The sequence below is a fragment of the Streptomyces sp. NPDC096013 genome (genome assembly GCF_044763565.1).
Classification (GTDB): Bacteria; Actinomycetota; Actinomycetes; order Streptomycetales; family Streptomycetaceae; genus Streptomyces.
On sequence record NZ_JBIWGK010000001.1, the window covers coordinates 733,348 to 789,579 of the forward strand.

Consider the following 56,232-nt stretch of genomic DNA (forward strand, 5'->3'; position numbering starts at 1 on the left):
CCGGCTACCACTGGGTGGCGGACGGCGCGGTGCGCGGCACGCTTCAGCTGGGGCAGCCCGCCTGGATCGCGGAGGCGACCGGGCTGCCCGTGGTCGCCGACTTCCGGCCACGCGACATCGCCGCCGGCGGCCAGGGCGCACCGCTCGTCAGCCTCGTCGACCTGCTGTGGCTGCGCGGGCGTCCGGGCACTCCCGTCGCCCTCAACCTCGGCGGGATCGCCAACCTCACCGCCCCCGACGGCACGGCCTTCGACACGGGACCGGCCTGCGCCCTGATCGACGCGGCGGCCCGCGGCTTCAGCGGCGGGCGTCTCGCCTACGACGCTGAGGGCGCCCTCGCGGCCCGTGGAAGGGTCCACGAGCCGCTGCTGGAGAGGCTGTCGGGCGAGCCGTACTACACGCTCCCCGCGCCGAAGACGACCGGCAAGGAGCTGTTCCACCTCGGTTATCTCCAGGACGCGCTGGCCGGTCTGGGCACGCTGCCCGCCGAGGACGTGATCGCGACCCTCACCCTCCTCACGGCCCGCACGGTCGCCGACGCGGTCCGCTCGGTGAGCGCGACGGAGGTCATCGTCTCGGGCGGCGGCACCCGCAACCCGGTCCTGATGGCCCTCCTCGCCGCCGAGCTGCCCGGCGTACCCCTGCGCACCTCCGACGAACTCGGCCTCCCCTCCCCCGCGAAGGAGGCCTACGCCTTCGCGGTCCTCGGCTTCCTGACGGCCCACGGCCTCCCCGGCACGGTCCCGGCGAGCACAGGCGCCCGGCACCCGAGTGTGCTCGGGTCCGTGACACCGGGGCGCGGGGGGTTGCAATGGCCGGCGGCGGCCGAACGGGCGCCTGCGCGGCTGGTGTTGGGATGAGGGGGCGGGGCCGTGGTCGTACTCGGCGAGGGTGACCGGGTGCGGCCGTGAACCGCAGGGAAGTCCCCGGCCGGAGGCCGGTCCACCCCAGGTCAGGGGCCAGGACAACCGCCCGGTCCCCCACTCCGCGGGATTCGACCCGGATCCTCTCATCCCGCTTTCACCGACGCCTCATACGGTAGGGGCATGACGCAGGTGACTCCCCCCGGGTGGTACCCCGATCCCGGGCAGACGAATGACGGTCCCGCCGCCGAGCGCTGGTGGGACGGCAAGGCATGGACGGACCGGACCCGCCCGGCCGGGTCGGCCGGCGAATGGGGTCCCCCGACGGAGCCGCCGTACGGCGGGGCGTACCCGGCGTATCCCGCCGTGCCCCCGCCCGCGCCGCGCCGGACTCTGCGCACGGGCATAGCCGTGGCCGTCGCGGTGGCGGTCCTGGCCGCCATCGGAGTCGGCGCCTACGCGCTGTCCGACAACGGCAGCGGGAACGGCACCCGGGCCAACCCGCAGCAGGCGCCGAACGGGCAGGGCGGCACCGGCGGCCAGGGCGGTCCCGAAGGCCAGGGCGGTTCCGGCGGCACCGGCGGCCCGAACGATCCCTTCGGCGGGTCCGGCGGGACGGGTGGTTCCGGCGGTGCGACGCCCGCGCCGAGCCAGTCCGCGCAGCCGAAGGTCCCGGCCGGCGGCAACGTGACCGACTCGCTCGACGGCATCAGCCTTCCCGTGCCGTCCGACTGGTACGGCCAGGTCATCCAGATCGGCGCGCAGGTGACGTCGAACACCTCGTACAAGTGCCCGGGCAACACCTCCCAGACCTGTACCAACGGCGGGGCGTACTCCGCGCCCGCGGTGGTGCTCGGCACCAAGGGCAGCACGGCCGAGGCGGTCGCGAAGGCGGACATCGCGGCCAACGCGAAGGAGTCCTACGGCGGCACGACCTACGGCAGCATCACCTCGCACGAGGTGCTGGCGTCCAAGGCCGTAACCGTCGCCGGGCAGAAGGGCTATCTGGTCCGCTGGAAGGCGGTCACCAGCAAGGGTGCCGACGGCTACGTCGAGTCGCTCGCGTTCCCCTCACCCGCGAGCACCGGCCAGATCGTCGTGGTCCGCTTCGGTGTCGACGTCGGCCAGAAGCAGTCCGTCATCGACGAGATCACCTCGGGCATCAAGGTGTCCTCGGGCACCGGCGACGGCGGACAGAAGATCTGATCTCAGCCGATAAGAAGCCGGTCCTCCGCACACCGTTCGGCCGGGTGGGGCGCCTCTCCGCTCAAGAGGAACCCCACCCGGCCGGGGGGTGCGCGCCGCCCCCGTCCCCACGGTGCGGCGCGAGCAGGTCACCGTCCAGTCATCCCATGGACGGCGGCCTGGTTCTCAGGTGAGGCCGAGTGCGGGCAGCACCGCGGCCTCCACGAATCTGACCAGATAGTCGGGGTCGGCGTAACAGCCCTCCAGGACCGGGCGGGCCCGCAGGACGCCGAAGATCTGGGCGGGCACGTACGGCAGGGCCGGGTGGTCCGACGCGACCTCGCCGCGCTCGACACCGCGGCGCAGGATGTCCTCCAGCGCGGCGATCTCGGGATGGACGAGCGCCTCACGCACCGCCTGGGCGAGTTCACTGTCCTGGATGACGGCGTGACCGAGCGCCGAGACGAGCTTCGTGTCCTTCGCCGACCAGGCGCCCGCCGCCCGCGCGGCCTGGCGCAGGTCCTCCGCGAGGGACCCGGTGTCGATGCCGGTGAAGTGCACCCGGCGGTTGGCCCGCAGGGCGGCGGCGACGAACTGGGGCTTGGTGCCCCACTGCCGGTAGAGCGTGGACTTGCTGCACCGGGTGCTGGTGGCGACGCCCTCCATGCTGACGGAGTCGTACCCGCATTCCCGGATCTGTTCGAGCACGGCGTCGAAGAACTCCCGCTCACGCTCCGGCGTGATCTTGGAGCGGCGCGAGGCGGCGACCGTGTCCGGTGCGTCCTCAGCCTGCGACGTCATGGCTCGTCTCCTCGCTCGGTCCGCGGACTCGAGGTCCGCTCTCCAGTGTGTCTCGTTTCGCTATCGATACGCCAGTGTACCGGTACTCCGCCGTATCGGTACACGCTCGTATCGGTACACTGGCGTATCGGAACGAACTCGTACCGATGAGTTCGGGCCGCACACCGGGTCACAAGCCCTGTCTGCACCACCACACGCACCACCGTCAGCGAAGGGGCCGGGGGATGAATGCCCGCACCGAGCCTTCAGAGAAGGGGACCAGCGCGATAGCGCGGCCCCCGCTCGTCCGTGAGCTCCTGCTCGTCGCAGGGCTCTTCCTCGTCTACAAGTTCGGCCGCCAGCTGGCGACGGGCCACACCGGTGAGGCCCTGCACAACGCCCGGCGCGTGTGGGACCTGGAACGGACCCTGCATCTTCCCGGCGAGGGCTCGGTGCAGTCGGTGCTGCTGCACAGCGACACCCTCGTGCACATCGCGAACACCTTCTACGCGACCGTCCACTTCCCGGCCACCGTGGCCTTCCTGGTCTGGCTGTACCTGCGGCGCCCCGCGCACTACGTCTGGGCCCGCCGCGTCCTCGCGACGGTCACCTCCGCCGCCCTGGTGCTGCCGTTCGTGTTCCCCCTCGCACCCCCGCGCATGCTGGCCGCGACGGGCCTGGTCGACACCGCCAAGGTCTACGGCCCCTCGGTCTACGGCCCGCCGACCAGCGACCACCTCTCGAACCAGTTCGCGGCGATGCCCTCGCTGCACTTCGGCTGGGCGCTGATGGTGGCGATCGGCCTGATCGTCGCGACCCGCTCGCGCTGGCGCTGGCTGTGGCTGCTGCACCCGCTGGTCACGCTGACGGTGATCGTGGGCACGGCGAACCACTACTGGCTCGACGCGATCGTGGCCGCCGGCATGCTCGGCGTCACCCTCGCGCTGATCCATCCCCCGCACCGCACGGAGACGACGGCAGGCCGCGGCCGGCCCCGGCTCGCCGTGGAAGAGCCGGTTCTCGTCGGAGCGGGCCGATGAACGCCACGCTGGTCGCCGTCGTCCTCTCCCTCTTCTCCGCCGTCGCCTACGCCGCGGCGGCCGTGGCCCAGGAGCGGCTGGCCTCCCGCAACTCCGACGCGGGCATGCTGCGCCTGCTCGCCACCGGTTCGTGGTGGTGGACGGTCGTCCTGAACGCGTCGGCCGCACTGCTGCACGTCGTCGCCCTCAAGTACGGCCCGCTGACCGTCGTACAGCCGCTGGGAGCCCTCACCCTCGTCGCCGCCGTCCCGATGGGCGCGCGCGTGGCCGGGCGGCGGGTCACCATGGTCGAGTGGCGCGGCACCGCCCTCACCCTGCTCGGCCTGTCGGCCCTGCTGGTCACGGCGTCCGGCCCGCAGCCGGACCAAGTCCTCAGCGTTCCCCAGGCGTTGGCGGTCGCGGGCGCGACCTCCGCCCTGATCGGCCTGCTGGCCCGGCGCGGCGCGAAGCCCGGGCTGCGGCACGCCTCCGCGTCCGGTGTCGCCTCGGGCGTGGCCTCCGCGCTCACGCAGACCGTGACGGTCGCGGCGACGGACCGTCCGGGTCCGCTGCTGAGCATGCAGGTGGTCGGAGTGGCGCTGCTGGTCGCGGTGTTCGCGGCGGGCGGGCTGCTGCTCTCGCAGACCGCCTACCGGGGCGGCCTCGGCGCCCCGCTCGCGGTGGTGACCCTGGCGAACCCGGTGGCCGCCGCGGCGATCGGCCTCGCGCTGCTGGGCGAACGCCTCCAGGGCGGCGCGGCCGGGATACTCCTCGCCCTGGCGGGAGCGGGACTCGCGTCCTGGGGTGTGGTGCTGCTGACCCGGGTCACCCAGGCCGTACCGCTGGCGCACGAGTACGACGACCACCCCGTGGCCGCCGTGCTCGCGCTGGAACCTCGATCGGCGTCCGCCGAACCGGCGTTGCTGCCCCGGCAGCCGGACCGGAAGTCCGCGCCGGGGCATCTCACCGCGCTCTGAGCCGGCTCAGCCGAGACCGCGCGAGTCCTGCTTGAGCGCGGTGTCGACGGTCAGCGCCGTCGCCACCACCAGGCTCAACAGGGGCTCGGGCAGCTGGTAGTGGATCTGAAGGACGTAGTTGTCCGCGGTGGTGAACATCGTCTTGGCGAGGCCTTCCCAGGTCTTGGTGATCCGGGCTACCTCGTTGTCCGCGTGGTCGACGATGGCGAAGTTCCAGGCCCGCCAGTTCTCGGCCTTGATCGCGCCGATCTTCTGGCCGTCGACGTTCAGCGCGAAGTTGATCTTCCCGATCATGTTCTGCTGGACGATCTCGCCCACGGTCGAGCCGTCCGGGCGGGAGACGATCACCCGGGACTTCATGATCTTCGCCGGCCGGGTCAGCACCAACTGCGGCTGCCCGTACGCATCGCGGATCTCCAGCCGGTGGGTCATGAACTGGTCGATGCTGGAGACGAAGCGCAGCGCCTTCTTCAGCGCGCTCTGGCCGATCTCGGTGACCGAGCCGATCAGGTTGCCGTTCTGATCCATGACCTTGTACTCGTTGGTCAGCTCGATCAGCTTGGCCTTCTGGTTCACCACGAGCACCGGCTCGCTGAACAGGCTGCCGCCGCCGGGGCCGCCCCCGGCGACCCCGGCCTGCTGCTGCACCTGCCGTTTGACCTGCTGCTGGACCCTCGGGTCCGGCCCCGCCTGCTGCTGCGGCACGGCCTGCGGCTGCTGCTGGGCGGCCTGGCCCTGCTGGTCCGCGTTGGTGTGGTCGGTCCACTTCGCGCCGTCCCAGTACCGGAGGGTCTGGGGCGCTCCGTGCGGATCCGGGTACCAGCCTGCAGGTGTGTTCGAATGCGTGGTCACCGGGGCACACTACCGCGAGTGCCCCGGAAAACAACCGGCTCCCGGCAAGCCCCTCAGACGGTCCCGAACGCCGGGTCGCTGACCCCCGGACGGCCGTTCTCGACATGTCCGGCGAATCGCCGCTGGAACGTCGCGTCGCCGTCGGAGGTGACCGTCAGGTCGTACCACCGCTTGCTCGCGCCGAGGTCGAAGGTGTGCCGTACGGTGGCACCCGCCCGCACCTTGACGGTCTGGGCGCGACCGCCGTAGCCGTCGGCGACCTTCAACTGCGCGGTCCCGGAGCCCTTGTTGGTGAAGATCAGCTCGATGTCGTCGCCGCAGGTGCGGGCGGTGACCTCGGGGCCCGCCGTCTTGCCGGGGCCCTTGAAGACGCGCAGGAAGCCGTTGGGGCCGTGCACGGTCAGGTCGTACGAGCCGTTCGAGTACGCCGAGTTCCAGGCGTCGGAGACGGACTTGCCTGCCTCGGTGGTGTAACTCCAGGGCCCGTCCGTGCGGTTGGCGGAGGTGACCAGGAAGCCGGCGCCGGCCTTCGCGCCGGAGGTGAAGGTGAGCGTGAACTTCCCGGCCGCCGTGTCGGCCGAACCGTCCACCGTGGCCGCGTACTTGAGCGGCCGGGCCGGGCGCAGTCCGCGCTCCTGCCTGGGCAGCACGGGGTGGGCGGGCGGGGTCGGCACGTAGTCGGGGTGACGGCTCTTGTCCGGCGGCTGGTAGCCGTCGGTGCCCGGCAGCGTGACCTTCTTGACGTCCTTGCGGGAGAAGTCGAACGCGGTGGTCAGGTCGCCGCAGATCGCGCGCCGCCACGGCGAGATGTTGGGCTCGTGGACACCGAAGCGGGCCTCCATGAACCGGATGACGGAGGTGTGGTCGAAGGTCTCCGAGCAGACGTAACCGCCCTTGCTCCAGGGCGAGACGACGATCATCGGCACCCGCTGGCCGAGGCCGTAGGGGCCCGCCGGGTGGCCTGCGTTGCCCTGGAAGAGGTCGGGGCCGACGTCGACGGTCGACCTGCCCTGCGCGGCCGAGCCCGGCGCGAACGGCGGGACCACGTGGTCGAAGAAGCCGTCGTTCTCGTCGTAGGTGATGAACAGGGCCGTCTTCGCCCAGACCTTGGGGTCGGAGGTCAGCGCGTCCAGGACCTGGGAGACGTACCAAGCGCCGTAGTTCGCGGGCCAGTTGGGGTGCTCGGTGAACGCCTCGGGGGCGACGATCCAGGAGATCTCCGGCAGCTTGCCGCCCTTGACGTCGGCCTTCAGCTGGTCGAAGAAGCCCTCGCCCTTGGTGGCGTCGGTGCCGGTGCGGGCCTTGTCGTAGAGCGGGTCGCCGGGCTTGGCGTTCTGGAACTGCTTGAAGTACAGGAGCGAGTTGTCGCCGTAGTTGCCGCGGTAGGCGTCCTGGATCCAGCCCCAGCCGCCGGCCGCGTCGAGGCCGTCGCCGACGTCCTGGTAGATCTTCCAGGAGACCCCGGCCTTCTCCAGGCGCTCGGGGTAGGTCGTCCAGCTGTAACCGGCCTCGTCGTTGCCGAGGACCGGGCCGCCGCCGACGCCGTCGTTGCCGGTGTAACCCGTCCACATGTAGTAGCGGTTCGGGTCGGTGGAGCCGATGAACGAGCAGTGGTAGGCGTCGCAGATGGTGAAGGAGTCGGCGAGCGCGTAGTGGAACGGGATGTCCTCGCGGGTCAGGTACGCCATCGTCGTGGAGCCCTTGGACGGCACCCACTTGTCGTACTTGCCGCCGTCGAACGCGGCGTGCCCGTCGTTCCAGCTGTGCGGGAGGTCCTGGATGAACTGGAGGCCCAGGTCGTCGGCGTCGGGGCGGAACGGGAGGATGTCCTTCGTGCCGTCCGACTGGTACCAGACCGGTTTCCCGTCCTGCCGGGTCACGACCGGACGCGGGTCGCCGAAGCCCCGGACGCCTCTGAGCGACCCGAAGTAGTGGTCGAACGAACGGTTCTCCTGCATCAGGACGACGATGTGCTCGACGTCCTCGATGCTCCCGGAGCTGTGGTTGGCCGGGAGCGCGGCAGCCCGCTCGATGCTGCTCGACAGCGCCGTGAACGCCGTGGTGGCACCCGCGAGTTGGAGAAAGCGACGCCGATTGACTTCGGACATGGGTGAGGCACCTCTCAGCCTGACGCGCGGCCGGCCGGAACATGGCGAAATGCGCGCGGTGCGAGTGTTCCAAGAGCAACAAACGTCAGGGAAGGGTCTGGTGGCGCCCATGTGAAACTCGTCCGTACGTGCGGGGCGCGTACGGTCTCCGCCGTCCCCCCCGGCCGCCCGGACTACACGCCGGGCGGCGGCAGGCGCATCCCCGCGAGGTCCGGCGGGACCGGGGTGTCCGGGCGGAAGAAGGGTTCCGAGGGCCCGTCCTGGGCGGTGGCGGGAGCGTCGGTGAGCCGGAACCGGTCACGCAGTCGGCCGTAGAAATCGGTGGGGCGCAGCCGGACGAGGCGGACGCGCTGGGGGGCGCGGAAGACGCCGATCCAGTCGCCGGGGTCGAGGACGCCGCGGAGCTGGCCGTCGACGCTGACGGCGGCCTGCCCGGAGTGGGCCAGGACGCGCAGGCCGATGGGTTCGTCGGGGGCGGCGACGACGCTGCGGTTGAACGTCATGTGCGGGGCGATCGGGGTGAAGACGAGCGCGTCCATGTGCGGCGAGAGGACGGGCCCGCCGGCGGCGAAGCTGTAGGCCGTCGAGCCGGTGGGGGTGGCGACGGCGAGCGCGTCGGCGGAGTAGGTCGCGAGCAGTCGTCCGGCGAGGTAGACACCGACGCCGACCTGCCGGTCGCGGGCCAGCTTCTCCAGGACGATGTCGTTGAGCGCGGTCACGTCCAGCGCGCAGCCCCAGCCGCCGCCCTCCAGGGTCTCGGGCCGTACCCGCGGCGGCGGCAGCGCGGGACCGCGGCCGTAGCGCAGCAGGGCCTCCATCTCCTCGGGGATGTCGAGCGGGCGGGAGGCCCGCATGGTCAAGGTCATGCGTTCCTCCACGACGGCCCGCTCCTCGTGTACGGCGTCGAGGGCCTCGCCGATGTCACGGGCCGGGACCTCGGTGAGGAAGCCGACCTTGCCGAGGTCGACACCGAGGACCTCGGCTCCGCTCTTGACGGCGATACGGGCGCCGCGCAGGAAGGTGCCGTCGCCGCCGAGGGTGACGACGAGGTCGGGGTTGCCCGCGGCCTCGGCCTCCTCGCGTCCGGCACGGCGGTGGTGGTCCTTGCCCCACACGTCGATCTCGGTGCAGCGGACGCCGTGGGCCTCGCTCCAGGCGTGCACGGCGGCCGCCGCGTCCCGGGCGGTCTCGCGCCCCTGGTGGACGACGAGGCCGATACGGCGTACGGGCATGGGGTCCTCCGTGGAGAGCGGTCGGGGCGCGGGATGTCGGGCGGGGAGTGCGGCGGCCGGTGCGGGGCGTTGGTCGGCCGGGACCAGGTGAGCACGATCTTCCCGCGCGTGGGGCGTTGACGCACCTGGCCGTAGGCCTCCTGGTCCTGTTCCAGAGGATGGACCGTGCTGACGGGGACGGCGCGGTGTCTGTCGTGTCGAGTCCCGGCGGACGGCGCGCCGGTATGAAGGCCGTGGGGTCCTTGGGTGCCGGGGACCAGCCTCGGCCGCGGGCTAGCTGTTCGCCTGGGCCGGGGCCTTCTTCGACGCGGTGGCCGACGACCTCAGCTTCTCGAAGGCGGCGGCGGTGGGGCTCGCGGGTTCGGCCTGGTAGACGACCAGTTGCTGGTGCGGGGCGCCGTTGACGGTGAACGCGGCGAAGCCGATGTGCAGATCGCCGACGTCCGGGTGCCTGAGGTGCTTGACGTCCTGCGACTTGCCCCTGACGTCGTGCAGCCGCCAGAGACCGGCGAACTCCTCGCTGCCCGCGGTCAGTTCCTCGACCACCTCGGCGATACGGGCCGACTCGGGGTCATGGCCGTAGGCGGCCCGGAGCCCGGCGACGCAGGAGTGCGCGGCCCGGTCCCACTCCTGGTAGAAATCGCGCCCCGCCGGGTCCACGAACAGATTGCGGGCGAGGTTGTCGAACGCGTCGAACCCGCTGTGCAGCGCTGCGGCGAGGGAGTTGCCCGCGAGGACGTCGAAGGCCGGGCCGAGGACGAACGCCGGCTGGTGCTCCCAGCCGTCCATCAGCCGCAGCAGCTGCGGGCTGACGTCCGCCCCGCGCGGGTCCCGCGGACGCTGGGAGGGCGTCAGGCAAAGGCGGTTGAGGTGGGCGGTGGACTCCGCGTCCAGCTTCAGCGCCTGTGCCACGGCCTCCAGGACCTGCGGCGAGGGGCTGTTCTCGCGGCCCTGCTCCAGCCTGACGTAGTAGTCGGAGCTGACTCCGGCGCGCAGCGCGACTTCCTCCCTGCGCAGTCCCGGCACCCGGCGCCGCCCGTACTCGGGCAGACCGACGTCCCGGGGCGTGAGAGCCTCGCGGCGGGCCCGGAGAAAAGCGCCCAGAGGGGTCCCCTTGCTCATACGGCCAGCCTAGACGCGGGCGTTCTCCCGCCCGGCCTCGCCGGTATGCACAAAGACGACCCGGGGCGAATACACCCGTGTTCAGCCCCGCCTGCCGGGTTCGTTCAGCTCCCCCGCCTCAATCCCCCGTGCTCAGCTCCCCGCCTGAATGTCCCCCCGAGTCGACGCGGCGATCGTGTCCCGGTGCGCGAAGTCGCCCGGGGGAATGCCCGGGTGGTGGCCGAGCGGGGTCGAGGTGGCCGTGAGGGCGGGGCCGAGGGTGAGGCGGGAGACGATGCGGTAGCGGTCGCCCCGGTAGACGGAGTGGACGTACTCGACCGGCTGGCCCGTCGTGTCCGTGGTGAGGCGTTCGAAGAGGAGGGCCGGGGAGAGTTCCGGGACGTCGAGGAGTTCGGCCTCGGCGCGGGTGACGACCGTCGGCTCGATCGCCTGGACCGCTTCCTGGACGTGCACTCCGTGTTGTTCCCGGAGGTGTTCGTACAGGTCGCCGGCCTCCAGCTCCCGTGCGGACAGGGTGGGTACCAGGTCCGCCCTGATGTGCAGATGCTCGATGGCCATCGGCGCGCCGTCGACCAGGCGCAGCCGCGCCACGTACACGATCTCGGCCGCCGGCGAGAGCCGCAGCCGGCGCCCCACGCGGGCGCCCGCCGGGATGGTGGTGAACTCCAGCAGCCGGCTCGACCAGGCCCCGGACGCCTGGGGCGCCGTCATGGAACGTTCGCCGGAGACGAGTTCCTGGATGATCTTCTCGGGCGCCACGAACATGCCGCGTCCGTGCTCCCGCACCAGCAGTCCCGCGGCGACGAGTTCGTCCACCGCCGCCCTCAACGTCGGTCGGGACACCCCGAGTTGGGCGCACAGGACGCGCTCGGAGGGAATCGCATCCCCCGGCTGGTGCGACTCGACGAGGTCGAGGATGAAGTCACGGACCCGCTCCCGCTTGAGCACCGCACCTGGCGCGTCGGCCTTCATGTCGTACTCCTCATGCGCGGAGCCCCCGGTTGACCACTTGACCAGTTGGCCAACGGCGGCCCGCAGTCGCCCTGTTGACCTGGGCAGTGTAACCACCGCCGGCCGGTGATCCTTCCGATCCGCACGGCCGCGCACGCCAAGTCCCTTTGCGGCAGCAGGGGTTGACGCCCGCATTGGTCTATGCCACCTTCATCCCCACATCGAGAGGTGAGCTGTCCAGTGGGCTTCACTGGTCAGGTGGTCAGTTCATGTCCTCCAGAGGTGAACCGTGAAGTTCAGCTTCTGCGCCGGCGTCTCCGTGCCCGTGACGGTGTTCATCGCGCGGATGGCGCCCAGGGAGTCCGCGCCCGCACGTGCGGTGTGCCAGGTCCTCCGGCGCCCTGTCACCTCCGGCTTCGCGGCCGGCGCCGTCAAGGGCTGACCCGCCGCACCGCTCCCCCGCACGCCCCCGTCCCGGAGACGATCCATGCCCGCACAGCGTTCCGCGCTCACCCTCGTCCCCCGCCCCACCAAGTCCACCGTCCGGCCGGGGCGTTTCACCCTCGATACCGGCACCGCCCTGCGCATCGGCGCGGGCGCCGAACCGGCCGCCGACCTGCTGCGCACCCTGCTCGCCCCGGCCACCGGACTGCCCCTGCCGACGTCCCCCGAGGGGCAGTTGACCCTCACCCTCGACCCTGGCCTGGCCGGTCTCGGCGAGGAGGGCTACGGCCTCACCGTCGCCCCGCACGCCGTACTGCTGCGCGCCGCGCACCTCACCGGACTGCTGCGCGGTATCCAGACGATCCGTCAACTCCTGCCCCCGCAGGCCCTGTCGGCGTCCCCCCAATCCGGCTTCCGGTGGGAACTGCCGTGCGTGGAGATCACCGACCTGCCCCGGCACCCATGGCGCGGCGCGATGCTGGACGTGGCCCGGCACTTCCAGCCGGTCTCCTATCTGCACCGGTACGTCGACCTGCTGGCCCTGCACAAGATCGGCGTGTTCCACCTACACCTCACGGACGACCAGGGCTGGCGCATGCCGGTCTCCGCCTACCCGAAGCTCACCGAGATCGGCGGCCACCGCGCCGAGTCCCAACTCGGGCCCGCGGGAAGCGACCTGCACGACGGCGTCCCGCACGGCGGCTCGTACACCCGGGCCGAACTCACCGAGCTGGTGGGCTACGCGGCGGCTCGCGGTGTCACCGTCATGCCGGAGATAGAGATGCCCGGACATGTACGGGCCGCCCTCGCCGCCTATCCCGAGCTGGGCAACCACCCGGATCGCACCCTCGACGTCTGGACCCGCTGGGGCGTGTGCGACACCGTCCTCGGCGTCCACGACGAGGTCCTCGACTTCTGCCGCACGGTCCTCGACGAGGTCATGGACGTCTTTCCCTCGCCGTACATCCACGTCGGCGGCGAGGAGTGCCCCACCGACGAGTGGAGGCACAGTGCCGCCGCGCGCGAACGGGCCCTGGCGCAGGGCCTGTCGAGCCCGGCGGCCCTGCACGGCTGGTTCCTCGGGCGGATCGGCGACTTCCTCGTGCGGCACGGGCGGCGGCCGGTCGGCTGGGCCGAGACGGGTGCCGAACTCCCCCTGGACTTCACGGTGATGACCTGGCGGGACGCGGCCCACACGCTGACGGCGGCCCGTCGCGGCCATCCCGTGGTGAGCGCCTGGCACCGGGCGACCTATCTCGACTACGCCCAGTCCGAGGACCCGGGCGAACCCCCGGCCCAGCCCGGCGGCGTCGTCGGCCTGCGCGCCGTGCACGACCACGAACCGGTGCCCCCGGACGCCGAACGGGGCACGGCCGAGCGGGTGTTGGGCACCCAGGCGCAGCTGTGGACGGAGTTCGTGAGGACGCCCGAGCGCATCGAGTACCTCACGTATCCCCGGCTGTGCGCCCTGGCCGACCGGGCCTGGAGCGGCGCGACCGACTGGGCGGACTTCCGCACCCGGCTCGACGCGCACACGGCCCGGCTCGACGCGCTGGGCGTCTCCTACCACCCCTGAGCCCTGCCCTCCCCTCCTCGCACGACCTCGACCCACACCCCCCACCCTCGTACCGCCCCTCAGTTGTCCGTTCCGGAATCACCCCACCTTTCTGGAGAGGCCCCACCATGAGATACGCGAAGAACAGAGTGCGCGCCGCCGCGTCCGCCGCCGTCGCGGTGGCCCTGGGCGCCGCCGCGCTCACCGCCATGCCGTCCACCGCGAGCGCGGCGGGCGACGGGCTGAGCGTGCAGTACCGCACGAGCGCCACCGGAGCCACCGCCGACCAGTCCGAGCCGTGGTTCAAGGTGCGCAACACCGGCTCCAGCACGGTGCAGTTGGCGAACGTCAAGCTGCGCTACTACTTCAAGGCGGACTCGGCGAGCGCGAGTTACCGCTTCGCGTGCTCCTGGGCCGTCAAGGGCTGCGCCAACGTCACCGGGACCTTCGGCACGCTCGCCAACCCGACGGCCACGGCGGACCGTTACCTGGAGATCGGCTTCACCTCCGGCGCGGGCACCCTCGCTCCGGGCGCCGACACCGGTGACATGCAGCTGCGTTTCTACCAGTCGACGTGGCAGACACTGACCCAGAGCGACGACTACTCCTTCGGCGCCTCGCAGACGTCGTACGCCGACTGGTCGAAGGTCACCGCGCAGCTGGCGGGCACCACCCTGTGGGGTCAGGCGCCCGCGGGCAACGACCCGACGGACCCGCCCACCGACCCGCCGACCGACCCCCCGGCCACCGGCGCCACGCTGTTCGACGACTTCAACTACAGCGGCTACAACGACCCGAGGATCTCGGCGCACGGCTGGAGCGTGCGCTCCAGCTCCGGCGGTCCCGGTGTCTCCGGCGCCACCTGGGCGCCCGAGAACGTCACCTTCGCCAGCACCGGCGGCAACTCCGTGATGAACCTGGAGACGTCGACGTCCGGCACCGGTGAGAGCACCAAGCAGACCGAAGTCGTCACCGCCACACGGAAGTTCAAGAACGGCACCTACGCGGCCCGGGTCAAGTTCGACGACGCGCCCAGGTCGGGCCCGGACGGCGACCACCTCGTCCAGACGTTCTTCACCATCAACGACCTCACGGCACCGATGGCGGACGACTACTCCGAGTACGACTTCGAGTACCTCCCCAACGGCGGCTGGGGCGAGACCTCCGACATCCTCTACACGACGTCCTGGGAGACCTACCAGGCCGACCCGTGGGTGGCCGTCAACCAGCACACCGAGGGCCGGCAGAGCTACAACGGCTGGCACGACCTGGTGCTGACCATCGACAACACCACCATCAAGTACTACATCGACGGCCAGCTCTTCGGCACCCATGACGCCGCCTACCTCCCGGAGCGGCCGATGTCGATCAACTTCAACCAGTGGCTGATCGACTTCGGCGGCCTGACCAGTTCCACCCCGCGGGCCTACGACGAGCAGGTCGACTACGTCCTGCACGTCAAGGACCAGGTCCTCACCCCGGCGCAGGTCGCCGCGAAGGTGACGGCGTACCGCGGCGCGGGCACCACGTTCGAGGACACCGTGCCCGGCAGCTGATCACTCAGGGCGGCGGTCCGCGCACGCGGCGCAGCGCCTTCGGGTGCGCGGACCGTCGTCGCCTAAGCTCCGGCCCATGCGTGTCATGGTCCTGGAGGACGACCCCGAGCTGGGGCCCGTCGTGGCCGCCCGACTGCGTGACGCGGGGTTCGCGGCGGACCTCGCGCGCACGCTGGCCGAGGCGGATCTCAAGCTCTCCGTCCATCGCTACGACTGTGTCGTGGCCGACCGCTCGGTCCCGGACGGCGACTCCCTCACGCTGCTCGCGGCACACCGGCGCGCGGGATCGGTGCTTCCCTTCCTGCTGCTGACGGCGCTGGACGCGGTGAGCGACCGGGTGGCCGGCTTCGAGCACGGCGCGGACGACTACCTGGTCAAGCCGTTCGCCTTCGCCGAACTGGTCGTCCGCGTACGGGCGTTGTGCCGCAGGGAGCAGCCCGCGCGCCCGTCCGTCCTGCGCACAGGCGACCTGGAACTCGACCTCCCCCGGCGCCGGGTGACCCGGGCCGGGATCCTGCTCAGCCTCTCCGCGAAGGAGTTCGCGGTGCTCGAACTGCTCATGCTGCGCGCGGGCGAGGTGGTGACCCGCAGCGAGCTGATCGAGAGCTGCTGGGACGAGGCGAGCGAGCCGATGTCCAACGTGGTCGACGTCCTGATCGGGCAGCTGCGCAGACGGCTCGGCCCGCCCGACCCGATCGCGACCGTGCGCGGGGTCGGCTACCGCCTGGGCGGCGAGGCGTGAACCGCCCCGACACGTCACCCGCCGTGGCCCGGCTGCGGCGCACCCGCCGCCTGATGACGCTCCTGTTCGCCTCGACGACCGCGGCCTGTCTCGTCGTCCTCGCCGTGGTCGCGATCCGGATCGACTCCGCGTCCCGCCGCTCCGGTCTCGACCACGAGGTCGGCAGCCGCGCGGCGGGGCTGTCGCGGGCGGTCTGGTTCGACGCGGGTGTCCTGCACCTGGAGCCGCTGCGCGAGGACGAACTCGCCCAGGGCGCAGAGGTGTTGGCCGTCCTTCAGGCGGCGCCCGGGAAGACGCCGAGGGCACGGAACGTCGTACCCGGGCGGTCATCGCTGCCCGACGCGGACCAGCTGGACGAGGTCTGGCAGCGCGTCCTGGACGAACAGGAAACGGTCCAGGTCAGCGCCTCCGCCGCCCGGGGCGGCCGACTGCGGTGGGCGGCGGCGCCGGTCTGGGACGGCGACCGGATCGGGGCGGCCGTCCTGGTCGGCACGGAGCTGGCGCGCGGCGAGCACGACCACGACCTCCTGGTGCGCTGGCTGGCCCTCGGCTGCACGGCGCTGGTGTGCTGCGCGGCGGCCGTAGGGCATCTGCTGTCCGGTCGGGCGATGCGGCCCGCGCTGCGCGGATTGGGGCAGCAGGAACAGTTCCTGGCCGAGGCCGCGCACGAGCTGCGGACCCCGCTCGCGACACTGCGGCTGGTGGTGGAGCGGAACGGGTCGTCCGACGAGGCGCTGCGGCTCGTGGACCGGTTGAGCAGGCTGGTCACCGGGCTGCTCGCGAGGGCGCGGCTGGAGTCGGGGGCGCAGCGGGTGGAACTGGTGCCGTTGCGTCTCGACCAGTTGGTGGAGACCACGGTCGAGGAACTGCCGGACCGCGAGGGTGTGACGGTGACGGCGGAGCCGGTGGTGGTGCGCGGGGACCCGGATCTGCTGGCGCAGGCGGTGCGGAACCTGGTGGAGAACGCGCAGCGGCACGGCGGCCCGGCCGGTTCGCCGGTGGAGGTCTGCGTCACGCCGGGGCTTGTCACGGTCCGGGACCACGGGGACGGCGTACCGCTCGCGGACCGGGAGCGCGTGTTCGCGCGCGGGGTCACCGGGACCGGTCCGGGCACGGGCGCGGGCCTCGCCATCGTCCGCTGGGTCGCCGGTCTGCACCACGGCACCGCCCGCCTCACGGACGCCCCCGGCGGCGGCCTCCTCGCCGAACTCCGTCTCCCCACGCACGCACCCGCGGCGTCCTCATCCTCATCTCATGAAGGTCCCGGCACGGTGGGCGCATGAACGCATCGCGCACACCGGTCCTGCTGGTCACCACCACCGCCGTCGCCATCGGCGCCGTCCTCGTCGGTCTGAATGTCTACGGCGAGGCCACCACCCCGTCCGCGCCGCGCGTGGCCGTCCGCGTCGACCAGGTCGGCTATGTGCGCGGCGAGACGAAGCAGGCGTACGTGATGGGGCCGGCGAAGGCGCTCGCGGGGGCGCGCTTCAAGGTCGTGGACGCGAAGGACAGGGTGGTCACGGCGGGCAGGCTCGGTGCCGTCACCGGTCGCTGGAACGCGAAGTTCCCGTCCGTGCGGACCGTCGACCTCTCCGCGCTGGACCGGCCCGGCACCTACCGCGTCGTGCTGTCCGGCAGCGCGGCCGGCCGCTCCCCCGCCTTCCGGATCGCCGGCGCGAGCGAACTCATGACCCCGGTGGTCCGGGACAACATCCGCTTCCTCCAGGCCCAGCGCGACGGCGCCGACATGGTGTCCGGCGAGCTGTCCCACGGCCCGTCCCATCTCGCCGACGAGGACGCGACGGTCTACGCCGACCCGCACTACGACGAGGCGGGCGAGGAACTCCTCGACGAGCAGCTGACCCCGACCGGTGTCACCACCGACGTCTCGGGCGGCTGGTTCGACGCGGGCGACTTCCTCAAGTTCACCGGCACCACCTCCTACTCGACCGCCGAACTCCTGCTCGCCGAGAGGGACTTGCCGGACATGGAGTCGCTCTCCGCCGAGGCCGGGCACGGACTGGAGTGGCTGGACAGGATGTGGGACGGCGACAGCGGGACGCTGTACGCCCAGGTCGGCATCGGCGCGGGCAACGACGCCGTGCGGACCGATCACGACGTGTGGCGGCTGCCGGAGGCCGACGACCGGCTCGATGTGTCGCCCGGTGACCCGGACCTCACGATCAAGCACCGGCCGGTGTTCCGGGCCAACAGGCCGGGCGAGCCGATCACGCCGTCTCTCGCGGGACGGGTGGCCGCGGTGTTCGCCCTCGCCGCGCAGCGCACCGCCGACACCGACCCGGACCGGGCGCGGGAGTGGCTGGACAAGGCCGCAGCCGTTTACGACCTCGCCGACACCGACCACGACCCCGGCGAGCCGCTCGTCACCGCCTTCCCGAGCGCCTTCTACCCGGAGGACTCCTGGCAGGACGACATGGAGTTCGCCGGGGCCGAACTCGCCCTGGCCGCGCGGGCGTTGGGCGACGACCGGGAAGCCGGGTGGACCGGCGAGGCGGCCCACTGGGCCAAGGCCTACCTGGACTCCGACGTGAAGGGCACCCTCGACGTCGCGGACGTCAGCGCCTTGGCCCACGCCGACCTGACCACCGCCCTGGACGGCGCGCACAGCAACGGAGTGGGGGCGGCCGACCTCACCAAGGACCTGCGGCGCCAGTTGGAGGAGGGGGTCGGCCACGCCGAGCGCGATCCGTTCGGCGCCGGCGCGGTCTACGACGACTTCGACGCCGTACCGCACACGTTCGGGCTGGTGGCCACCGCCCGCCTCTACGCCGAGGCCACCGGGGACACGCGCTACGACGCGTTCGCGGGACGGCAGCGGGGCTGGGCGCTCGGCGCCAATCCATGGGGGACGAGCTTCATGATCGGCGCGGGTGAGGTCTACCCGCACTGCCCGGAACACCAGTTGGCCAATCTCCGGGGCAGCCTCGACGGGAAGGGCGCGATCCTGCGCGGCGCGGTGGTCAACGGCCCCAACGCGGCCGACGAACTGGCCGAGTTGAACAGGTTCCCCACGATGAGGAAGTGCGCCGCCGCCCCGCCGTCCGGAGCCTGGACCGACTTCGACGGCAGGGGCTCGCGGTACGTGGACGACGTGGGCGCCTGGCAGACGGTGGAACCCTCACTGGACTTCACGACGACGGCGCTGCTGGCCTTCGCCCTGACCGCGCGGGACGAGGAGGCGTAGCAGCCGACCCTCTGAGCCTCCTCAAGTCCCTTTCCACACACCGGGCATGACGGCCAGGCTGGGTCCCATGACAGGAATCACGGGACTGAGCAAGAAGAACACCTTCGTGTTGACCGTCCGGGACTCGGACGTGATCGCGGCGGCCCTGCGCCAGGCACTGGCCGGTGCGTCTCCCGAGGAGCGCCCCGGCCTGGAACGCGCCGTCGCTCTCGTCGAGTCCACGGCCGCCGCCGACGAGGGCCGACTGCACGCTCGTTGGGTACGGTCCCGCCTGGACTCCGTCGGCTTCGGCGGGGACCCCGGCTCGGTCGAGGCGGTGCGGGCGCTGCGCCAGGCGGAGCCACGCCTGAGCCTGCTGGCCGCCGTCCAGTTGCAGAAGGAAGCGGTGGCGCATCCGGAGTGATCCGGCGGCCTCCGGTCACGCGGGGAGTGGACGCTGCCGGATACGAGGAGCCGCTCAGGACGTGAGACAGCAGGACGCACTCAGGCTGGCCAGAGGAAGCGGCCCCAGGCGCCGTAGGAGACGATCTGCTGCCCGTTGAAGCCTCAAGTGCTGCCTTCCACGCAGCAGTTGGTGGCGCAGCCCACCGGGCCGCCGGTCGTGGTGCAACAACCGCCTCTTGCCGCATTGACAGGGTCGCGCCAAGCCGGTTCACTGCCACGGAGACGGGTGCAGGTTTGGACCATTCAGCCACCACTGAGCGCCTTCACGCCCGGTTCGTCCCACCATGAGCCGAGGGCCCAGCCTCGCCCGCCGACCGGCGTCCCCCCATCGTGAAATCGAGGCGAGTTCCGGTGTCCCCACGCAGCTTCGACATCGATGTCAGAGCACGGTTCCTCAGCTTCCTCCTGACGGCCGCCCTCGCGTTCGTCGCACTGGTCCCGCTCACGTTCGCGTCGCCGGCGTCCGCCGCCACCCAGGTGTGCGTCCTGGCCTGCGACACGCTGGACCCGTCGCGGGCACGGCAGGAAACGTTTCCCGTGCCGGACAAGACACTCAACGGCCGGGTCGTACGGCTCCATGTGTCCGACGCGGACGACATGGCATGGGCCAGCATCGACGGCGGCACGACCGGCGACGCGGTGTGGCTGGACCGGTCCTGGGACGGCGGCGCCACCTGGGACGGCCTGCTCGGCAAGGCGAGCGTCCCGAGCACATGGACCGGTACGAGGACGCTGATGTACAACATCACCGACCCGCGCGACCACAGACGCGGCCTGGTCCGGGCCTGCGGCGACGCGGCCGGCGTCGGCTGCACGAACTGGGTCTACCCCACGGTCTGCGACGCCGTCTGCGACGGCACCGGCGCGGCCCAGGCGGCGGGCGACGACCAGCCGATCCCCTCGACCACCCTGTACGGCCGCACGATCCGGCTCCACGTGGACCAGAAGAACTCCATGGCCTGGGGAAGCATCGACACCGGTGGCGCCGGTGACGAGATCTGGCTGGACCGCTCCTGGGACGGCGGCTCGACCTGGCCCGACGGCTCCTCCCTCGGCCGTACGAGCACCCCGTCCGGGGCGACCACGACCCGCACCGCGATGTACGCCACCCGCGATCCGCGCGGCCTCCTCTACGGCGGAGCGGTCCGGGCCTGCGGCCGGGAGGCGAGCCACAACGAGGGCAGCTGCACCGCGTGGTACCGGCCCGTGCCGACCAGGGCACGGGCCGCGGCGGACGCGCTGATGACGTCGTACGACCCCTACAACGGCTGGTGGCCCAGCAGTTGGTGGAACTCGGCGGCGACCCTCACCTCCGTGATCGACTTCGCGAAGACGACCGGGACGCACGACTACGACTGGATCATCGCCCGCACCTTCGACCAGAACAGGGGCGTCTTCCCTGCGGGGACGCGCAGTTCGGACGCGATCGAGGGCGACTTCATCAGCCGGGCGATCGACGACTCGGGCTGGTGGGCCATCGCATGGATCGACGCCTACGACTACACGCACGACGCGCGCTACCTCGACGAGGCGGTCACCATCGCCACCTACATCCAGCAGTACTGGGACACCGGCACCTGCGGCGGCGGTGTGTGGTGGGACCGGGAGCGGACCTACAAGAACGCGGTGACGAACGGCCAGTACCTGTGGCTGACCACCGCGCTGCACCAGCGGATCGCGGGCGACACGGTGTGGTTGCAGCGGGCCAGGACGTCGGCCGCCTGGTACAGGGCCAGCGGGCTGATCAACTCCTCGGGCCTGGTGAACGACGGACTGTCCTCGTCGTGCGCCAACAACGGCTCCACCGTGTGGAGTTACAACCAGGGCCTGGCCATCGGTGCCTTCACGGAACTGTGGAGGACGACGGGCGACAGCTCACTGCTGACGACGGCGCGCACGCTGGCGGACGCGGCGATCAGCAGCCCGACGCTGACGTCCGGCGGGGTGCTCACCGAGTCCTGTGACGTCGGTCCGGCGTCCTGCGACGACAACCAGAAGCAGTTCAAGGGCATCTTCATGCGGAACTTCGCCGACCTCGCGAAGGCGACCGGTTCCAGCACCTACCGGGCCTACGTCCAGAAACAGGCCGACACCCTGTGGGCGTCGGACCGGTCCACGCTCAACGCCCTCGGTGAACGCTGGGCGGGCACCAGCCCGAACCAGACCGACTGGCGGACGCAGGCCGGCGCGCTGGAGGCACTCACCGCCGCCGCGGGCTGAGCGGCGGGGAGGGTCCGCGGCAACTCCTCGGCCACCCCGACCTGTTCGGCCGGCGGATGCGCCGGAATTCGCTTACCACTTATTGACCAGTGGGCTCATGCTGCGGCACCATTTGGTTCAGTGCCGAGCAAGTCCACCGCATGAAGTCGCCTGAGACAGGCTGTCGAAGCGGCACACTACGGCAGCCGAATGTGGACCACTGGTCAAGAAAGTGGGTGGGAATGGTCAGCGGTGAGAGCCGTTGGGCGAAGCGGGAACGCATCCGCACCCACCTCCTCGACCTGGTCGAGGAGACCGGCCCCGGAAGGCCCCTCCCGGGCGAACGGCAGTTGTGCGCGGAACTCGGGGTCTCCCGCCCCACCCTGCGCGCGGTGGTCGACGACTTCGTCCGCGACGGTCTGCTGGTGCGGGAGCACGGGCGCGGAGTCTTCGTCGCCCGCGCCAAGGTCGCCCAGCACCTCGGCGGCGCCGCCCCCGGACAGACCCAGGGACTGGGCGTCGGCGGCGTCGACGGCACCTGGGCGAGCCGCACCCTGGACTTCAGGACCGTCGCCGCGGGACCCCGGATCGCCCGTCGGCTGGGCATCGCGCCCAGCGAGCAGATCCTGCGGGTCACCCGGCTGCGCACGGTCGACGGCGACCCGATGTGCGTGGAGACCCTCCATGTCCCGCACGCACTGGTCCCCGGGCTGACCGCCCGTGACCTGGAGAGCGACTCCTTCTACCGACTGCTCGGCCGCCGCTACGAGATCCTGCTGTCCGACGCCGCGCAGAGCATCGAGCCGACGGTGGTCGACGAGGGGGAGGCCGAGGTCCTCGGCGTCTCCGTGCACACCCCCGCCCTGCTCTTCGAACGCGTGGCCAGGGACGCGGAGGGCCGGGTCGTCGAGTTCACCCGCTCCGTCTACCGAGGCGACCGGTACCGCATCTTCACCAGGCTGTCCCTGGCCGCCCGGCCCGACGGCGGACGCGTCGTCGACGGCTCCTGGTCGGCGGCCACCACCGTCCCCGGCGCCGACACCCTGGTCTTCGACCCCTACTGGACCAACTAGGCACCCCCGCACACCAGTTCACCGCCCCCGGTCCGCCGGCCGACGCGGCGATCCCGCACGCCTTCGGCACTCGCACGTCATGCCCCCCACCAGAAAGGACCGCTCATGTTCCGTCACGCACTCACCGTGACCGGAGTCGTGGCCGCCACGGTCACCACCCTGCTCGCCTGTACGGCCTCGGTCCCGGCCGGCGTCTCCCCCTCCGCCACCTCGGGCGTCCAGTTGCAGACCTGGCTCTACCCCGGATCGCCCGGCGACTCCACCTGCACCGCAAAGAGCGAGTACGCCGACAACAGGGTCAAGAACGGCGCCCTCAACCCCGAGTACTGGTCGGTCGGCGGCAACGGCGCGGTGACCCTGGAGACGACGGCCGACGGCAGCTGCAACACCTACAGCGCGGCCAACGTCGCCGACCTCAAGGCACACTCCACGTACCAGTACCCGACCCTCTCCGGCATGACCACGGCCGACGTCCACGCCCTGGTCAGCAGCAACAGCACCCGCACGGCGGCCGTCACCAAGGTCACCTCGCTCGTCGTGGACGCCGGACTCAGCGGCGTCGACGTCGACCTGGAGGACTACTGGTCCTGGAGCGCCGCCGACTTCACCAACTACAAGACGTTCCTGAAGCAGTTGGCCACCGCCCTGCACGCCAAGGGCAAGCGCCTCCAGGTCGACGCCCCGGCGATGACCGAGGACGCCTCGTTCTACGACTACGCCGCCGTGGCCGCCACCGGCGCCGACGACGTGGTGATCATGGCGTACGACGAGGAGTTCGACACCGCGTCCGGCGCCCGCTGCCTGCCCATCAGCCCCTACGACTGGCTGAAGAAGGTCACCAGGTACGCGCAGAGCAAGGTCACCGACCCCAGCCGCCTTATCATCGGTCTGCCGTCCTACGGCTACAGCGCGCCCGACCCGTGCGACCTCGACTCCGTGACGGGCAACATCCAGTTCAGCGACATGAAGAAGAGCCCCGGCTTCTCCAGCGACCCGGCCACGACGGAGAGCCGCCGGGACGCCTCCTCCGGCGAGATCCGCTGGGTCTCCGGCGGCGTCCTCCACGACTACGTCGACAGCGTGGCGATGGACCGCAAGCTCGCCGTCCTCAAGGGCCTCGGCGTCACCAAGGTCTCGGTGTGGTCGCTGGGCGGCGGAAACCCCTGGTTCTCCAACTGACAGCGCTGGCCGGCCAGTCGCACTGACGCGGCGGGCTCCCCGGAACCCCGGGCGCCCGCCGCGTCAACTGCCGTTACGTCGAGGGCGTGTTGAGCACGTGGTCACGGGACGCGCGGACCTCGGCCCGCAGTTCGGCAAGGTTCACGTCGAGGACCTCACCGGCCCACTTGCGCGGCTGTCCGTCGACGAACACGGCGGTGATGTTGCGGGCGTCCGAGCCCGACACCAGTGTTCCGACCGGGTCGTTGAGCGGCATGTTGTTGATGTCCTCGGCCCGCACGACGAGCAGGTCGGCCTTCTTGCCGACGGTGAGCGAGCCGGTGACGTCGCCGAGCCCGTTGGTCCGTGCGCCCTGGAGGGTGGCGAAGTCGAGGACGTCGTACGTGGTGATGCGCGAGACGTCGCCGCCGGTGCCGTAGGCGGCGTTGACCGCGCGCATCCGCTGGATCGCGAGCAGGGCCCGCATCTGGGTGAACAGATCGCCGGCGAGGGCGACTTCGACGTCGATGCTCAGTCCGGGGCGGATGCCGACGGCGAGCGCCTCGTCCACCGCCGGGATCGCCGTCTCCAGGCCGATCTGCGCGTCGGAGGTGGGGGCCAGCGCGACCGTCGTACCGGACTCCCCCATCGCCTTCCACGCCTCGGTGCTCAGCCCCGTGGCGTGGATCAGCGTCACGTCGGGGCCGAGGATGCCCTGCTCGGCCCAGTTCAGCACGGCCCGCGAACCGGCGGCTCCGAAGACCGCGTCGACGCTGACACCGACGCCCAAGTCGGCCGCGACGCGGGCGAGTTCGGGGCCGTAGGCGAGGGCGGGCCCGGCGATCTCGTCGGTGGCCAGGGTCGCCAGGCGGAGGGTGAGGAGCTGGTCGGCGCTGCTGAAGTACCGGTCCCTGAGACGGGTCAGGTCGGCCGGCCACTGGCGGTCCCACTCGCCGAAGTGCGGGCCCATGGAGGCGTGGACCCCGCGGATGCCGGTGTCGCGGAGGGCCTCGATCGCCGCGTCGGAGTGCTCGCGGGTACGGGAGTTGTGCGAGAAGTCGAGCATCGTGGTGATGCCGCTGTCGAGCGCGGTGAGCGCCGCGAGTCTGGTGCCGGTGTACATGTCCTCGGGGCGGTACACGGTGGCGTACCCGGCGAGTGTGGCCGTCACATAGCCGCCGAGGTCGTCGACGTCGGGCATGATCCGGCGCAACTGGGTCTCCCAGGCGTGCCGGTGGGTGTCGACGAGGCCGGGCGCGAGGAGGGCGCCGGAGGCGTCGACGACCACCGCGCCGTCCGCCGTGAGGTTCGGCCCGATCGCGGCGATGGTGTCGCCCTCGACGAGCAGGTCGCCGTGCACCGTGCCCAGTTGGCGGTCCATCGTGACGATGGTCGCGCCGGTGAAGAGGATGCGGCGGCTCGGGTCGGCGGACCGGCGGCGCAACTGGTCGAGAAGAGCGGCGCCGGTGGTGTCGTAGGCGTGCATGAGGGCCCCTTGTCGGATGGCGTCGGGTGGCGTTTCGGGTGATCCCTGGTTCCGGTCGGTTCCAGGCCGTCCACGTCGGTCACCTCGGCCGGGGGCCGGTGTCCTCCCGGTACAGGACGAGGTGCTCGTGGAAGAGCACGCCGTCGCGGATGTCACCGGTGGCGGTGAACCCGGTGTCGTCGACGTAGTCGATGTGGTCGCCGGTGACGGTGTAGCTGCCGGTGTAGGCGCTGCGGCGGTTGCCTCGGGCCTCGTCGTAGCGGCCGTTCGGGAGGAGTTCCTGCCGGATGTGCCCGTCGGCCGTCACCCACATGCCGACGAAGGGGTGCGGTACCGCGTTCGTGTTCATGGCTCCACGGTCGCGTTCCCGCACACGGGCAACCAGGCCGCGCCTTTCCTGGGTGTCCGGCACCCACCCTGAGCCGGTCAGGAGGACGGGGTCTCCGTCCTGGGGACCACGGGTCCCGCGGCGGCGTCGAAGGCGTGGGTCACCTCGGGCTCGGTGCCGGGCAGGAGCAGCGCGCGGGCGCGGTCCTCGAAGCCCCGGTCGGTGGTGGTGAGCCGGTTGTGGTGCTGGGCGAGGTGCTCGGCCCAGGAGCCGACGAGGTAGTTCTCGATGAACCGGCCGGGTTCGTTGCCGTCCTGGAAGAGGCCCCAGGTCAGGGCGCCGGTGCGGCGGCGGGAGTGGGCGACGCGGTCCATGGCGTCGATGAACGCGGCGCAGTCGTCGGGGCCCACGCGGTAGACGACGGAGACCAGCACCGGTCCGTCGGAGGGGCCGGGCTCGAAGACCAGCGGCGGGGTCGGCCAGTGGTCGGAGAGGGAGGGGTCGATGCCCTCCATGCCGTAGAGCTTCCAGCGGTGGAGGGTGAGCGCGCTGAGCAGCATGACGACCGTGCCGATGAGGAGGGCGGTGGTCAGGCTCAGCCATTGGACCAGGGCGCCCCACACGGGGGCGGCGACGGCCTGGCCGCCCTGGAAGACGAGGAGGTAGACGGCGAGGCCGCGGGCCCGGACCCAGCCGGGGAGGCGGGTCTGCATCGCCGCGTTGAGGGTGGACAGCACGCCGATCCAGGCGACCCCGGCTTGCAGCAGCACGAGGACCGCGACCCAGGTGAGGTGCACGGTCGCGAGGACCAGCAGGACGAGGGCGAACATGATGGCACCGGCGGCCAGGATGCCGTTGATTCCCAGGTGTCGGCGCAGCCACGGCAGTGCGAACGCGCCTCCCACCGCACCGGCCCCGACCGCGCCGAGCAGCAGGCCGTAGCCGCCCGAGCCCATCCCGAGCGAGTCGGCGGCGATCAGCGGGAGCAGCGACCACAGGGCCGCCGCGCCGGGGATGAACAGGGCGGTGCGGAGCAGGACGCGGCGGACGCCCGGAGCGTTCCACACGTAGCGGCGGCCCGCGTACAGCGCGGTCAGGAGCCTTTCCTGCTGGGCGGCGGGGACGGTGGTCTTCGGGCGGTGCCACAGCAGGAGCACGGCGGCGATACCGAGGAACGACAGCGCGTTGAAGCCGAACACCCAGCCCGCGCCGGCCGCCGCGACCACCACACCGCCGAGCGCGGGACCGACGGCACGCGCGAGGTTCATGTTCACCGCGCCCAGCGCGGAGGCCTGCCCCAACTGCTCGCGCTCCACCAGCTCCGGCTGGATGGCCTGCCACGAAGGACCCATCAGCGCGGTCCCGCAGCCGAGGAGGAACGTCAGGACCAGCAGGGGTACGGCGGACAGCGCGTCGGCGAAGGCCAGCACCGTCAGGACCGCCGACACGGCGAACATCGCGACCTGCGCGACGAGCAGCAGCCCGCGCCGGTCGAACCGGTCCGCGAGCACACCCGAGGGCAGTGCCAGCAGCACGATCGGCAGACTCGACGCCGTCTGCACCAGCGTGACCATGGTCGCCCCGTGCCCGAGCAGCAGCCACTGCGCGCCGACGGTCTGCATCCAGGTGCCGATGTTCGAGACGAACTGGGCGATCCACAGCGCCCGGAACACCGGCCGGGCCAGGGGCGCCCAGGCCGAGCCGGACTCCGCGGTCCTCCCCGTCGTCGTACGCGCGCTCATGCTGCTGCTCCCGGGGCGAGTTTTGCGGTCGGTCGAGAAGAAGGTACGGCAGCTCAGGGCGGGTCGGGTCACCAGGCCGCCCTACGCCGGACCCGCCGGGGGACCGGACCGGCGGCGGGTCGGAGGCAGCCGTCGAGCGGGGGTACGCGCCACAGCCGCCTCTTGCCGGCCCGGCGGGCGACGCCGTGCGGCACTACCTCGCTCGCCTGCGCCAACTCGGCGTCACGGCAGCGGAGTTCGACACCAGGCGGCAAACACGGGGCCTTCTTCCCGTCGGCAGCCGGAGCACCCAGGTGGATCGGGCGTCGGCGCCCCGGTCACCAGCCTTGCTGGGGTCCGCCCAGAGAGAGTCCGCAGTCGCGGCGCCAGTTCTCGCCTTCGGTCGTCCAGGCGATGCGGTTGCCGAGGGAGATCCAGACGCCGAACTCGCCGACGGACGGCTCAGTGGTCTGCTGCGTCCAGATGCTGTTCAGGCAGACTTGCACGCCGCAGTCCTTGGACTCGGACAGGCCGCGCCAGCCGCAGTCCCAGTCCACGTTCAGAGACAACAGCCCGAGAACGGAAACCATGTCATCCAGTTCCTCCTCGGTGCAGTCGGGGTCAGGCTCGCTGTAGGGATCGCCGAAGGGCGAGGTCGAATCCAGAGTGAGAGTCAGCTTCTCGGGCAGCGGCCAGAGGTCGATCAGGTTGGGGCGGAGTATCGCGTAGCCGGCGAACGAGGAGTTCGGCTCTTCGTTGTCGAACGTGACGACGGTGCGGCGCCGCAGTTCGTCCAGGCAGGGTCCGACGCCAGGTTCTGCCTGGTTCCCGTGGATGCGGGCGGCGTCGAAGGCGGAGAGGGCGTAGGCGTATTGCTCGGCTGTGGCGACCGGCTCCATTCGGGGCGTAGGGCACGAAGTCCAGTCGGCCAGTTCGCGCGAGATCTCCCGCGCGCGTGCCACCGCATTCGGTGCGTCGGAGAAGGACTCACGCAGTCGGTAGAGGATCGAGGACAAGGAACGCGCCTTTCGAACAAGTGCGGGGCGGACGCGCCCTCACCGTACGTGCCCACCCCCGCCCCGAAACCCTTCCGCCTGGCAGAAGCCGCCTTGCCGCGCCCCCGCCCCCGTCACGACCCTGATTCCAACCACGGCACGCGGGGCGACGGAGCCCCGCCGACAGGGACGGGATCACCCATGCCGCACATGACCGCCTTCGCCAGGAACCAGTGGTACGTCGCCGCCTACAGCCACGAGGTCGGCCGCGACCTGCTCGGCCGGACGATCCTCGGTGAGCCCCTGGTCTTCTACCGCACCGAGGACGACGGCACCGTCGTAGCGCTCCACGACCGGTGTGTGCACCGCCGGTTCCCGCTCTCCGAGAGCCGGCTCGACGGGGACCGTGTCGTGTGCGGCTACCACGGCTTCACCTACGACACGACGGGCACCTGCGTGTACGTGCCGGGCCAGAAACGCGTCCCCCGCACCGCCCGCGTCGCCTCCTACCCCGTGGTCGAGCAGGACGCGCTGATCTGGGTGTGGATCGGCGACCCGGCGCTCGCGGACCCGGCGATCATTCCCCGCGCCTCGCACCTGGCCTCCCCCGACTGGGTCACCGTCAGCGGCATGGAGCCGATCGACGCCGACTTCGGCCTCCTCGTCGACAACCTCCTCGACCTGTCCCACGAGACGTATCTGCACGGCGGTTATATCGGCTCCCCCGAGGTCGCCGAGACCCCGATCACCACGGAGGTCGACGAGGGCGCCGGCGTCGTGCGGGTGAGCCGGCACATGGACGACGCCGAGTGCCCGCCGTTCTACGCCAAGTCCACGGGAATACAGGGGCGGATCACCCGCTGGCAGGACATCGAGTACCACGCGCCCTGCCTGTATCTGCTGCACAGCCGCATCGCCCCGGTCGGCGTGGTCCCCGAGGAGGACGGCAGCGACCCGAACGGCTTCCACACCGAGATCACCTACGCCATCACGCCCTCCTCGGACGGCAAGGTCTACGACTTCTGGGCGGTCTCCCGCGACTGGGCCACGGCCGACGCCGAGGTCACCGAGTTCCTGCGGGGCAACAACCACACCGTCGTCATGCAGGACGTCGACGCCCTCAACCTCCTTCAGAGGACGCTGGGTTCGGAGCGCAGCGGCTATCAGGAGCTGAGCATCAACATCGACACCGGCGGTCTCGCCGCCCGCCGTATCCTCGCCCGTCTCGTCGAGGAGGGCGCCAAGCCCGTGGAGAGGGTCCAGTGACCGCTCCGACCGGCGAGGTCTACCGCATCGACTGGCTGCCGGGCACCGACGTCCTGCACGGCACCTGCCACTGCGGCCGCGAGCACACCTCGCAGGACCCGGTCGAGATGTGGGAGTGGATGCTCGCCCACCCCCGCGGCCACGCGACCGACGATCCGCAGGGAGCCGGCACATGACCGACCACGAGGCCGAACTCGTCGTGGAGAAAAGGGAGTTCGCCGCCGACGGCGTCCTCGCCCTCACCCTGCGCCATCCGCTCGGCGAGCAACTCCCCGCCTGGGAGGCGGGCGCCCACATCGACGTCCTGCTCGGTCCCGGCCTGGAGCGCCAGTACTCGCTGTGCGGCGACCCGGCGGACCGTACGGCGTGGCGGATCGCGGTGCTGCGTGAGCCGGACGGGCGCGGCGGATCGGCTTACGTGCACGGGCAGTTGGAGCAGGGCGACACGGTACGGGTGCGCGGTCCGCGCAACCACTTCCGCCTGGAGCCCGCCCCCCGCTACCGCTTCGTCGCGGGCGGCATCGGCATCACACCCCTGCTCCCGATGCTGGCCGCGGCCGAGGCGGCGGGCGCCGAGTGGAGCCTGCTCTACGGCGGTCGCACCCGCGACTCCCTGGCGTTCACGCGGGAGTTGGAGCGCTACGGCGACCGCGTCACCGTCGCCCCGCAGGACGAGACAGGGCTGCTCGACCTGCCCTCCGTCCTCGACGACGTCCCGGACGGCACCCTCGTCTACTGCTGCGGTCCCGGGCCGCTGCTCGACGCGGTCGAGGCACGGTGTCCCGGCGACATCCTGCGCGTGGAACGGTTCCAGCCGAAGGCCCAAGTGGTGGGCGCCGACAGCGAGTTCGAGGTCGTTCTGGAGCAGAGCGGCAGGACGCTGACCGTGCCGATCGGCGTCTCCGTGCTCGACACCGTGCGCGCCGCCGGTGTCGAGGTGCTGTTCTCCTGCACCGAGGGCACCTGCGGGACCTGCGAGACCGATGTCCTGGACGGTGTGCCGGACCACCGGGACTCGGTGCTGAGCGAAGAGGAGCGGGCGGCCGGGGAGACGATGCTCATCTGCGTCTCGCGCTGCCGGGGGAAGCGGCTCGTGCTGGACCTGTGATCCTCAGGTCGTCGTCGATCAGGGCCGCGGCGGCGAGGAGTTGAGGCAGAAGGTCCCGCCGTACGGCGTCGGCGGAGCACCGGCCGACGGGCATCCCGATGCTCACGCCGGCCACCACCGCGCCGTCCCGGTCCCGCACCGGGGCGGCGACCGCGCGGAGTCCCTCCTCCAGCTCCGGGTCCATGAGTGCGTGCCCCTCGTGCCGTATCCGGTCAAGTTCCCTGCGCAGCGCGCCGGTTGGGCGCCGGGTGGCCAGTTCACCGGCGGGCAGATGGGCGAGGAGCACCCGGCCCGCGGCGGTGGCGCGGGCGGGCTGCCGGGTGCCCACGGCGATGGTGACGGCCAGGACCCGGCGGGCCGCCAGACAGGCGACGTGCACGGCGTCGTCGCCGTCGAGGACGCACAGGGACGCCGATTCCCCTGTGCGGGCGACGAGTTGCTCCAGGTGCGGGGCCGCGGTCCGCGGCAGCGTGGAGCCGGCGAGATAGGCGTAGCCGAGTTCCAGGACGCGCGGGGTGAGCCGGAAGAGCCGCCCGTCGGTGCGGACGTAGCCGAGGTCGGCGAGGGTCAGCAGCAGTCGGCGGGCCGCCGCGCGGGTCAGTTCGCAGGCGCGGGCCACCTCGCTGAGCGTGCGCGCGGGGTGTTCGGCGTCGAAGGAGCGGATGACGGCGAGGCCGCGTTCGAAGGACCTCACGAAGTGCGGTGCGCGGACTGCCGCAGGCATCGTCGCCTCCCGTCGGGCACACGGGGTGCGCCCCGGGAGCACGGTAGAAGCGCATTTCGATAACTGTCAACAATTTTGTTAGCCAAACCATTGACCCGGTTGGACGCCGGGTTCTACGTTCCCGCTGAACACCAGGAAGAGCACCCCTGTGCGCTGTGCGCACAGCCTGTCGGAACACCGTTGTCTGCACAGGAGGAGCCATGCGTCGTCTGCTCGCCGGTCTCACGGTCGGCACCTTTCTGTTCGCCACCGCGGCCTGTGGCTCGTCCGGCGGATCGGGTTCGTCGAAGGGCGCGTCGTCCGGGGGGACCACGACCGTCAAGGTGGGGGTCATCCCCATCGTCGATGTCGCCCCGCTCTACCTCGGCCAGAAGGAAGGCTTCTTCGGCAAGCACGGCCTGAAGCTCTCGATGACCCTCGCGCAGGGCGGCGCGGCGATCGTGCCGGGTGTGGTCAGCGGCCAGTTCCAGTTCGGCTTCTCCAACATGACCTCGCTGATGCTCGCCGAGTCGCAGAACGTCCCGGTGCGGGCCATCGCCAACGGCGTCGCCTCGACGGGCGTCTCCGGCAAGGACTTCGGGGCGCTCGTCGTCAAGAAGGGGAGCGGCCTGACGTCGGCGAAGGAGCTGGAGGGCAAGAAGGTCGCGGTCAACACGCTGAAGAACATCAACGAGACCGCCGTCCGCGCATCCGTCCGCAAGGCCGGCGGCGACCCGGACAAGGTGAAGTTCGTCGAGCTGGCCTTCGACCAGATGCCGGCCGCGCTCGACAAGGGCCAGATCGACGCCGCCATGGCCGTCGAACCCGCGCTCACCACCATGCTGGACCAGGGCGCCCAGCAGATCGCCTGGCCGATGGTCGACGTGGCGAAGAACCTCACCGTCGCCATGTACTTCACCTCGCAGGCCTACGCCGCGAAGAACCCGGACACCGTGAAGGAGTTCCAGGAGGCCACCGCCGAATCCCTGGCCTACGCCGACGCCCATCCGGACGAGGTCAGGCAGATCGTCGCCACCTACACGAAGGTCCCCGCCGGCGTGCTGGCCAAGGTGATCCTGCCCAAGTGGCCCGCGGACCCGAACCGTTCGTCGATCGAGGCGCTGGAGCAGCTGAGCGTGACGGACGGCCTCTTCAAGACGGCCCCCGACCTGGACAAGCTGCTCCCGTGAAGGGACTGAACACCGCACTCGGTGCGGCCGGACTCGCGGCCTTCCTCGCCCTCGGCGAGGTCGTGCCGCGCGTCGGCATCGTCAAGCGGGCCTACTTCCCGCCGACCAGCCGCATCGCCTCCGCGTTCTGGGACGAGTTCAAGGACAGCACGTTCTGGTCCGCGCTCGGCGACACCCTGACCGGCTGGGCCCTGGGCCTCGCGATCGCCGTCGGTGCGGGCATCGTCGTGGGCGTCCTGCTCTCCGTGGTCCCCCACCTCCGCGAGGCCACGGCCTCCACGGTCGAGTTCCTCCGCCCGATCCCGTCGGTCGCCCTGATCCCCCTGGCAGTGCTGCTGTACGGCACGGAACTCAGGTCGGTGCTCCTGCTCGTCGTCTACGCCTCCTTCTGGCAGATCCTGATCCAGGTCCTCTACGGCGTCCAGGACGTGGACCCGGTCGCCGAGGAAACGGCCCGGTCGTACGGTCTCGGCACCTGGGCGCGGGTCCGGCACGTGCTGTGGCCGAGTGCGCTGCCGTACGTCATGACGGGTGTGCGGCTCGCGGCGGCCGTCGCGCTGATCCTCACCATCACCGCCGAACTGGTCATCGGCGCACCGGGGTTGGGCGCGACCATCGCGGTCGCACAGAGTTCGCAGGCCGTGCCCGAGATGTACGCGCTGATCGTGGTGACCGGTCTGCTGGGACTGCTCATCAACGTGGGCGCGCGTGCCGTGGAACGGCGGGCACTGGCCTGGCACCAGTCGGTGCGCGGGGAGGTGGCGGTGTGAGGCGGACCCTGATCCGGCTGCTGTTCGCCGTCGCGCTCCCGGCCGTCCTGATCGCCCTGTGGTGGCTGGCCTCGGACGGCAGCACCAATGTGTACTGGCCGCCGCTGCGCACGATCCTCAGGACCTTCCCCGACGTATGGACCGGCGACAGGCTCAGGACGGACGTGCTGCCCAGCATCCTGCGCCTCACGGCCGGTTACGCCATCGCGGCCGTCGTGGGCGTCGCGCTCGGCACGGTGATCGGCTCGTACCGCCGGGTCCGCGCGGTGTGCGAACCGGTCCTGGAGTTCCTGCGGGCCATTCCGCCACCGGTGCTGGTCCCCGTCATCATGCTCTTCGCGGGCATCGGCGACACGATGAAGATCGTCGTCATCGCAAGCGGCTGCGTCTGGCCCGTCCTCCTCAACACCGTCGAGGGCGTCCGCGCGGTCGACCCGGTCATGAAGGAGACAGCCCTCTCCTACGGCGTGACGGGTGTCGCCCGGCTGCGTTCGCTGGTGCTGCGCTCGGCGAGCCCGCAGATCTTGGCGGGGCTGCGCCAGGCGCTGTCCATCGGGATCATCCTCATGGTCATCAGCGAGATGTTCGCGGCCACCGACGGACTCGGTTTCACCATCGTCCAGTTCCAACGCAGCTTCGCCATACCGGACATGTGGACGGGCATCCTCGTCCTCGGGATGCTGGGATTCCTGCTCTCCGTCGTCTTCCAGGTGGTCGAGCGGCGGGTGCTCGGCTGGTACCACGGCCTGCGCGCCGCCACCCGCCGGTCCTCGTGACGCTCATGAAAGGGCGGTCCATGCACGCGCAACTCGACGTATCCGGCCTGCGAAAGGTCTACGAGGGCTCCGGTCGCCGGGTGGAGGCGGTGCGGGACCTCACCTTCACCGTCGACGCCGGCGAACTGGTCTGCCTCGTCGGCCCGTCGGGCTGCGGCAAGACGACACTGCTGAAGTGCATGGGCGGCCTGCTCGCGCCCACCGCGGGCGAAGTCCTCCTGGGCGGCAAGAAGGTGACCGGCCCGCCGCCCGGCATGGCGTTCGTGTTCCAGGAGTACGGGCGCAGCCTCTTCCCCTGGATGCGGGTCGGCGAGAACGTCGAACTCCCTTTGAAACAGAAGGACTTGTCGAAGCCCCGGCGGCGTGAACTGGTCGCGGACGCGTTGGAGTCGGTCGGTCTGGCGGATGCCGCGGGCGCGTATCCGTGGCAGCTGTCCGGCGGGATGCAGCAGCGGGTCGCGATCGCCCGCGCGCTCGCCTATGAGCCCGACGTCCTGCTGATGGACGAGCCGTTCGCGGCGGTCGACGCGCAGACCCGGGCCGATCTGGAGGACCTGGTACGGGGGCTGTGGCGGGAGCGCGGCATCACGATCCTCTTCGTCACGCACGACATCGACGAGGCCGTGTACCTGGGCGAGCGCGTGGTCGTGCTGTCCGCGTCCCCGACCGTCGTCCAGGAGCAGCTGAAGGTCGATCTGCCCTTGGAACGCGACCAGTTGCACACGCGGGTCGCCCCGCGCTTCGCCGAACTGCGGACCCACATCTACGAGCAGATCCAGGCGGCGAAGCGCGGAAGCCTCCCGGTGCAGGACCGGCTCACGAAGTGAGGTACGCCTCCACTTCACTCAACTGGGCCGCGGGCCAGCCGGTGTTGGCGGTGACGTTGAGCCGCACGTAGCGCAGGTTTGTGCCGCTGGGCAGGGCCACGGTGACCGTGTTGCCGGACGCGGGGTCGAAGCGATAGCCGGTGGAGCCGACGACGGTCGAGTAGGCCGAGCCGTCGGTGCTGCCCAGCACGGACAGCGTCTGCGTGCGCGCGCCCCACGCGGACGACGGCGGCAGCTTCAACACCAGCCTGCGCACGGCCTGGCTGGAGCCGAGGTCGACCGTCAGGGCCTGCGGGAAGGCGTTGTTGGTGGACTCCCAGTAGGAGTTCGCGTCCCCGTCGACCGCCTTGCCGGGCATGTAGACGTCCTGCGAGCCGGTCGCGGTGGCCGGGCGGCCCTTGGCGAGGTTGGTGTTCTGGTCCGGGGGCGGGTTGCCCTGGCCGGGCTGCGGCCAGGTCGAGCAGTCCGACCAGGTGCTGCTCCAGCCGGAGTTGCCGCCGCCGTCGGTGAGGGTGAAGACCCCGGAGCCGGACGGGTAGGGGCAGTTGTAGATACCGGCCGCACCGACCCCGCTTGCCTGGACGTTGCTGAACTTGGCCGCGCCCTGCGCCTCGGCCTGGACGACGACCGTGCCGGTGTTCTGCACGCTCGCCCCGCTGACGGTGACGTTGCCGGTCGAGTATCCGTGCCCGCCGCCCGACACGAACTCGAAGGCGCTGTACGGGCTGTTGGTGATGGTCGTGTTGGTGATGTTGACGGTGGCGTTGACCGCGCTGTCGTAGGAGTCGACGCGCAACGCGCCCATGGGATGGCCCCAGTTGGGGTTGATCGCGCCGGTGCGGACAAGGGTGTTGCCGTCGACCGTGATCGTTCCGGCGAGTGGGGAGAAGGGGTCGAGGAACTTCTGGTTGGAGATCGCGATGCCGCTGCCGAGGGCGTTGGTGTCGGAGACCAGGTTGTTCCTGACGGCGATGTTCGTGCCGCCGTAGATCGCGATGCCGTTCGCGAGGTTGGGCTGCGAGATGGTGTTGTTCTCGAAACTGCTGTTGGTGTCCGCGGAGTTGAGCGACCACATGGCGAGGGAGTCGTCGCCCTGGTTGCGGAGGAAGTTGTTGCGGACGATCACGCCATGGGCGTTGCCGTTGAGGTTGAGGCCGTCGGCGGTGGTGTCGAGGATGCGGTTGTTCTCGACGACGAGGTTGTCGTTGTTGCCGGTCAGCCAGAGGCCGACCTTGAGGTGCTGGATCCACATCCCGGAGACCGAACTGCCCGGTCCGAGCGAACCGTTGACGAAGTTGTCCGGGTTGGAGTCGACGCGTTCGGTGACCTCGCCGATGACCGCGAAGTCCTTGATGTGGACGCCGCCGGAGGAACTGGACTGGTCGATGAAGCGGGAGGTGTGCACGACCGAGTACCACTGACCGGCGCCCTGCAACGTCACGTTCTGCACACCGCTGAGCGAGGAGGTGAGCCGGTAGTCGCCCGGCGGGATCCACACCACTCCCCCTTGCGCGGCGGAGATGGCGTCCCGGAAGGCCTGGGTGGAGTCGCCCGCGCCGCTGGGGTCGGCACCCTTGGAGACCACTGACACCGAACCGGCGGGCTGTGTGGCGGCCCCGGCGACCTGCTCGAAGTCGGCGACGTCGACGGTGACTTGGACCCCCGTCGCCACGAACGCGACCTTGTCGCCCTGCTGCACGTTCTGGCCGAGCTGGAGGCGCGCGTTGTCGAAGAAGTGGTGCGTCTTGGCGCCGGCGATCCAACTGGTGTCGACGTAGGAGTACTTGGACGTCACCGGGAGCGTTCTGCTGATCTTGACGCCGTTGACGTACACGTCGAGGCTGCCGCTCTGGCCGTCCGGGATGTTGTAGGACACGTTCACGGCGTTGGCCGCGCGCGGCACGGTGAACTCGACCCGCTGCCCGGACCCGAGCCGTACCGCCTGCCGCCCGGACGCCTCGGAGGCGACGGTCCCCTGTGTGTAGTCGGGGCCGATCTTCGTGCCGGTGGTGGTGGCCGACTCGGCCTCGACGGAGGTGAAGGGGAGGGAGGCGCCCGAGGCCGCGTGGGCGGCGGCGGGAGCCAGGGCGACGAGCGTGCCGGCGGCGAGCGCCACGGCCGTACCGATGATTGGCATGCGCCTGACATGGCGGAAGGTGGTGCTGTGCATGTGCTGATCCCTTCGAGGTGGGGTGCGGGGATAGCGGATGCGGGGTGGCGGCCCGGGGGCCGGCGGTTACGCGGTGTGCAGCCAGGCCGCCGTGTCCCGCGGCAGCCGGCCCTGGTCGTCCAGGGGGCCGCTGGTGAGCAGGAGCCGGGTGTGCGCGGGGAGGTCGGCGGGCGTGTCGGCGAGGTTGACCACACAGATCACGCCCTCCGCGCGGGCGAAGGCGAGCACGCCGTCGGGGGCGGGCAGCCAGGTGAGGGGGCCGTCGCCGAAGACCGGCCTGAGGCGGATCGCGTCGCGGTACAGGTTGAGCATGGAGTCGACGGTCCGCTGCTGACGGTCGACCGCATACGATGTCCAGCCGGCCGGCTGCGGCAGCCACGGCTCACCGCGCGAACCGAAGCCCGCGTACGGGTCCCCCTCGACCCAGGGCAGCGGCACCCGGCAGCCGTCCCGGCCGGGGTCGGTGCCACCGGACCGGAAGTACATCGGATCCTGAATACGGTCGGCGGGCAGCTCGACCTCGGGCAGCCCCAGCTCCTCCCCCTGGTAGAGGTAGACGACCCCGGGCAGGGCCAGCGACAGCAGGGCGGCGGCCCGGGCGCGCCGGGTGCCGAGGGCGAGGTCGGTCGGGGTGCCGAAGGCCTTGGTCGCGAAGTCGAAGCCGGTGTCCTCGCGGCCGTAGCGGGTGACCGTGCGGGTCACGTCGTGGTTGCACAGCACCCAGGTGGCGGGTGCGCCGATCGGGGCGTGTTCGGCGAGCGTCTCGTCGATCGAGGCGCGCAGCCGGTCCGGGTCCCAGGGGCAGGACAGGAACGAGAAGTTGAAGGCGGTGTGCAGCTCGTCGGGGCGCAGATAGCGGGCGAAGCGCTCGGTGTCGGGGAGCCAGACCTCGCCGACGAAGACGGCGTCGTACTCGTCGGCGACGGCCCGCCAGGAGCGGTAGATGTCGTGGAGTTCGTCGCGGTCGACGAAGGGGTTCGGGTCGCGGCCCTCGACGAAGTCGGGCAGGTCCGGGTCCTTGGCGAGCAGGGCGGCCGAGTCGATGCGGACGCCCTCGACGCCGCGCTCGAACCAGAAGCGCAGGATGTCCTCGTGCTCCTGACGCACCGCCGGATGGGCCCAGTTGAGGTCGGGCTGCTCGGGGGTGAACAGGTGGAGGTACCAGTCGCCGTCGGGCAGCCGGGTCCACACCGGTTCGGTGGAGCCGGCGAACTGCGACGGCCAGTCGTTGGGCGGGAGTTCACCGTGCTCGCCGCGCCCCGGACGGAAGTGGAACAGCTCGCGTTCCGGCCCGCCCGCGAGGGCGGCACGGAACCACGGGTGCTGGTCGGAGACGTGGTTGGGCACGATGTCGACGATCGTGCGAATGCCCAACTCCCGTGCCTCGGCGATGAGTTTCTCCGCCTCGGCGAGCGATCCGAAGGCCGGGTCGATGGCGCGGTAGTCGGCGACGTCGTAGCCGCCGTCCTTCATCGGTGACAGGTACCAGGGGTTGAACCACAGGGCGTCCACGCCGAGTTCGGCGAGATACGGCAGTCGGGAGCGGACGCCCGCGAGGTCGCCGGTGCCGTCGCCGTCGCCGTCCGCGAAGCTGCGGACGTAGACCTGGTAGATGACGGCGGTGCGCCACCATTCGTCGTGGCTCTGGGCAGGGGTGGGCTGTCCCACGGTGCTGGCCTTTCTGTCGGGGGCGTCGAAGGGGGCGGTGTCAGCCCTTCGTGCTGCCCGCGCTGATCCCGGCGATGATGTGCCGCTGGAAGACCAGGAACATCGCGACCATGGGGATGCTCGCGATCACCATCGCCGCGATGAGCACGGTCAGTTGGATGTTCTGGGACAGCTGGACGAGTGCCACGCTGATCGGTTGCTTGTCGGTGTCGGAGAAGACCATCAGCGGCCACAGGAAGTCCTGCCAGACGGCGACGAGCGCGAAGATCGACACCACGCCGAGCACCGGCCGGGACATGGGCAGCACGATGGACCACAGGATGCGGAGTTTCCCGGCGCCGTCGATCTCGGCGGCCTCCATGACGTCGCGCGGGAGCTGGTCGAAGAACCGCTTGAGGAGATAGAGGTTGAAGGCGTTGGCGACGGCCGGCAGCCAGATGCCGAGCGGGCTGTTGAGCAGGCTGGTGTGGATCAGCGGGAGGTCGGCGGCGGTCAGGTACTTGGGTACGACCAGTGCCTGCGCCGGGACCATCAGCGTCGCCAGGATGCCGCCGAGGATCACCTTGCCGAAGGCGGGCTTCAGCTTGGACAGGGCGTAGGCGGCGGCCGTGCACAGGACCAGCTGGAACGCCCAGGCGCCGGCGGCCTGGACCACCGTGTTCCACAGGTGTTCCGGGAGCTGCATCAGGTCCCAGGCGTCGGTGTAGCCGCTGATGTGCAGGTGGTGGGGCACGATCGTGGGCGGGGTCTGCGCGATCTCGTCCGGCGACTTCATCGCGCCGGTCACCATCCAGTAGACCGGGAAGAGGAAGGCGAGGGCGAAGAGCACGACGACGCCGGTGAACACGGTCCAGTAGACGGCCCTGCCGCGCGGTCGGGCGAGGCTCGCCGGGGAGAGCAGCGTGCGGGTGGTCACAGGTCGTCCTCTCCGGATCGGGTCAGCCGCAGATAGAGGGCCGAGAAGACACCGAGCAGCACGAGGAGCATCACGCTGAGCGCGCAGGCGCCGCCGAAGTCGTTGTAGAGGAAGGCGTATTTGTAGATCAGGTAGAGGACGGTGACGGTGGCGCTCTCCGGTCCGCCGCCGGTGATGACGAACGGTTCGGTGAACACCTGCATCGTGGCAATGATCTGAAGGAGCATCAGCATCAGGATGACGAACCGGGTCTGAGGGACCGTCACATGCCGTACGCGTTGCAGCAGGCTCGCGCCGTCCAGTTCGGCCGCCTCGTACAGCTCGCCCGGGATGGACTGGAGGGCGGCCAGGTAGATCAGGACGGTGCCGCCCAGGTTGGCCCACGTGGCCACGATCACCAGGGAGACGAGGGCGGTGTCGGTGCCGTTGGACCAGTTCGAGGTCGGCAGGTGCAGGAAGCGCAGCGTCTCGTTGGCGAGGCCGGCTCCCGGGTCGTAGAACCACTTCCACAGCAGGGCCGTCACCACTGGCGGGATCATCACCGGGAGGTAGACGACGACCCTGAAGAACGCCTTCCAGTGCCGCAACTCGTTGAGGACCAGGGCGAGTACGAAGGGGATCGCGAAGCCGATGAGCAGCGCGAGCACGGTGAAGACGAGCGTGTTCCGCCAGGCGTCGGCGAACTCGGGGTCGTGCCAGACCTGGGTGAAGTTGGCGGTGCCGACCCACTCGGGCGGGGAGCCGGGCGTGTACTTCTGGAAGGCGATCACGACCGCGCGGATCGCCGGGTACCAGGAGAACAGGGCGAAGCAGATCAGGCCGCCGATGAGGAAGGCGTAGGCGCGGGCCTGGTCGAGGAGGCGGCGCCGCCCCTGGCCCCCTGCCGGGGGCGGCGCCTTGACCTGCCGTACGTCGGTCGTCTCGACGGGTCGCCTGATGGCCGTTCGGGTCATCGGGGTCAGCCCCGCGCCAGGATGCCGTCGATCTTTCCGGAGGCGTCCTTGAGGAGCTGGTCGATGTTCGCGTCCTTCTTGGTGAGGACGGCGGAGACGGCCCCGTCGAGGACGGAGTAGATCTGCTGCGCGTCCGGCGGCTCGATCTTCATCTGGAGCGACTGGTTGCCGTCGAGGAAGGACTGGTAGTTCTGCACCGGGACGTTGGCGTTGGCCTTCTTGACCTGCTGGTCCTTGGCGTCGGCGGCGCCGGTGAACAGCCGCGGCTCGGGCAGCCCGACGGGTGCGTTGGCCTTCTTGGCGCGGGCGTAGTCACCGAGGAAGCCGCTGCCGGGGGTGAGGAACATGCTGTCGAGCCACTTGAGGCCGGCGCGGATCTGGGCGGGCGTGTCGTGCTTGTTGAACATGTAGCCGTCGCCGCCGATGAGCGTGCCCTGACCGCCGGGCATCGGGCCGAGGGCGAGGTCGTCGTAGTTGCCGCCCTTCTCCTTGACCAGGATCGGGATGTTGTCCGGGGCGGAGAGGTACATGCCGAGCTTGCCCGAACCCATCAGCTGCTGCACGTCGTTGATGACGAGGAGCTGCTTGCTGCCCATCGAGTTGTCGGTCCAGCGCATGTCGTGCAGGTTCTGGAGCACGGCGTGGCCCTGGGGCGTGTCGATGGTGGCCTTCTTGCCGTCGGCGCCGACGACGTCGCCGCCCTGGGAGTACATCTCGGCGGTGAAGTGCCAACCCCCTTGGTTCTGGGCGCTGTAGTCGGCGTAGCCGACGGTGCCGTTGCCGAGCGCGGCGATCTTCTTGGCGTCGGCCCGGACCTCGGCCCAGGTCGTCGGCGCCTTGTCCGGGTCGAGACCGGCCTGCTGGAAGAGCTTGCGGTTGTAGATCAGGCCCATCGAGTAGCCGGTGCGCGGGATGCCGTAGATCTTGCCGTCCACGGTGTAGATGTCCCGCAGCTGCTTCTGCAGCGTGTCGTAGCTCTTCAACTCCTTGATGTACGGCGTGAGATCGGCCGCCTGGTTGATGTCGACGACGTGCTTGGCGTCGGTGAAGTACGTGTAGAACACGTCCTCCATCTGGCCGCCGGCGAGCTTGGCGTCGAAGGTCTTCGGATCCTGGCAGGGAAACGCGTCGTGGGTGACGACGTCGATGTCCGGGTTCTTCTTCTCGAAGGCCGCGACATCGGAGTCGAAGAACGTGCGGTCGACCTTGGCGCTCTTGGGCGGCTCGCAGTTGACCGTGATGCGTGTCTTGCCGCTCGCCGAGTCGTCGCCGGACCCGCAGGCGGCGGCGGTGAGCGCGAGTGAACAGACGCCGATCGCGGCGAAGGTGCGGCGGAACCCGGTGCTTCTCATCGGTGGACCCCTCTGGGCAGGAGCGGTGGGCGCCGCACACTCAAGCACCGCCGACATCTGTCCGCAAGATGTCGCGCAGAATCTGTAATTATTCGACAGCAGAGTGCCGGTCAGTCGCGCGGGGCTTGCGCGGTGGAACCACGCACTACCAGTTCCGGTTCGAAGAGCAACTCCTCGGCCGGTACGGCGGTGCCGCCGACCTGTGAGTTCAGCAGTTCCACTGCGGCCCGGCCCATGGCCTCGATGGGCTGGCGGACGGTGGTCAGCGGGGGCTCGGTGCAGTTCATGAAGGCGGAGTCGTCGTAACCGACGACGGAAATTTCCGAAGGGACGTCAAGTCCCTTGCGGCGGGCGGCCCTTACCGCGCCCAGCGCGAGGGGGTCGCTGGCGCAGATGATGCCGGTGACGCCCCGGTCGATGAGCCGGGAGGCGGCGGCGTGACCTCCCTCGATGGAGAAGATCGCGCGGGCGACGAACTCGTCCGGCAGGTCCGCCGCGATGGCCCGGGCGGCGGTCAGCTTCCGTGCGGAGGGCATGTGGTCGGCGGGGCCGAGGACGAGGCCGATGCGCTCGTGGCCGAGGGAGGCGAGGTGCCGCCAGGCCTGCTCGACGGCGACCGCGTCGTCGCAGGAGACCGCCGGGAAACCGAGGTGGTCGATGGCCGCGTTGACCAGGACGACCGGGATGTTGCGCTCGGCGAGCAGCCGGTAGTGGTCGTGCGGGGCGTCCGCCTGCGCGTAGAGCCCACCCGCGAACACGACGCCGGAGACCTGCTGCTGGAGCAGCAGGGTCACGTAGTCGGCCTCGGAGACCCCGCCCTTGGTCTGGGTGCAGAGCACCGGGGTAAGGCCGAGTTGGGCGAGCGCGCCGCCGATCACCTCGGCGAAGGCGGGGAAGATGGGGTTCTGAAGCTCGGGCAGCACGAGGCCCACGAGCCTCGCGCGTTCGCCGCGCAGTTGCGTGGGCCGTTCGTAGCCGAGAACGTCGAGGGCCGACAGCACCGCCTGCCGGGTGGGCTCGGAGACACCGGGTTTGCCGTTGAGCACCCGGCTGACCGTGGCCTCGCTGACCCCGACCTTCTTCGCCACCTCAGCAAGTCGTCGCGTCATGTGCGCAAGAATAGCGCAAGATACGCAAGTGGTTTGCGTTATGCGGCGGTCGGATCAAGCCGATCCCGGCTCCCGGCCCCGGTCAGTCGTGGGCGGCCCACAGTCCGCGGACGTGCCCCAGATGCCGGGTCATGATCTCACGCACGGCCCGCTCGTCACGGTCCGACAGCGCGTCCAGCAGCTCCAAGTGCTCCTGGGCGGAGGCCAGGAGACGTCCTGCCTCGACGAGCGCGGTCAGCCCGTAGAGGCGCGAGCGCCCCCGCAGATCACCCACGACCTCGACGAGGTGGCCGTTGCCCGCGAGCGCGAGCAGTCCGAGATGGAAGCGGGTGTCGGCCTCGACGTAGGCGATGAGGTCGCCGGCCACGGCCGCGTGGACGATCTCCCGGGCGGCCGGGCGCAGCGCCTCCAGCGAGACGGGGTCGGCGCTCCCGGCCAGCCCCACCACCGTGGGGATCTCGATCAGGGCGCGGATCTGGGTGTACTCGTCGAGCTGCTTCTCGGAGACGGCGGTGACCCGGAACCCCTTGTTCGGGACCGTGTCGACCAGCCCCTCCTTGGCCAGGTCCAGCATGGCCTCGCGCACCGGGGTCGCCGAGACGCCGAAGCGGGCGGCGAGCGTCGGCGCGGAGTAGACCTCGCCGGGCCGCAGCTCACCCGCGATCATCGCGGCCCGCAGCGCGTCGACGACCCGCTCGCGGTAGCTGCTCTTCCTGCCGCCCAGCGTGGGCAGATCCGGAGCGGTGGGGGGCGGGGCGCTGGCGCGCTGGACGGCCATCGAATCTCCTCGTGGTGCAATGTCACGCGTGACCCGCCATTATCCCCGGGCTAGAGGACGAATCCGCCCGGGAACGGGTCGGTGGGGTCGAGCAGGTACTGGGCGGTGCCGGTGATCCAGGCGCGGCCGGTGAAGCTGGGCAGGACGGCCGGGACGCCGGCGACCTCGGTGGTGTCGAGCAGTCGTCCGGTGAACCGGGTGCCGATGAAGGACTCGTTCACGAACTCGGTGTGCAGCGGGAGTTCACCGCGCGCGTGGAGCTGCGCCATGCGGGCGCTGGTGCCCGTGCCGCAGGGCGAGCGGTCGAACCAGCCCGGGTGGATCGCCATCGCGTGCCGGGAGTGGCGGGCGGTGGCGCCGGGTGCGTACAGGTGGACGTGGTGGCAGCCGCGGATCGAGGGGTCCTCGGGGTGGACGGGCTCGTCCTTGGCGTTGATCGCCTCCATGAGGGACAGGCCCGCCTTGATGATGTCGTCCTTGCGGGCTCGGTCGAAGGGCAGCCCGAACTCGTCCAGCGGCAGGATGGCGTAGAAGTTGCCGCCGTATGCCATGTCGTATGTCACCGTCCGCCCGTCGGCGAGGGTGATCTCGCGGTCCAGGCCGACGGAGAACGACGGGACGTTCCTGAGGGTGACGTGCCGCGCGGCGCCGTCCTCCACGGCGACCTCGGCGACGACGAGTCCGGCCGGGGTGTCGAGCCGGATGGTGGTGACCGGTTCGACGACCTCGACCATGCCGGTCTCGACGAGCACGGTGGCGACACCGATCGTGCCGTGCCCGCACATCGGCAGATAGCCGGAGACCTCGATGTAGACGACGCCCCAGTCGCAGTCGGGGCGGGTCGGCGGCTGGAGGACGGCACCGCTCATCGCGGAGTGGCCACGCGGCTCGTTCATGAGGAACTGCCGGATGTGGTCGCGGTGTTCGCGGAAGTACAGCCGCCGCTCGTTCATGGTCGCGCCGGGGATGGTGCCGATCCCGCCGGTGATCACGCGGGTAGGCATGCCCTCGGTGTGCGAGTCGACGGCGTGCAGGACGAGTTTGCTGCGCATGACGCTCCTGGTGAATGCCGGTGGACCATGGTGCCGTTGCCTACGCGAGCCCCGCCGCGACCGCCCTCTCGGTGGCCGACCGCACGGCCGCCTCCTGCTCGGGCAGCAGGGGGACGCGCGGCGGACGCACCGGGCCGCCGTGCCGGCCCACGATGTCCATGGACAGCTTGATGGCCTGCACGAACTCGACCTTGGAGTCCCAGCGCAGCAGCGGGTGCAGCTGCTCGTACAGCTTCTTCGCGGTGGCCAGGTCGCCGTCGACGGCCGCGTGGTACAGCTCGACGCTCGCGGCGGGCAGCGCGTTCGGGTAACCGGCCACCCACCCCTTCGCACCCGCGAGCGCCAGCTCCAGCAGGACGTCGTCGGCACCGATCAACAGGTCCAGTTCGGGGGCGAGTTCGGCGAGCTGGTACGCCCGCCGGACGTCACCGGAGAACTCCTTCACGGCCTGGATGCACCCCTCGCCGTGCAGCTTCGCGAGCAGTTCCGGCACCAGGTCGACCTTGGTGTCGATGGGGTTGTTGTACGCCACGATCGGCACGCCCGCCTTCGCGACCTCCGCGTAGTGCGCGAGGACCGAACGCTCGTCGGCGCGATAGGCGTTGGGCGGCAGCAGCATCACGGAGGCGCAGCCGGCGTCGCGGGCCTGCTCGGCCCAGCGGCGGGACTCGGCGGAACCGTAGGCGGCGACACCGGGCATCACCCGGGCACCGCCGATCGCGGCGACGGCCGTCTCGACGACCTTGGCACGCTCCTCAGGGGTGAGCACCTGGTACTCGCCCAGCGAACCGTTCGGGACGACACCGTCACAGCCGTTGTCGACCAGCCAGGCGCAGTGCTCGGCGAACTTGTCGTAGTCGACGGCGAGTTCGTCGGTCAGCGGGAGCGCGGTGGCGACGAGGACGCCGCGCCAGGGGCGGTTCGCGGTGGAGGCGGCGGTGGACGTGGAGGTCATGAGCAGTTCCCTCTCAATGGGGTGTGACATTTTACTGATGGGCGAGCGGTGCGGTCAGGTACCGGGTGCGGTCGGCGATCGCCGGTCAGTCGTCCCCGGCCTTTTCGGAGTCTCGGGCCGCTCCGGGGTCCCGGGCATCTCCGGCGCGGGCCAGCACCCCGAGGGGCACGGGACGTGCGAATGGCCGCCGGGACGGAGTGGACGCGCACCCGGCCAGCCCCGCGACGGCGGGCCCGCACATCCGCCCCTGGCACCAGCCCATCCCGGCCCGCGTGAGGAGCTTCACGGTACGGACGTCACCGGCACCGAGCCCGTCCACGGCCTCGCGGATCGCTCCCCCGGTGACCTCCTCGCAGCGGCAGACGACGGTGTCGTCGGTGACGAGATCGGTCCAACGGGCGGGCGGTGCGTACACGGTGTCGAGTGCGGCGAAGAACTCCCGCAGTCTCGTACGGGACGTGGCGGCGGGTCTCCATGAACTCGGGTCGGGCTCGGTGCCGTTGAGGCGTGCGGCGGCGGAGCGGCCGGCGATGTGGCCCTCGGCGAGGGAGAGGGCGGCGCCGCCGATGCCGGTGGTCTCACCGGCCGCCCAGACGCCGGGGACGTCGGTGCGCTGCTCGTCGTCGACGTGGACGCCGGTCCCGTCGAGCCGGCAGCCGAGGGTCTCGGCGAGGTCGGTGTGCGGGAGCATGCCGTGGCCGACGGCGAGGGTGTCGCAGGCGATCCGGCGTTCAGTGCCGGGCCTTGCGCGCCCGTCGGTGTCGAGGGCGGCGACGGTCACCGCTTCCAGCCGTGCGTCGCCGTGCGCCTGGACGACCGTGTGCCGGGTGAGCAACGTGACGCGGTGGCGCAGGAGTTGGGCCGCGTACTGGGCGCCCTCGGCGATCTTGCCGGGCTGGGCGGCGAGCGCGCGGGTCCGTCGCACCAACGCCCTCGGGCCGGCGGACTCGACGAGTGCGGCCACCTCGACACCCGCGGCCGCGAGGCCGGTCGCCACGGGGAGGAGGAGCGGGCCCGTGCCGGCGACCACGGCGGTGCGTCCGGAGACGGCGAGGCTGCCCTTGAGCATGGCCTGGGCGCCGCCCGCGGTGAGGACTCCGGGAACGGTCCAGCCGGGGAACGGGAGGACCTTCTCGTAGCCGCCGGTGGCCAGGAGGACGGCGTCCGCGCGCACCTCGACCGGGGACTCCTGAGCGGGACCGAGGAGGGCGTGGACGGTGAAGTTGGTGCGCCCGGTGGCTCCGGACTGCGGCTTCAACCTCCGCTCCACGAGCCAGACATGATGGTCCGTCATATGCGTGACCCGGCCTGCCCCCACGTGGTGCGCGAGGGAGTCGCTCAGTCGTGCCCACGTCCGCCACTGGTGGTGCAGGGCCTGGGGGCGTCGGGCGTTGAGTTCACCGGCGGCCTGGCGGTAGAACTGGCCGCCCGCTTGGGGCGCCGAGTCGATCAGGGTGACGCGGAGCCCGTGGGCCGCGGCGGCCACCGTGGCGGCGAGTCCCGCCGGGCCCGCGCCGATGACGGCGAGATGCGGTCGGCCGTCAGTCATCGTGGCCCGTCCCCTCCTGCGTACGGATGGCGTCTCCCGGGTGCAGGGGCACCAGGCAAGCCCGTTGGTTCGGGCGGTCGTTGACGGTGACGAGGCAGTCGTAGCAGACGCCGATCCCGCAGAAGACGCCGCGTGGGCGGCCCTCGCCGCGGGTGGTGCGCCAGGACGTGACGCCCGCCGTCCAGAGTGCGGCGGCGACGGTCTGGCCGGGGAGGGCCTCGATGTCGCGGCCGTCGAGGGTGACCGTGAAGGCCGGGCCCGGGTGGGCGTCGGCCAGGCGCAGTGGGGAGTTCACGCGGGCGCCTCCTCGGGGAAGCGGTCGGGCCGGAAGGGTTCCGGGTCGAGGTCCGGGGTGCTGCCGCCGAGCACCTGCGCGATCAAGTGCCCTGTGCCGGTGGCGAGTCCGATGCCGGCGCCCTCGTGTCCGCAGGCGTGGACGAGGCCGGGGACGCGGGGGTCGGGGCCGATGGCGGGGAGGTGGTCCGGCATGTACGGGCGGAAGCCGAGGTAGGAGCGCATCGCGTGGACGTCGGACAGGAACGGGAACAGCCTGGTCGCGCCCGCCGCCAGCGCCCGGACGACCGGCAGCGAGAACTCCCGGTCGAAGCCCACCCGTTCACGGCTCGCGCCGATCAGGACCGGTCCGGCGGCGGTGCCCTCCACGACCGGTGAGGTCTGGAGGGCGGCCGAGTCGCTGGCCACGTCTGCCACGTAGTCGGCGGCGTACACCTTGTGGCGGACCAGACGCGGGAGCGGTTCGGTGACAAGGACGAAGCCGCGGCGCGGGAGGACGGGGAGGGTGACTCCGGCGAGGGCGGCGAGTTCACCGCCCCAGGTGCCGGCCGCGTTGACGACCGTGGGGGCGAGGATGTCGCCCCGGTCCGTGCGGACGCCGTCGACGGTGCCGTCCGGCTTGAGGAGTACGTCCGTCACCGTGCGGCCGGTGAGCAGGCGGGCGCCCGCGACGCGGACGAGGTGGGCGGCGGCCAGGGCGGGCATCACCTGGGCGTCCTGCGGGTAGTGCACACCGCCCGGGAGGCCCGGGGCGAGGTGGGGTTCGAGCTCGTACAGGGCGTCGCCCCGGACCGGTGCGGCGGCGACCCCGGCGGCACGCTGCTCCTCGGCGAAGCGCTCCAGCGCGGTGAGCCCGTCGGGCGTGGAGGCGACGACGAGGCCGCCCTTCGCCTCGTACTCGACGAACTCTCCGATCTCCTCGGCCAGTTGGGTCCACAGCCGGCCGGAGAGGAGGGCGAGGTCCAGTTCGGGGCCGGGTTCCTTGTCGGAGACGAGGAGGTTGCCCTCGCCGGCGCCGGTCGTGCCGCCGGCGACCGGGCCGCGGTCCACGACGATCACGTCGAGGCCCGCCCGGGCCGTGTAGAGGGCGCAGGCCGCGCCCACCATTCCGGCTCCGACGACCACGACATCGCAGGTCAGTCGCTTGCTCACGGCAGTACTATGTCACATGTCTCTCTGGCTGGGTATGGTCCGATACGCATGTCACCCACCCGGAACCACCGCACACGGAAGAGGTGCCCGTCGTGGCCAAGGGCCGAAAGAACGGTCTGTACCGAGGAATCTCCGACGAGCTGTCCGCCCTGATGCGGACCGGCTGGGCCGACACCGAGCGCACGGACCTGGAGCCGATCGAGCAGGCTCCGCACGCCGCCCGCCGCCGTGCCGCGCTGTCCGCGCTCTTCCCTGGCGAGCGGCTGGTCGTGCCCTCCGGAGGTCTCGCGATCCGCTCGAACGACGACCACCACCCCTTCCGCCCGTACTCCGGCTATGTGCATCTGACCGGCGACCAGGCCCGCGACGGCGCCCTCGTCCTGGAGCCCCGCCCCGACGGCGGGCACGACGCGCACTGCTACCAGCTCCCCCGTGACAGCCGGGACAGCAACGAGTTCTGGACGGGCTACACCGCCGAGCTGTGGATGGGCCGCCGCCGCACCCTGGCCGAGTCGACGCTCGTGCTCGGCCTGCCCTGCCGTGACATCCGCACGATCGCCGACGACCTCGCGAAGGCCTCCGGGACCCCCACCCGCATCGTGCGCGGCGTCGCCCCGGACCTGGACGCGGCGCTCGACACCGACGAGGAGCGCGACGACGAGTTCGAGACGGCGGTCTCCGGGCTGCGACTGATCAAGGACGCGTGGGAGATCGGCGAGATGCGTCGCGCCGTCGACTCCACGGTGCGCGGATTCACCGATGTCGTACGGGAGTTGTCGCAGGCGGTCGCCACCTCGGAGCGCTGGATCGAGGGCACGTTCTTCCGCCGGGCCCGCGTCGAGGGCAACCACGTCGGCTACGGCTCGATCTGCGCCGCCGGTGAGCACGCCACGATCATGCACTGGACCGACAACGACGGCCCGGTGCGCCCCGGTGAACTCCTCCTGCTGGACGCGGGGGTCGAGACGCACAGCCTCTACACCGCGGACGTCACCCGCACCCTCCCGATCAACGGCACCTTCACCCCGGTCCAACGCCTGGTCTACGACGCGGTGTTCGAGGCCCAGGAGGCCGGCATGGCGGCGGTGAAGCCGGGTGCGCTGTACCGGGACTTCCACGAGGCGGCCCAACGGTCCCTAGTGGCAAGGCTGGTGGAGTGGGGCTTCATCGAGGGACCGGCCGAGCGGGCCTACGAGCTGGCGCTGCAACGGCGGTTCACGATGGCGGGCACCGGCCACATGCTCGGGCTCGACGTCCACGACTGCGCGCAGGCGCGGAGTGAGGAGTACGTGGACGGGGTCCTCGAACCCGGCATGGTGCTCACCGTCGAGCCGGGCCTGTACTTCCAGCCCGACGACCTGACGGTGCCGGAGGAGTGGCGGGGCATCGGTGTGCGGATCGAGGACGATCTGCTGGTGACCGACGACGGTTACGAGAACCTGTCGGCGGGGCTGCCGCGCTCGGCCGACGAAGTCGAGGCGTGGATGCGGGAGTTCGCGGGCTGAGTGCGTCGACCGGTCACCCGAGCACCCGGGGTGACCGGTCGTCAGGCAAACACACGGCCCCGGGGTGACGAGACGTCAGACGCGACTCACGGTGGCCGTGTCGGCGGACATTCGCTGGGCCACGTAGGTGGAACTCACCTGCACGGACGCCGAGTTGGACGAGCACGCCGAGCCGGTACTCAGCGGCGGCCGGGACGGAGTCTGCGCTCACGCCGCACGGACCGCCCTCGGAGCCGACGCTCACTCGGACGCCGGGACCACCCTCAGGTGCCCGGCACCGCGACCCGCCCTGCGGACCGCCGGAGGTGTGCGGCGGGCCTCGCGCAGGATCAGCGTGAGGCGCGTATAACCCATGTTCTCAAGGGTCTTGGGGGTCTCGCAGACGACGCGGCAGTCGGTGGCGCCCCAGCGGGGGTCGGGGTGCAGCAGCGGGCGGACCGCGCCGTCGTGCTCCACGGCCTCCTCGCCGACCGCGCGGATCCAGTGCGGCAGACCCTGGCGGTAGGCGGCTTCCATGATGGGGTCCTGGGCGATGTCGCGGCGGATCGCCTGGAGGCCGTGGTCGTGTCCGTGGCTCTCCACGGCGGCGGCGAAGTGGGCCAGCATCGGCAGGCACCAACTCGACTCGTGCGCACCGAGAACGCTGCTCGCGTCGGGGTGGAAGAGCACGAAGCGAAGGAAGTTGTCGCCCGGCATCGCCGTCGGATGCGGGCCGACCGCCCGGAAAAGTGACTTGAAGGCGCCGTTGGTCAACACCACGTCCCAGCGGTGGTCCACGACGACGGACGGAAAGGGGACGGCCTCCACCAGCGTGGCGTAGTCCAGGAGATACGCCTGGGCCTCGGGACTCTCGGGGGCGGGTCGCGGCGCGGACCGCTGCCCACCTGCCTGATACGCCATCGGGAGGTCACCCCTCTTGCCTATGCGGCCTTCTCGCGGCGCCTTGATCCTGGTGCCCCGACGCGAGTCGTGTCAACTATCGTGGCATTTCATGCTGGTTGACGGCTGAAATTGGCCACAGTTGTGGCGAGACCTGGATGCGAGTTCGAACCAACCGCTACTCTCTGGGATGTTCACGGCCCCCGTTTGTGAGAAGCCTGTGGAATACGTATAGGAGATCTGTCGGTGTCGGATGGCTTCGAGGTACCGGGCACGACGGCGACCGCTCTGCTGCCCGGCGTCGTCGACCGCGTCACCGCGCTCGCCGAACGGCTCGACGTCCCCCTGGCCGAGGTCTTCCACATCGGCCGCATCTCCGTCGCCTGCGGTGTCCCGGAGCCCGTGGTCAGAGCCCTGCTGAGCGGCCGTCCCGCGGGCGAACCCGACGTGCAGGCACGGTTCTTGCAGCGCCTCGGGCTGCTGCGCCGCACCAGACTCAAGCCCAACGGGCGCAGGTACACCCAGCAGGAGATCGCCGACGGCGCCGGCATGTCCCGGCAGCAGGCGGGCGCGCTCATCAACGGCGACCGGCGTCCCACCATGGAGCACTGCGATGCGCTCCAGCGCTTCTTCCGTGTGCACGCCGGCTTCCTCACGGCCGAGGACCCCGAAGCCCTCGCGGGTGCCCTGCAACGCACCGAGCAGGAGCTGCTCCAGAAGCTCGCCGACCGCGAACGCGCGGCGGCCGAGGCCGCGGAGGACCCGCTGGAGCGGCTGCTCCAGGACCACGGAGTGCGCGGAATCGCCTGGCGGGCCGCGCAGTTGCCCACCGACCAGCACCGCGACAAGGTCGCCGAGTGGCTGGACATGCTTCTGGAGAGCGTGAAGCGGCCCGAGTCGTGACCCGGGGGAGAACTGTGGGCATCGGCAGGCAGATGCGCCGCCTGTGCGGCGAACTGGTCGCGGAGCTGAGCCTCGGCGCACCCGCACGCCCGCACGACCTGTACACCGCGCTGTGCGACGCGATGAGCCGCCGCCGGGGCCGCCCGGTCCAGTTCCGTACGGCCGCCTTCCCGGCCTGTACGGCGAGCGGGCTGTGGCTCGACATGGCGGACCAGGATCTCGTCGTGATCGAGGAACGCACCGCGCCCGACCACCAGTTGGTGATCCTGGGTCATGAGCTGTGGCACATGAAGGCCGGTCACTGCGGCCCGCATGTCGAGGGCGTCGCGGTGGCCTCGCGGCTGCTCGGCGCGACCGTCGACGAGGCGGCGCTGCGCGCGACCGTCCTCACGGTGGCCGCCCGCAGCCGGTTCGAGCTGGCCGAGGAGCGGGAGGCCGAGAGCTTCGGTCTGCTGCTCGCCAGCAAGTGCCGTACGTGGCTTGCCGGTTCGTCCCTGCGGGAGCCCGCCCGGCACGACCATCTGGCGGGCCGGATCGAGGCGTCGCTGGGGTATCCGGGGCCGCGCGGGCAGTAGTCGACGGCCCGTCACCGGCGCGGGCGACCGACGCCCCGTCAACGCACCGGCCCGTCAACGCACCGGCCCGTCATCAGGTGGCGCTGCGTTCGCTTGCCTCCCGCAGGTCCCGTTCCCTGGCCCCGCCCTCGGCCGTGACGCCCGGGCGTCCCTCGCACAGGAGGTCGCGCCAGCGCTCGCGGCTCCAGTGCGCCGGGGTCGTGGTGGCGGTGAACTCCGTCACCAGGCTGAGGAATCGGGCCGGGTCGGTGTGGAACGGGAAGTGGCCCGCGCCCTCGAAGATCTCCAGCCGGCTGCCGGGCATGGCCTCGTGGGCGCCGTACGCGTGCCGGACCGGCACCACGCTGTCCCGGTCGCCCCACAGCAGCATGGTCGGCATGCCCTCGGTGAGATAGCAGCGGTCGAGCATGGTCACCACCTGGCCCCGCCAGTCGACGACCGCGCGCAGGGTGCGGATGAAGGCGTTGCGGGCGGTCTCGTCGGGCAACGCGTCGACGAGGGTGAGGAGTTCGGGGGCGTCCCGGCCGAGGTCGGTGTCGAGGAGCCTCATCAGCCCGACGGTGAGGCCGACCTGGAGCCGCATGCCGGGCAACCGCAGCGCGGACAGGGCGAGATGGGCACCCGGGAGCGTGACAAGCCGTAGCACCGGATTGACCTCGCGACCCACGCCGCCCGCGCTGACGAGGACGAGACGTTCGGTGCGCTCGGGGAACTGGTAGGCGAACTGCATGGCCACTCCCCCGCCCAGCGAGTGTCCGAGCAGGGTCGCGGACTCGATGCCCAGGGTGGTGAGCAGATCACGGACGCCGTTGGCGTAGGCGGCGACCGAGTAGTCGGCGCGCGGTTTGTCGGAGGCGCCGTGGCCGAGGAGGTCGGGGGCGATGACCGTGTGGGTGCGGGCGAGCTCGGGGATCAGGTCGGTCCAGGTCGCGGAGGAGTCGCCGATGCCGTGGATGAGAACCAGGACCGGGCCCTCTCCGGCCATGCGGAAGGCGCGGCGGTACCCGTGCACGACGCGGTACTGCAAGGCGAGTTCCGCGGTGCCCACCGAGCGCAGTCGTCCGGCGCGCGCCGTGCGCCGTACCGGGACGTCCTCCACGCACTCGCCTCCCGTTCACCTGGCCCCCCGCTGGGCGGCCGAAAGCCCTTGCCTCCAGCGTAGGGCCGCTGTCCCACCGGGGATTTCGGGGACGTTTCACCTCCGCTAAGCGGGCGAACCGGCGCCCGCCGAAACCGGATTGTCAGTGGCACCCGGCAAGCTGGAGTCGTGCCACCGCTCTGCGGAGGCACCTGACGCCGACCAGGGGAGAGCCGTCCTATGCAGACCGCAGTGATGACCGACCGCGAACGCGCCGCCGTCCAGGCGTATCTCCGGCTGCTGCACACGGTCCGAGCAGCCTTCGACGCGCCTCCGGGCGCACGCCCCGTGCTCGTCCCGCCCTCGGTGCTGGCCGAGGCGGACCAGGCCCTGACCGACGCGGGGCTCGCGGGAAACGAGGAGGGGTTCTTCCGGCTGCTGGAGAGCTGGTGCCCGGAGGGATGAGCCGAGTCGGTGGGGCGTCAGGTGCCGGGAGTGTCCGGGCCGTTCACGGGTGCGGGACCGTGATCGCCGTGGCGACCAGTCCGTGCCCGACGGTCCAGCGGCCCTCGAAGACATCGAGGCGTACGCCGTCGACGACCGGGCCGGGGACGAGGAGGCGGGCGCGCAGACCACCGCGTGTCTCCTCGCCCGGGTCGGTGAGGACCTCGATGTCGGCCTCGGAGAAGTCGAGCCACTTGCCGGTGAGGGGGAACCACGCCTTGTAGACGGACTCCTTGGCGCTGAACAGGAGCCGGTCCCAGTGCACGCCCGGCCGCTCCGCCGTCAGGTGGGCCAGGCGCTCCTGTTCGGCGGGCAGGGAGACGGTGGTGAGGATGCCGTCCGGGAGCGGGGCGTGGGGTTCGGCGTCGATGCCGAGGGAGGCGAGGTCGCCGGCGCGGGCCAGTGCGGCGGCGCGGTAGCCGTCGCAGTGGGTCATGCTGCCGATGACTCCGGCGGGCCAGGTCGGTGCGCCGTGGGCGCCGGGCAGGATCGGCTGCGGGGGCACGCCGAGCTTCTCCATGGCGCGCCGGGCGCAGGCGCGTACGGCGGCGAACTCGTGGCGGCGCTTGGGCACCGCGCGGGCCACGCGGGCCTCCTCCTCGGGGTACAGCGGGGCGTCGCGGAGCCCTTCGTCACCGTGTGTCTCCACGGTCACCACGGAGTCCGGAAGCAGTTCCTCGATCACCGGTTCCGACCTCCATCGGCAGGATGCGGCGCAGTCGGCCCGGGGGTCCGGGGCGTTTCTGCCACTCGCGGGGGTATCCCACGGACACCTCTTCGAAGCGGACCCCCTCGTGATGGGTGGTCCGCGGGATGTGGAGATGGCCGTAGACCATGGTGTCCACACGGAATCTGCGGTGCCAGTCGGCGGTGAGGGTGGTGCCGCACCACATGGCGAACTCGGGGTACCAGAGGACCTCGGTGGGGTGCCGGTCCAGGGGGTAGTGGTTGACCAGGATCGTGGGGAGGGTGCCGGGGATCTCGGTGAGCCGGCGTTCGGTCTCGGTGACCCGGGCCCGGCACCAGGCCTCGCGGCTGGGGTAGGGGTCGGGGTGCAGGAGGAACTCGTCGTTGCAGACGACGCCGGTGCCGTGCGCGTACGTCAGTCCCTCGTCCTTGGTGGCGCAGCCCGCCGGGAGGAACGAGTAGTCGTAGAGCAGGAAGAGTGGTGCCACGACGACCGGGCCGCCGGTGCCCTCCCAGACGGGGTAGGGGTCCTCGGGGGTGACGACGCCCAACTCCCGGCACAGGGCCACGAGATGGTCGTAGCGGGCGACTCCGCGCAGGGTGACGGGGTCCTTGGGGTGGGTCCACAGTTCGTGGTTGCCGGGGGCCCAGAGGACCTTGCGGAAGCGGCCGGCGAGGAGTTCGAGGACCCAGCGGATGTCGGCCACGGTCTCGGCGATGTCACCGGCCACGATGAGCCAGTCGTCGTCCGTGACGGGCCGCATGTTCTCGACCAGGGCGCGGTTCTCGGCGTACCCGATGTGCAGGTCGCTGATGGCCAGCAGCTGTCCGGCACCGCCGGCCGTCGACTCCACCCTCGCCCCCTCCGCGCGCACGATGCAGCCCACGAGATCACATCCCGCCGTTCCACGACAAGACGGCGGGTGGTACGAGGGCCGTCGGCGCGGCGGCCGGCGGGAAACGGGGAGGTCGGGGCGGCGGCGCGACGGGAGTTCATGTGCCGGGTGGGCACCATCGGGAAATCCGTAACACGGGCGTTGCACGCGGCACCCTCGGAAAGCCGTATGATCGCCCCAACACCACCGCCACGAACGCCTCTTCGCCGAGGGCGGTTTGGTGTACCTCCAAACACCCTGGCCGGGCACGGCCCTGCTTCGCCGTGCCCGCGAACCCGAAAGGACGGCCCTGCATGGTCTCTCGCGTACGCGTCTGGCTCAACCGCACGTACGCGGAGAACGTGTTCTTCATGGATCAGCTGCGGAGAAATCCCAGCGACCGGGCCGTCGAGATCCATGCCACGCACGGCGACGCGGACTCCCCCGTGCTGGCCGCCGCCGACACCGCCGACCTGGAGCCCGAGGGCCTGTCCCCGGCCGCGTACGTCGAGTTCGCGCTCGACCAGTGCGCCCGTCGCGGTATCGACGTGTTCGTGCCCCGGCTGCACCAGTCGGAGATCGTGGCGCACCGCGCGGACTTCGAGGCGGTGGGCACGGCGCTGCTGGCGCCGACCCCCGAGGC

Annotated in this window: 53 protein-coding genes (2 of these 53 cut by a window edge); 26 read left to right on the forward strand and 27 right to left on the reverse strand. The window is 71.1% G+C overall.

Features of this window, described 5'->3' with window-relative positions:
* Both ACIRB1_RS03300 and ACIRB1_RS03305 read left to right on the forward strand, forming a co-directional pair.
* Positions 1-860, forward strand: partial view of an anhydro-N-acetylmuramic acid kinase gene (locus tag ACIRB1_RS03300; RefSeq protein ID WP_403464392.1) — the 3' portion only. The gene continues 295 nt to the left of window position 1, outside the view; only the last 860 of its 1,155 coding nucleotides appear in the window; its start codon lies off the left edge, out of view; its stop codon occupies positions 858-860.
* Between the two features lie 186 nt (positions 861-1,046).
* On the forward strand, positions 1,047-2,069 hold the full coding sequence (locus tag ACIRB1_RS03305) for a DUF2510 domain-containing protein (RefSeq protein WP_352181030.1): 1,023 nt from the start codon (positions 1,047-1,049) through the stop codon (positions 2,067-2,069).
* 165 nt (positions 2,070-2,234) lie between these two features.
* Here ACIRB1_RS03305 and ACIRB1_RS03310 read toward each other — a convergent pair whose 3' ends face one another.
* Positions 2,235-2,849, reverse strand: coding sequence for a TetR/AcrR family transcriptional regulator C-terminal ligand-binding domain-containing protein (locus ACIRB1_RS03310; protein ID WP_352181029.1), 615 nt, complete (start codon positions 2,847-2,849; stop codon positions 2,235-2,237).
* Positions 2,850-3,073: 224 nt separating this feature from the next.
* Here ACIRB1_RS03310 and ACIRB1_RS03315 point away from each other — a divergent pair, with 224 nt between their 5' ends.
* Together ACIRB1_RS03315 and ACIRB1_RS03320 are read left to right on the forward strand one after the other, a co-directional pair.
* Complete coding sequence (locus ACIRB1_RS03315) at positions 3,074-3,868, forward strand: phosphatase PAP2 family protein (RefSeq protein ID WP_403464393.1); 795 nt, start codon at positions 3,074-3,076, stop codon at positions 3,866-3,868.
* Positions 3,865-4,824 carry a hypothetical protein gene (locus ACIRB1_RS03320; RefSeq protein WP_403464394.1) on the forward strand — a complete coding sequence of 320 codons (960 nt, stop codon included), beginning with the start codon at positions 3,865-3,867 and terminating at the stop codon, positions 4,822-4,824. Before ACIRB1_RS03315 ends, ACIRB1_RS03320 begins: the two co-directional genes overlap by 4 nt.
* A gap of 6 nt (positions 4,825-4,830) precedes the next feature.
* Here the strand turns inward: ACIRB1_RS03320 and ACIRB1_RS03325 are convergent, their stop codons facing one another.
* From ACIRB1_RS03325 to ACIRB1_RS03345, 5 genes are all read right to left on the reverse strand, one after another.
* Positions 4,831-5,676: a phospholipid scramblase-related protein gene (locus ACIRB1_RS03325; RefSeq protein WP_352181026.1), complete on the reverse strand. Its 846-nt coding sequence runs from the start codon at positions 5,674-5,676 to the stop codon at positions 4,831-4,833.
* A gap of 53 nt (positions 5,677-5,729) precedes the next feature.
* Positions 5,730-7,784, reverse strand: coding sequence for a phosphocholine-specific phospholipase C (locus tag ACIRB1_RS03330; RefSeq protein ID WP_403464395.1), 2,055 nt, complete (start codon positions 7,782-7,784; stop codon positions 5,730-5,732).
* 173 nt (positions 7,785-7,957) lie between these two features.
* Entirely contained in the window at positions 7,958-9,016 is a 1,059-nt protein-coding gene (locus tag ACIRB1_RS03335; protein ID WP_352181024.1) for an NAD(+)/NADH kinase, read from the reverse strand.
* Between the two features lie 273 nt (positions 9,017-9,289).
* Positions 9,290-10,138, reverse strand: coding sequence for a helix-turn-helix transcriptional regulator (locus ACIRB1_RS03340; RefSeq protein ID WP_403464396.1), 849 nt, complete (start codon positions 10,136-10,138; stop codon positions 9,290-9,292).
* Positions 10,139-10,270: 132 nt separating this feature from the next.
* Positions 10,271-11,110 carry a GntR family transcriptional regulator gene (locus ACIRB1_RS03345; RefSeq protein ID WP_403464397.1) on the reverse strand — a complete coding sequence of 280 codons (840 nt, stop codon included), beginning with the start codon at positions 11,108-11,110 and terminating at the stop codon, positions 10,271-10,273.
* A gap of 268 nt (positions 11,111-11,378) precedes the next feature.
* Between ACIRB1_RS03345 and ACIRB1_RS03350 the strand changes: the two genes are divergently transcribed.
* The 10 genes from ACIRB1_RS03350 to ACIRB1_RS03395 all read left to right on the forward strand — a co-directional run bounded on the left by ACIRB1_RS03350 (position 11,379) and on the right by ACIRB1_RS03395 (position 23,486).
* Entirely contained in the window at positions 11,379-11,531 is a 153-nt protein-coding gene (locus ACIRB1_RS03350) for a hypothetical protein (RefSeq protein WP_403464398.1), read from the forward strand.
* A 45-nt stretch (positions 11,532-11,576) separates the two neighbouring features.
* Positions 11,577-13,109, forward strand: coding sequence for a beta-N-acetylhexosaminidase (locus ACIRB1_RS03355; RefSeq protein WP_403464399.1), 1,533 nt, complete (start codon positions 11,577-11,579; stop codon positions 13,107-13,109).
* A gap of 107 nt (positions 13,110-13,216) precedes the next feature.
* Positions 13,217-14,644, forward strand: coding sequence for a cellulose binding domain-containing protein (locus ACIRB1_RS03360; protein ID WP_403464400.1), 1,428 nt, complete (start codon positions 13,217-13,219; stop codon positions 14,642-14,644).
* A gap of 76 nt (positions 14,645-14,720) precedes the next feature.
* The gene (locus ACIRB1_RS03365; RefSeq protein WP_403464401.1) at positions 14,721-15,386 is read left to right on the forward strand and encodes a winged helix-turn-helix domain-containing protein; all 666 of its coding nucleotides are present in this window, start codon (positions 14,721-14,723) and stop codon (positions 15,384-15,386) included.
* On the forward strand, positions 15,383-16,669 hold the full coding sequence (locus ACIRB1_RS03370) for a sensor histidine kinase (RefSeq protein ID WP_403464402.1): 1,287 nt from the start codon (positions 15,383-15,385) through the stop codon (positions 16,667-16,669). The genes ACIRB1_RS03365 and ACIRB1_RS03370 overlap by 4 nt, the downstream gene beginning before the upstream one ends.
* The gene (locus ACIRB1_RS03375) at positions 16,666-18,591 is read left to right on the forward strand and encodes a glycoside hydrolase family 9 protein (protein WP_403464403.1); all 1,926 of its coding nucleotides are present in this window, start codon (positions 16,666-16,668) and stop codon (positions 18,589-18,591) included. The genes ACIRB1_RS03370 and ACIRB1_RS03375 overlap by 4 nt, the downstream gene beginning before the upstream one ends.
* Positions 18,592-18,658: 67 nt before the next feature.
* Entirely contained in the window at positions 18,659-18,994 is a 336-nt protein-coding gene (locus ACIRB1_RS03380; protein WP_403464404.1) for a hypothetical protein, read from the forward strand.
* A 392-nt stretch (positions 18,995-19,386) separates the two neighbouring features.
* Positions 19,387-21,255, forward strand: a complete 1,869-nt coding sequence (locus ACIRB1_RS03385) for a glycoside hydrolase family 76 protein (RefSeq protein WP_403464405.1) — start codon at positions 19,387-19,389, stop codon at positions 21,253-21,255.
* 221 nt (positions 21,256-21,476) lie between these two features.
* Positions 21,477-22,307: a GntR family transcriptional regulator gene (locus ACIRB1_RS03390; RefSeq protein WP_403464406.1), complete on the forward strand. Its 831-nt coding sequence runs from the start codon at positions 21,477-21,479 to the stop codon at positions 22,305-22,307.
* A gap of 105 nt (positions 22,308-22,412) precedes the next feature.
* Positions 22,413-23,486: a glycosyl hydrolase family 18 protein gene (locus ACIRB1_RS03395; RefSeq protein ID WP_403464407.1), complete on the forward strand. Its 1,074-nt coding sequence runs from the start codon at positions 22,413-22,415 to the stop codon at positions 23,484-23,486.
* Between the two features lie 73 nt (positions 23,487-23,559).
* Here the strand turns inward: ACIRB1_RS03395 and ACIRB1_RS03400 are convergent, their stop codons facing one another.
* The 4 genes from ACIRB1_RS03400 to ACIRB1_RS03415 all read right to left on the reverse strand — a co-directional run bounded on the left by ACIRB1_RS03400 (position 23,560) and on the right by ACIRB1_RS03415 (position 28,016).
* Positions 23,560-24,951 (reverse strand): amidohydrolase family protein, encoded by a 1,392-nt coding sequence (locus ACIRB1_RS03400; RefSeq protein ID WP_403464408.1) that lies wholly within the window; start codon positions 24,949-24,951, stop codon positions 23,560-23,562.
* Between the two features lie 79 nt (positions 24,952-25,030).
* A complete protein-coding gene (locus ACIRB1_RS03405; protein WP_403464409.1) occupies positions 25,031-25,300 on the reverse strand; it encodes an Atu4866 domain-containing protein in 270 nt (89 codons plus the stop codon).
* 77 nt (positions 25,301-25,377) lie between these two features.
* Positions 25,378-27,021, reverse strand: a complete 1,644-nt coding sequence (locus ACIRB1_RS03410; RefSeq protein WP_403464410.1) for an MFS transporter — start codon at positions 27,019-27,021, stop codon at positions 25,378-25,380.
* Between the two features lie 317 nt (positions 27,022-27,338).
* Positions 27,339-28,016: a hypothetical protein gene (locus tag ACIRB1_RS03415; RefSeq protein WP_403464411.1), complete on the reverse strand. Its 678-nt coding sequence runs from the start codon at positions 28,014-28,016 to the stop codon at positions 27,339-27,341.
* Positions 28,017-28,196: 180 nt separating this feature from the next.
* Between ACIRB1_RS03415 and ACIRB1_RS03420 the strand changes: the two genes are divergently transcribed.
* Genes ACIRB1_RS03420 through ACIRB1_RS03430 form a run of 3 tightly spaced genes read left to right on the forward strand, consistent with a single transcriptional unit; the run spans position 28,197 to position 30,369 of the window.
* Positions 28,197-29,261 (forward strand): Rieske 2Fe-2S domain-containing protein, encoded by a 1,065-nt coding sequence (locus tag ACIRB1_RS03420; RefSeq protein ID WP_403464412.1) that lies wholly within the window; start codon positions 28,197-28,199, stop codon positions 29,259-29,261.
* Positions 29,258-29,437 (forward strand): hypothetical protein, encoded by a 180-nt coding sequence (locus ACIRB1_RS03425; protein ID WP_403464413.1) that lies wholly within the window; start codon positions 29,258-29,260, stop codon positions 29,435-29,437. Before ACIRB1_RS03420 ends, ACIRB1_RS03425 begins: the two co-directional genes overlap by 4 nt.
* Positions 29,434-30,369, forward strand: a complete 936-nt coding sequence (locus ACIRB1_RS03430) for a PDR/VanB family oxidoreductase (protein WP_403464414.1) — start codon at positions 29,434-29,436, stop codon at positions 30,367-30,369. Before ACIRB1_RS03425 ends, ACIRB1_RS03430 begins: the two co-directional genes overlap by 4 nt.
* On the opposite strand, the gene ACIRB1_RS03435 is transcribed toward ACIRB1_RS03430, so the two are convergent.
* Positions 30,320-31,093: an IclR family transcriptional regulator C-terminal domain-containing protein gene (locus ACIRB1_RS03435; RefSeq protein ID WP_403464415.1), complete on the reverse strand. Its 774-nt coding sequence runs from the start codon at positions 31,091-31,093 to the stop codon at positions 30,320-30,322. The two genes, ACIRB1_RS03430 and ACIRB1_RS03435, sit on opposite strands and share 50 nt — an antisense overlap.
* Before the next feature lie 200 nt (positions 31,094-31,293).
* Here ACIRB1_RS03435 and ACIRB1_RS03440 point away from each other — a divergent pair, with 200 nt between their 5' ends.
* From ACIRB1_RS03440 to ACIRB1_RS03455, 4 genes are read left to right on the forward strand one after another with little or no spacing between them, the layout of a single operon-like run.
* On the forward strand, positions 31,294-32,262 hold the full coding sequence (locus ACIRB1_RS03440) for an ABC transporter substrate-binding protein (RefSeq protein WP_403464416.1): 969 nt from the start codon (positions 31,294-31,296) through the stop codon (positions 32,260-32,262).
* Positions 32,259-33,032: an ABC transporter permease gene (locus tag ACIRB1_RS03445; RefSeq protein ID WP_403464417.1), complete on the forward strand. Its 774-nt coding sequence runs from the start codon at positions 32,259-32,261 to the stop codon at positions 33,030-33,032. Before ACIRB1_RS03440 ends, ACIRB1_RS03445 begins: the two co-directional genes overlap by 4 nt.
* Positions 33,029-33,808: an ABC transporter permease gene (locus ACIRB1_RS03450; protein ID WP_403464418.1), complete on the forward strand. Its 780-nt coding sequence runs from the start codon at positions 33,029-33,031 to the stop codon at positions 33,806-33,808. Before ACIRB1_RS03445 ends, ACIRB1_RS03450 begins: the two co-directional genes overlap by 4 nt.
* 20 nt (positions 33,809-33,828) lie before the next feature.
* Positions 33,829-34,635, forward strand: coding sequence for an ABC transporter ATP-binding protein (locus ACIRB1_RS03455; RefSeq protein WP_403464419.1), 807 nt, complete (start codon positions 33,829-33,831; stop codon positions 34,633-34,635).
* Here the strand turns inward: ACIRB1_RS03455 and ACIRB1_RS03460 are convergent.
* From ACIRB1_RS03460 to ACIRB1_RS03515, 12 genes are all read right to left on the reverse strand, one after another.
* Complete coding sequence (locus ACIRB1_RS03460) at positions 34,625-36,805, reverse strand: discoidin domain-containing protein (protein WP_403464420.1); 2,181 nt, start codon at positions 36,803-36,805, stop codon at positions 34,625-34,627. The genes ACIRB1_RS03455 and ACIRB1_RS03460 overlap by 11 nt on opposite strands.
* Positions 36,806-36,871: 66 nt before the next feature.
* On the reverse strand, positions 36,872-38,473 hold the full coding sequence (locus ACIRB1_RS03465) for a glycoside hydrolase family 13 protein (RefSeq protein WP_352180998.1): 1,602 nt from the start codon (positions 38,471-38,473) through the stop codon (positions 36,872-36,874).
* Between the two features lie 40 nt (positions 38,474-38,513).
* The gene (locus ACIRB1_RS03470) at positions 38,514-39,389 is read right to left on the reverse strand and encodes a carbohydrate ABC transporter permease (protein ID WP_328827368.1); all 876 of its coding nucleotides are present in this window, start codon (positions 39,387-39,389) and stop codon (positions 38,514-38,516) included.
* Positions 39,386-40,342: a carbohydrate ABC transporter permease gene (locus ACIRB1_RS03475; protein ID WP_403464421.1), complete on the reverse strand. Its 957-nt coding sequence runs from the start codon at positions 40,340-40,342 to the stop codon at positions 39,386-39,388. Before ACIRB1_RS03475 ends, ACIRB1_RS03470 begins: the two co-directional genes overlap by 4 nt.
* Positions 40,343-40,347: 5 nt before the next feature.
* Entirely contained in the window at positions 40,348-41,694 is a 1,347-nt protein-coding gene (locus tag ACIRB1_RS03480) for an extracellular solute-binding protein (protein WP_352180996.1), read from the reverse strand.
* A gap of 110 nt (positions 41,695-41,804) precedes the next feature.
* Complete coding sequence (locus ACIRB1_RS03485) at positions 41,805-42,803, reverse strand: LacI family DNA-binding transcriptional regulator (protein ID WP_352180995.1); 999 nt, start codon at positions 42,801-42,803, stop codon at positions 41,805-41,807.
* 82 nt (positions 42,804-42,885) lie between these two features.
* A complete protein-coding gene (locus tag ACIRB1_RS03490; RefSeq protein ID WP_352180994.1) occupies positions 42,886-43,581 on the reverse strand; it encodes a GntR family transcriptional regulator in 696 nt (231 codons plus the stop codon).
* Between the two features lie 50 nt (positions 43,582-43,631).
* Positions 43,632-44,633: a proline racemase family protein gene (locus ACIRB1_RS03495; RefSeq protein WP_352180993.1), complete on the reverse strand. Its 1,002-nt coding sequence runs from the start codon at positions 44,631-44,633 to the stop codon at positions 43,632-43,634.
* Positions 44,634-44,673: 40 nt separating this feature from the next.
* Positions 44,674-45,588, reverse strand: a complete 915-nt coding sequence (locus tag ACIRB1_RS03500; RefSeq protein ID WP_403464422.1) for a dihydrodipicolinate synthase family protein — start codon at positions 45,586-45,588, stop codon at positions 44,674-44,676.
* An 85-nt stretch (positions 45,589-45,673) separates the two neighbouring features.
* Positions 45,674-47,137, reverse strand: a complete 1,464-nt coding sequence (locus tag ACIRB1_RS03505) for an FAD-dependent oxidoreductase (RefSeq protein ID WP_403464423.1) — start codon at positions 47,135-47,137, stop codon at positions 45,674-45,676.
* Positions 47,130-47,432 (reverse strand): (2Fe-2S)-binding protein, encoded by a 303-nt coding sequence (locus ACIRB1_RS03510; protein ID WP_403464424.1) that lies wholly within the window; start codon positions 47,430-47,432, stop codon positions 47,130-47,132. Before ACIRB1_RS03510 ends, ACIRB1_RS03505 begins: the two co-directional genes overlap by 8 nt.
* Positions 47,429-48,583 (reverse strand): NAD(P)/FAD-dependent oxidoreductase, encoded by a 1,155-nt coding sequence (locus ACIRB1_RS03515; protein WP_403464425.1) that lies wholly within the window; start codon positions 48,581-48,583, stop codon positions 47,429-47,431. Before ACIRB1_RS03515 ends, ACIRB1_RS03510 begins: the two co-directional genes overlap by 4 nt.
* A 92-nt stretch (positions 48,584-48,675) precedes the next feature.
* Here ACIRB1_RS03515 and ACIRB1_RS03520 point away from each other — a divergent pair, with 92 nt between their 5' ends.
* Positions 48,676-50,088, forward strand: coding sequence for an aminopeptidase P family protein (locus ACIRB1_RS03520; protein ID WP_403464426.1), 1,413 nt, complete (start codon positions 48,676-48,678; stop codon positions 50,086-50,088).
* Positions 50,089-50,328: 240 nt separating this feature from the next.
* Here the strand turns inward: ACIRB1_RS03520 and ACIRB1_RS03525 are convergent, their stop codons facing one another.
* On the reverse strand, positions 50,329-50,988 hold the full coding sequence (locus ACIRB1_RS03525) for a hypothetical protein (protein WP_352180987.1): 660 nt from the start codon (positions 50,986-50,988) through the stop codon (positions 50,329-50,331).
* 225 nt (positions 50,989-51,213) lie between these two features.
* Here ACIRB1_RS03525 and ACIRB1_RS03530 point away from each other — a divergent pair, with 225 nt between their 5' ends.
* Entirely contained in the window at positions 51,214-51,870 is a 657-nt protein-coding gene (locus tag ACIRB1_RS03530; RefSeq protein ID WP_352180986.1) for a helix-turn-helix transcriptional regulator, read from the forward strand.
* A 32-nt stretch (positions 51,871-51,902) separates the two neighbouring features.
* Positions 51,903-52,445, forward strand: a complete 543-nt coding sequence (locus ACIRB1_RS03535) for a toxin-antitoxin system, toxin component (RefSeq protein WP_403464896.1) — start codon at positions 51,903-51,905, stop codon at positions 52,443-52,445.
* A 73-nt stretch (positions 52,446-52,518) separates the two neighbouring features.
* Here ACIRB1_RS03535 and ACIRB1_RS03540 read toward each other — a convergent pair whose 3' ends face one another.
* Entirely contained in the window at positions 52,519-53,544 is a 1,026-nt protein-coding gene (locus ACIRB1_RS03540) for an alpha/beta hydrolase (protein ID WP_352180985.1), read from the reverse strand.
* A 219-nt stretch (positions 53,545-53,763) separates the two neighbouring features.
* Here ACIRB1_RS03540 and ACIRB1_RS03545 point away from each other — a divergent pair, with 219 nt between their 5' ends.
* Complete coding sequence (locus ACIRB1_RS03545; protein ID WP_328827392.1) at positions 53,764-53,988, forward strand: hypothetical protein; 225 nt, start codon at positions 53,764-53,766, stop codon at positions 53,986-53,988.
* A gap of 43 nt (positions 53,989-54,031) precedes the next feature.
* On the opposite strand, the gene ACIRB1_RS03550 is transcribed toward ACIRB1_RS03545, so the two are convergent.
* A complete protein-coding gene (locus ACIRB1_RS03550) occupies positions 54,032-54,712 on the reverse strand; it encodes a 4'-phosphopantetheinyl transferase (RefSeq protein ID WP_403464427.1) in 681 nt (226 codons plus the stop codon).
* Positions 54,660-55,568, reverse strand: coding sequence for a metallophosphoesterase family protein (locus tag ACIRB1_RS03555; RefSeq protein WP_403464428.1), 909 nt, complete (start codon positions 55,566-55,568; stop codon positions 54,660-54,662). The genes ACIRB1_RS03550 and ACIRB1_RS03555 overlap by 53 nt, the downstream gene beginning before the upstream one ends.
* 335 nt (positions 55,569-55,903) lie before the next feature.
* Between ACIRB1_RS03555 and ACIRB1_RS03560 the strand changes: the two genes are divergently transcribed.
* Positions 55,904-56,232, forward strand: the beginning of a protein-coding gene (locus tag ACIRB1_RS03560) for an ATP-grasp domain-containing protein (RefSeq protein WP_403464429.1). The gene runs 814 nt beyond the window's last position; only the first 329 of its 1,143 coding nucleotides appear in the window; it begins with the start codon at positions 55,904-55,906; the stop codon falls past the right edge of the window.

What these genes read in the sequence shown, in the direction of transcription:
- ACIRB1_RS03400 (WP_403464408.1), bottom strand. Translation starts at nt 24,951, where the DNA reads ATGCACGCCTACGACACCACCGGCGCCGCTCTTCTCGACCAGTTGCGC.
- ACIRB1_RS03330 (WP_403464395.1), bottom strand. Translation starts at nt 7,784, where the DNA reads ATGTCCGAAGTCAATCGGCGTCGCTTTCTCCAACTCGCGGGTGCCACC.
- ACIRB1_RS03310 (WP_352181029.1), bottom strand. Translation starts at nt 2,849, where the DNA reads ATGACGTCGCAGGCTGAGGACGCACCGGACACGGTCGCCGCCTCGCGC.
- ACIRB1_RS03505 (WP_403464423.1), bottom strand. Translation starts at nt 47,137, where the DNA reads ATGACTGACGGCCGACCGCATCTCGCCGTCATCGGCGCGGGCCCGGCG.
- ACIRB1_RS03485 (WP_352180995.1), bottom strand. Translation starts at nt 42,803, where the DNA reads ATGACGCGACGACTTGCTGAGGTGGCGAAGAAGGTCGGGGTCAGCGAG.
- ACIRB1_RS03380 (WP_403464404.1), top strand. Translation starts at nt 18,659, where the DNA reads ATGACAGGAATCACGGGACTGAGCAAGAAGAACACCTTCGTGTTGACC.
- ACIRB1_RS03340 (WP_403464396.1), bottom strand. Translation starts at nt 10,138, where the DNA reads ATGAGCAAGGGGACCCCTCTGGGCGCTTTTCTCCGGGCCCGCCGCGAG.
- ACIRB1_RS03365 (WP_403464401.1), top strand. Translation starts at nt 14,721, where the DNA reads ATGCGTGTCATGGTCCTGGAGGACGACCCCGAGCTGGGGCCCGTCGTG.
- ACIRB1_RS03375 (WP_403464403.1), top strand. Translation starts at nt 16,666, where the DNA reads ATGAACGCATCGCGCACACCGGTCCTGCTGGTCACCACCACCGCCGTC.
- ACIRB1_RS03420 (WP_403464412.1), top strand. Translation starts at nt 28,197, where the DNA reads ATGCCGCACATGACCGCCTTCGCCAGGAACCAGTGGTACGTCGCCGCC.
- ACIRB1_RS03495 (WP_352180993.1), bottom strand. Translation starts at nt 44,633, where the DNA reads ATGCGCAGCAAACTCGTCCTGCACGCCGTCGACTCGCACACCGAGGGC.
- ACIRB1_RS03535 (WP_403464896.1), top strand. Translation starts at nt 51,903, where the DNA reads ATGCGCCGCCTGTGCGGCGAACTGGTCGCGGAGCTGAGCCTCGGCGCA.
- ACIRB1_RS03345 (WP_403464397.1), bottom strand. Translation starts at nt 11,110, where the DNA reads ATGAAGGCCGACGCGCCAGGTGCGGTGCTCAAGCGGGAGCGGGTCCGT.
- ACIRB1_RS03390 (WP_403464406.1), top strand. Translation starts at nt 21,477, where the DNA reads ATGGTCAGCGGTGAGAGCCGTTGGGCGAAGCGGGAACGCATCCGCACC.
- ACIRB1_RS03395 (WP_403464407.1), top strand. Translation starts at nt 22,413, where the DNA reads ATGTTCCGTCACGCACTCACCGTGACCGGAGTCGTGGCCGCCACGGTC.
- ACIRB1_RS03435 (WP_403464415.1), bottom strand. Translation starts at nt 31,093, where the DNA reads ATGCCTGCGGCAGTCCGCGCACCGCACTTCGTGAGGTCCTTCGAACGC.
- ACIRB1_RS03475 (WP_403464421.1), bottom strand. Translation starts at nt 40,342, where the DNA reads ATGACCCGAACGGCCATCAGGCGACCCGTCGAGACGACCGACGTACGG.
- ACIRB1_RS03545 (WP_328827392.1), top strand. Translation starts at nt 53,764, where the DNA reads ATGCAGACCGCAGTGATGACCGACCGCGAACGCGCCGCCGTCCAGGCG.
- ACIRB1_RS03440 (WP_403464416.1), top strand. Translation starts at nt 31,294, where the DNA reads ATGCGTCGTCTGCTCGCCGGTCTCACGGTCGGCACCTTTCTGTTCGCC.
- ACIRB1_RS03335 (WP_352181024.1), bottom strand. Translation starts at nt 9,016, where the DNA reads ATGCCCGTACGCCGTATCGGCCTCGTCGTCCACCAGGGGCGCGAGACC.
- ACIRB1_RS03500 (WP_403464422.1), bottom strand. Translation starts at nt 45,588, where the DNA reads ATGACCTCCACGTCCACCGCCGCCTCCACCGCGAACCGCCCCTGGCGC.
- ACIRB1_RS03320 (WP_403464394.1), top strand. Translation starts at nt 3,865, where the DNA reads ATGAACGCCACGCTGGTCGCCGTCGTCCTCTCCCTCTTCTCCGCCGTC.
- ACIRB1_RS03410 (WP_403464410.1), bottom strand. Translation starts at nt 27,021, where the DNA reads ATGAGCGCGCGTACGACGACGGGGAGGACCGCGGAGTCCGGCTCGGCC.
- ACIRB1_RS03315 (WP_403464393.1), top strand. Translation starts at nt 3,074, where the DNA reads ATGAATGCCCGCACCGAGCCTTCAGAGAAGGGGACCAGCGCGATAGCG.
- ACIRB1_RS03455 (WP_403464419.1), top strand. Translation starts at nt 33,829, where the DNA reads ATGCACGCGCAACTCGACGTATCCGGCCTGCGAAAGGTCTACGAGGGC.
- ACIRB1_RS03360 (WP_403464400.1), top strand. Translation starts at nt 13,217, where the DNA reads ATGAGATACGCGAAGAACAGAGTGCGCGCCGCCGCGTCCGCCGCCGTC.
- ACIRB1_RS03460 (WP_403464420.1), bottom strand. Translation starts at nt 36,805, where the DNA reads ATGCACAGCACCACCTTCCGCCATGTCAGGCGCATGCCAATCATCGGT.
- ACIRB1_RS03490 (WP_352180994.1), bottom strand. Translation starts at nt 43,581, where the DNA reads ATGGCCGTCCAGCGCGCCAGCGCCCCGCCCCCCACCGCTCCGGATCTG.
- ACIRB1_RS03305 (WP_352181030.1), top strand. Translation starts at nt 1,047, where the DNA reads ATGACGCAGGTGACTCCCCCCGGGTGGTACCCCGATCCCGGGCAGACG.
- ACIRB1_RS03525 (WP_352180987.1), bottom strand. Translation starts at nt 50,988, where the DNA reads ATGGCGTATCAGGCAGGTGGGCAGCGGTCCGCGCCGCGACCCGCCCCC.
- ACIRB1_RS03480 (WP_352180996.1), bottom strand. Translation starts at nt 41,694, where the DNA reads ATGAGAAGCACCGGGTTCCGCCGCACCTTCGCCGCGATCGGCGTCTGT.
- ACIRB1_RS03430 (WP_403464414.1), top strand. Translation starts at nt 29,434, where the DNA reads ATGACCGACCACGAGGCCGAACTCGTCGTGGAGAAAAGGGAGTTCGCC.
- ACIRB1_RS03355 (WP_403464399.1), top strand. Translation starts at nt 11,577, where the DNA reads ATGCCCGCACAGCGTTCCGCGCTCACCCTCGTCCCCCGCCCCACCAAG.
- ACIRB1_RS03405 (WP_403464409.1), bottom strand. Translation starts at nt 25,300, where the DNA reads ATGAACACGAACGCGGTACCGCACCCCTTCGTCGGCATGTGGGTGACG.